Here is a 56123-nt window from a genome sequence, read left to right on the forward strand (position 1 = left end):
CCCGGAAGGATGGCCTCGAGCCGCCTCACGCCCAACAGCCAGTCCACGAAAAGCCCGGTTATTGGAGGTGTCCAGCTTCTGAAGCCGGTCCGGAGAGAGACGCGGGCTCGTCGATCGAGCCGTCAGCGCAAGGACGTCGCCCTTCGCGCCGCCGAGAAGGCGGCCAACGCCTCCAAGCGCGCCCGCAGAGCAGACCTCGCCGCGGCGTCCCTTATCGCGGCCTCAGCGCCGGGGATTTTTTCGATCAGTTCGTCGGCGGGGCCATTCGGATGGCGCTTTTGGAGAAAGCCAATCAAGCTGCTCGGACACACTCAAGCTGCGACAACGCACCCGAAGCGGGCCGGTTGCGCTCCTCCAGCGAAAATCGCGGTCGCGAGCTACGGCGTATTCCGGGGCGCAAAGACAGGCGATCGGTGGCGCTGTGCGGAATTTCTTGTTACCGCGACGCGCGCCTTTCGGCTTTCGAGGACGCCGCCAGTCCAAGAAAGCCGACAACCGCGCGGCGTTTGGCGCGCCAAACTTCAGCGCTGATTGACGCCGGTAGAACCCTCGCTTTGCGTTGGAAGGCGCGCCGACCCCACCCGACCTCGCGTCTTAAGGAGATTCAAAAGCATCTCCAGTCGCTTTTGGCGGTAGAAGGAACGTAAGCCGGAATCGTCGGGCGCAAGGCCGGCAATCCACTCGGGCGTCTTACCCCGATAACCCAGCAGACGCGACGACAGGCGCGTCGCGCCGGCAATGTCCGTCACGCCATAGCTGCTCGCGTCGAGAAACAGACGCTGGCCGTGTATCCCTTCCAAATTGGGGCGATAACTGTCGCGGGGCGACGGGCGCGGCGTAAAAATCTCGATGCGCTTGTCAAACCACGAAACGAGCGCAGGATCGTCCGACAGGGATCGCCGCAATTCCGCTTCCACATAGGGCCATTCGTCAAGGTCGTCGATCGGCGGGGCGAGCAAGAAGCTCTCCACCATCGCCTTGCGATCGAGGCTTATCGGATCGTCGGGAAATAGGTCTTCCTTGGCGCGAAGGAAAGAATCCGCGACGCAAATGAATCCTGAAGGCAGATCGGGAACGGAAGGATGGAGGCGCAGGCCTGCGACGTCATTTTCGCCGCGAAACGTCTGCGCGATTTGATGTTTGCTGCGCAGAAAACTAAAGGCGATGTGGTTGCTGGATGCGGAGAACCCGCTGATCGATAGCGGCGCCGAGAGCGACAGATATTCTTCCGCCAAATAAGCAACAGCGAAGCTGGAATAGGTATCGCAGTGGAAACTATCGAAAACTTTTCCCGTGGTCGCGCGGATTTGCTCAAGCACTTCGCGCGCCACACAGCCGTGATAGATGTTGGGCAAGAGCGTTGCGGGCGCGCGTCCCGCCAGAACGTCCTCCATCGTCTGGCGGCCATTCATCCGCTCGACATTTCGTGTGAGCGGAATCTGCAAATGATTCGCAAGATCGTCGCGGGCGATGTTCGGCCAGGAGTAAATGGCGCTGTCCCAGCTGATCGACTTCACATTCTGCTTGGCGAATAAGCCGCGCAGCGTCGAAAAAGCGAACGGCATGAGCGAGTCGTCGTCGCCGATATAGGTGATATATTTGCCGCGCGTGAGGCTGTATGCGAGATTGTAATTATCGCGCATGCACAAAGTCTCTGGCGCGCGGTGGTAGACAATTTTCGGAGAGCCGATCTCTTCGACGACCTGGCGGGTCGCCGGCGAACTGCAATTGTCGCAAACAACGATCTCATAGGAATCGAAGTCCTGCTCCAGGCATGCTTTGAGCGAGAAGCGCAAAGTTGCGGCGCGTTGACGGGTCGGTATGACCAGACTGAAATCAGGTTGGCTCATAAACGCTTGTCCTTATGCTCGCGACTGGAATGTGAAGCGGGCCGTCCGGCCAAGAACGCCGGTTCAACCAAGTCGCTCGGCCAGTGAGTGACATTGCCCCGCCAACCATATGCTTGCTTCGCAGTAGCGGCGATCACGGCCGGCCCCCTACCTCTGCGCGCCACCAAGCGTAGGTTTCGGCGAGACCCTCGTCGAGCGTTCGCGACGGTCGAAATCTCACTTCGTCACGCAGTCGGCGCACATCTGCGACAATGCGTGGCGGCTCGTCGGGACGGTCAGGCAGCGCGCCGACGCGAATAAGATCCGAGCGACCCGCAATCGCGCCAAGACGCTCGGCGATGGAAGCGACGCTCACTCCCTCGCCGCTCGCAATGTTCACAGCGCCCGTAGTCTCACTTAGAACGAGCGCTGCGAGCGCGGCGCCAGCGTCGCGGGTATCGAGAAAATCGCGCACTGCAAGCCCTCGCGAAAGCGGCGCGTCTTCTCCGCGGGCAAGTTTCGCCGCGAGGGAAGCAACAAGCCGCGCCTCATGCTCGAAAGGCCCATAAAGATAGAACAGGCGCGCCCACGCAAACGAAATATCGCCAAGCTCCTGCAGCACCCGTCGCGCTGCGTCCTTTGCGACGGCATAAAGGGTCGCCGGCGCGATTTCAGTGGTCCCTTCGTTACACTTCCCGTCGTCCGGCCAGCGATATTCGAAGCATGTCCCAACGCCAACGAAGCGCTGAACGCCGGCGTCAAGCGCGGCGCGAGCAAGGAGTAGCGTTGCGGCGGTCCAGTCGAGATTGTCTCGGCTGGTCCAAAATGCGCCGTGCTCGACGTTCCACGCCAGATGGAGCACAGTATCAGGCCGCACCCGATTGATCAGCGCGCCAGCCGCGCCGGGCGCGCGCAAATCTCCACCATAGGCGACAACGGCGCCGTCGACTTTCTCAGCGTGCTGAGCGTGCGCGTGAACTTCGACGCCCGCGCGAGCCAGCGCTCCGATCGTCTGCCTACCGACAAATCCTGAAGCGCCCGTCACCAGAACTCGCAACGCGACCCCCCGGCAAAAGCATTTGCTTGTGCAACGAACGCATACAGAATAGGGACGCCGGCGGCAAATCCCTGTCGTTTCAGCCGCGCCAGGGCGACGGCCAGGCGAGATCCGCCTCGCCGATCACGGCGGGCAGGGCCGGCCAGCTAATCGCAAATCCCGGATCGTCATAGCGCAGCCCGCGCGCCTGCCCGCCCACGAACGGCCGGCTCATCTGATAGAGCACATCCGTATCCGGTTCGAGGGTGAGAAAGCCGTGCGCGCAGCCTTCGGGAATGAACAGCGCATTGGCGCGATCGGCGTCGAGGCGTCGGGCGATCCAGCGCCGAAATGTCGGACTCTCGCGGCGCAGGTCGATCACGACGTCATGGATCGCGCCACGCGTCGCGCGCACCAGCTTCGCCTCGGCGTAAGGCGGATCCTGCCAGTGCATGCCGCGCAGCGTATGCACACGACTGTTGCGCGACAGATTGATCTGCGTCGATGTGAAGGAAACGTCGGCGGCCGCGAATTCCTCGGGACAATAGATGCGCGCGAAAAAGCCCCGCGCGTCGGCGCGCGGCTCGGCCGCGATCTCGACGACGCCCGGTATTTCGGTCGGCGCGAATCTCAAGCGTCGAACACTCGCGTTTCAGGGACGGCGGTGACGAACTTGCCGCCCCATTGGCGGATTTCGGCCATCTGGCCCACGATCTCCTCCCGCAGGTTCCACGGAAGGATCACCAGATAATCGGGGCGCGTGTCGGCGATCGTCGCGGGCGCGCGAATGGGAATATGGCTCCCCGGCAAAAACTTTCCCTGCTTAGCGGCGCTGCGATCGTAGACGCAGACAATGTCATTCGCGCTCACCCCGCAGACATTGAGGAAAGTGTTGCCCTTGGCGGCCGCTCCATAGGCGGCGACCGTCTTGCCTTCCGCCTTGGCGCGCGCGAGAAAATTCAAGAAGGAAGCTTTCACCGCTTCGACCTTTTCGGAAAAGCCCGCATAGCCTTCGATCGCATTGAGACGCGCCGTGCGCTCGGCGCCGCGCGCCGCCTCCAGGCGCGGCGTCGGCGCATGATCCGCGCCTTTGCGGCACGCGAAAAGGCGCAGGGAGCCGCCATGCGTCGGCAGTTCCTCGACGTCGAAAGCGACAAGACCGTTCGCGGCCAGAACGCGCTCCACCGCCACGAGCGAGAGATAGGAAAAGTGTTCGTGATAGATCGTGTCGAACTGCAGTTCGCGGATGAGATTCAGGACGTGCGGAAATTCGAATGTCGCGACGCCGCCGGGCTTGAGAATTTCCGCAAATCCGGCGACGAAATCGCCGATATCGGGAACATGCGCCAGCACATTGTTGGCGGCCGTGAGATCGGCGGCTAACCCCCGCGCCGTCAGCTTGCGGGCGGTCTCTTTGCCGAAAAAGGCGACTTCCGTCGGCACGCCTCTGGCGCGCGCCGCCTCGGCGACATTGGCCGCCGGCTCGACGCCCAACACAGGCACGCCGTGCGCGATGAAATGCTGCAGCAGATAGCCGTCGTTTGACGCGACTTCGATCACAAGCGACTGCGGGCCAAGTCCGAACCGCTCGATCATCGCATCCGCGTAACGCTGCGCATGCGCGACCCAGCTGTCAGAATAGGAAGAGAAATAGGCGTAGTCGGAGAAGATCGCCTCGGACGACACCGGCGCGTCCACCTGCACCAAGAAGCAGGCGTCGCAAACGCGCGCATGGAGTGGAAAGCTCCTGTCGAGACCCCGCGCGATCTCTTCCGCCGTGACATAGGAGTTGGCGAGCGGCGTCGAGCCGAGATCGACGAAATCATGTTTCAGCGGTGCGCCGCAGAAGCGGCAGGCTGGCGTTTGCATTGTCTTATCCAGGAAGTTTCTCGAAGGCGTCGATCTGCGCGAGCGTCGTCGCCAGAGGGCCGCTTTCCGCGAAGGCGCCGCGGTACCAGTCCGCGGTCCAATTGATCGCCAGCCGGCCGGGCAAGCGGTCCCGCCAGCCGAGAAGCGCCCGGGCGCGCGAGGAGTCGACCGCCAGAACATGCATTTCGCGCGAATCCGCCGGCTGATGTTCGTAGCGCGCATCGCGGCCAAGCGCTTTGAGCATTTCCTCGGTGAGTTCGCCCACCGTGATCGGTGCGGTCGGGTCGGGCCCGAAATTGAGCGTGTCGGGAAGGGTCTCGCCGCGTTCAAGCGCATCGACATAGGTCAAATAGCCATGCAGGCAATCGAGCACATGCTGCCAGGGCCGCGTCGCGTGAGGCATGCGCAGCACCGGCCTCTCGTTCTTTGCCGCCGCGCGCACGATGTCGGGAACGATGCGGTCGGCCGCGTAGTCGCCGCCGCCGATGACATTGCCGCCCCGCGCGGTGACGATCTTCACGCTCGCATCTTTGAAAAAGGACTGCGCGTAAGCGCGGGTGACGAGTTCGGCCGCAGCCTTGGACGCCGAGTAGGGGTCCTTGCCGCCGAGGCGCGCGTCTTCCGCGAAGGCGGCGCCTTGCTCGTCATTCGCATAGACTTTGTCGGAGGTGACGACCAGAATAGTCGAAACGTCGGGCGCGCTGCGCAGGGCCTGCAGCAGATGCGCGGCGCCCATGACATTAGTCGCAAGCGTGCCGAGCGGATCGGCGTGCGACCGGCGCACGATCGCCTGCGCGGCGAGATGTAAAACGATTTGCGGGCGGGCCTTTGCAACGGCGGCCTCGACCGATTCGAGATCATTCAGGTCGCCGAAAGTCGAATTCAGACGCTTGCCGACCTGCGCCATCTCGTAAAGACTTGCATCGCCTTCAGGCGGCAGCGCAAAACCGTAGACTTCGGCGCCCAGTCGATCAAGCCAGAGGGCAAGCCAAGCGCCCTTGAAACCGGTATGGCCGGTCAAAAGAACGCGCCGGCCGGCTAAGGTCTTCCATTTGTCCACGCTTTATTCCCGCCAGTCCAGCTTCATATTTCCTCGCGCCCGCCGGTCACATTCGGCTCTTCAACTCCACACCTTCCATGGCGCGTGACCGCTATCCCACAAAGATTCGAGCCGATTCTTGTCGCGCAGCGTGTCCATCGGCTGCCAAAATCCCTCATGCTTATATGCTCGTAATTCTCCTTCCGCCGCCAGACGCTCCAACGGCCTTTCCTCCCAGGGCGTCGCGTCGCCGTCGATATAGTCGATTACGGAAGGATCCAGAACGAAAAATCCGCCATTGATGAAGCTCTGGTCGCCGGGCGGCTTTTCGATGAATTTGGTGACGGCGTCGCCTTCGAGAAACAAGGCTCCATAACGGCCGGGCGGCGTCACAGCGGTGAGGGTGGCTTTGCGCCCGTGCGCGCGATGAAACTTGATCAGCGCGCCGACATCCACGTCGGCCACGCCGTCGCCGTAGGTGAAGCAGAAAGGCTGTCCCTCCTTGAGGTAGCTGCGGACTCTTTTGAGCCGTCCGCCGGTCATCGACGATTCGCCGGTGTCGACCAGCGTGATCTTCCAGGATTCGCTTTTACGACTATGAAATTCCACCTGTCCGGTTTCGCCGTCGACGGTTATGTCGGCGTTATGCATGAAATAATTGCTGAAATACTCCTTGATCATATAGCCCTTATAGCCGAGGCAGACGACGAAGTTGTTCACGCCATGAGCGTGATAGATTTTCATAATATGCCATAATATTGGGCGACCGCCGATCTCGATCATCGGCTTCGGGCGGAGATAAGATTCCTCGGAAATTCGTGTCCCCATGCCGCCCGCAAGTATGACAACCTGCATTTTTTCTCCTCCAGTGTCGCGGACGGCGCCTATCGATGGGCCAATTTAATATAGTTACGGCGCATTTTCCTATACGTGCTTGCCAAATTGCTCATTGGACTGGCGCTTGGCAAGCGATCAATGCTTGATTGGCGCAGTCAGCCCAAAATCGCTTGATTAAATCCCTAAGAGCATTTCTCAGCAGATTCGGTAATCTTAGGCAGATGGATGGGTAAGTTGTCTCCATAGATCCCAAGGGTGCGCACGGCGGCTCCTTTCGCGAGTTACCCTCACTCCAACAACCAATCAACCGTCTTGGCCTTTTTGTTGTCCCTTAAGCCTGCCAACCTTTGTGAACGCGTAAGCGCGACGCTTGCTGGCATAGCCTCAGTGCTTTTCCAACCTTATGTCTGTATTTCAATCACATATGTGTTCGCAGTTCTGTCCGGAGCGGCGCGCCGGTCAGGACAAAGATGCGAACACATATGTGATTGAAATATCGCTGTGAATTTGGAGACGTCGAAAATTTTGGCCTGTGCGCATGAGAGGGACGAAAACGCGGCATAAGCGATTTCGCAAAACCTAACAATCACGCCACGCCGTGAGCCGCATCGACGACTTCCTGCCCTTCGACTACATCAAGAACACGCCCGAAAAGGCCATGGCCTGAAATGACGCTGGGCCATCATTGCATCGCGTATACAAATGGTGACGGCAATTTCGACGGCTCGGGCGTTGTACGTTCGCGAACCGCGATGTCCACCAAATCTCGCCGATGGCCACGAAGGTATTCCGTTGTTCGAGAGAGTTGCAAACGTGTCGCCTCATCAATTAGGCGGCGGATTCGTTCCTCTTCCTCCGCTTTGATCTGAGAGATCGCTGTTCCGTTCATTATAGAAGCCTTTCTAGTTTAGGCCACACAATCCCGCGATGACATTTGCGTAGGCTTTACCTACGATCTCATCACCATCAGGGCTGAGATGAACTGTATCGACAAAAAGATAATCATCTTCCCCATACGTCCGGAATTCTTTGTAAAGGTCAACTTTTACAACATCCAACCTTTCCAACTGAAGAGATGCTCTCTCAAATAATGGCAGCGCCATCCGAGTCACTTCGGTGAAAGGCGTGTGGGTCTTGAAGGCTTCTACGTTTGCCGATTCCAGCGGATGCAACCTGCCTTTTCCCGCCCAATTCGGCTGCAATCCCCAAATGAATTTGCCCCCATTCGCTTCAACCATCGACTCCAACTGACGCTTTCGAGAAAAATACTGTCCCAGAACCGCTGGCGCCGCGCACATCGCTCGGAAGGGTGTTTCCGCCTGAGTTTGCTGCAATTGTGACGTTCCGTGAAGGATCTGCGACCAGCCCTCAAGATTATTCTGATACGCGACATTGCCGTCCTTGAGAAGGCGAGGATCTTGCACCATTCCATAAAGGATATCGTTCCATCCATCATGCCCGACTACGAAATCAGGCTTCAGGTGATAATTGAAAAGCATATATGTAAGGATTGAATTCATCACGACATGACCATGCTGACCGAAATTCAAAACCGTGAACTTAACGTCCGCCCCTGCTTCCAAAGCCTTCTTATTCAACGCACATTCGATGACGGCAGGATACATTTGATGAGGAAGCGTATACATGCTGAATCCGGTAGATCCGCCATAGCATAGGACCAACTTATGATTGGCGTCGCGATTCTTGAGGTTTGAAAGGTCGTCGGGCACGCGGAACCCGAATTGATTTAGGGGCCCCATCCCCGGATATCGAAACAAGTAGCCATAAGGGAAGTAATAGAAGCCCCATGCTTCGGGTTTAGAGAGCCTGTTGAAAATATGAGCGTCCATATTCAGTGCGTCTCGATCGTCATATTCGCGCGCAAGCGGCGATAACCGCCCATTCCAGTCTATAAGATAGAAGCGAAGCGAGGACCCTTGAGGAGAAGCTACGCTTCGGGAGCGTAAAAAAGGCCATTTCCACTTCGATGATGCGTTTGACGACTGAGTTACGAACGGTGGAACGTAGAATTTTGTCTCATTGCGAGGAATCGTGAACACAATCGCGTCAAATTCATCAGACTTCAGTACGCTCGGGTCTTGTGCGGACACATCCGGCAGATAAGTTTCAATCCAGCGCCGCGCCTCGCTTGGCGCAATCACACTCAGATATTTGACATTCGCGGTGTGAAATCGGAATCCCTCGGCCACTTGCCTGGAATGCGGGATCGCTATGTCCGCCGGTGGGTCGAAGATAACGGCGGTTCGAGCCTCCGTATCCAGCCGAGTCATATAACAAAATCCTTCGATACGACACGGGAACCGATAACCAGATAGTCCAAGCCACTGTATGAAAATGTACGCAGCGCGTCGCTCGGAGTATCGACGATGGGTTCGCCCTTCAGATTGAAAGACGTGTTCATTAATACTGCCACTCCTCTTAGCTCACTAAATGCTTTGAGCAAGCTGTAGAAAGCCGGATTGGACGCGGCGTCAACTACCTGCAACCGTCCGGTTCCATCCGCGTGCGTAATCGCCGGGACCTTGGATCGAGCGGACGGAAGCACGTGATGAACCGCCAACATGAAATATTCTGGGCTCGTGCGGTCTCGAATCGCGGGGCATTCAAAGTAGTTGTGAACCTCTTCGAGGAGTACGGCGGGCGCGAAGGGGCGGAACGGCTCCCTGAACTTAATACGCTCGTTGACGATTTTTTTCATGTCCGCTCTTGTCGGGTCCGCAAGGATGCTGCGATTCCCCAGCGCGCGTGGACCCCATTCGGCGTTGCCCTGGAACCACCCAACGACGTTGCCTTCGGCCAACAGTCGCGCAATCTCTAAAGGAAGTTGATCGTGTGCAAATATCCCGCAACATTGAAAGCCAGAATCTGCGATGGCGCGATCGATGTCTTCGTCCGAAGGACAATCTGAGCCCAGATAAGCCGAGGTGAGGGGGGCGGACCGCTGCGTTCCCGCCTCCTGATAATGACGCCACAGGGCCGCGCCGACCGCGCTGCCGGAGTCCCCCGCAGCCGGATGCACATAGAGGGAATAGCCCCTTTCGCGTATCAATCGACCGTTTGCGAGAGAATTGAGCGCTACGCCGCCAGCTAAACATACTTCCTTGATGCCTGTTGCTTGAACCGCCGAGTCCACGACGTGAAAAATGACTTCTTCTGTAACCTTCTGAACACTGGCGGCAATGTCCGCATAACGCTTGCTGGTCTCCAAAATTGCGTCCGCCTCATGCACGGCGATTCCCGACGGCAAATCATCAGCGACAGTCGCGAAATTTTGTTGTGGGTCTCGAGGCCGCCCCAGCAATTCGACAAGCGCATCGGTATATGGAAGATCCTTAGGCGTCAGAAACTCGAAATACATCGGATCGATTGAAAATCCTCCTCCTTCCTCGAGCCGAAACATCGGCCTTAGAAGGTCGTAATAAATAGGCTCTCCAAACGCCCCCATGCCCATCACCTTGTACTCGCCTTCGTTAACTTCGAAACCCAAGAAGGCTGTCAAGGCGCTGTAAAAGAGCCCTATCGAATTTGGCAGAGAAACCGATCCAAGTTTTCGTATCTCGGTTCCGTTTCCTATCCCCCAAGACGTTGTTTCGTACTCTCCGACGCCATCCATGGTGACGATTGTCGCCGCGTCAAAACCGGAACAATAAAACGCTGCGCTCATGTGAGATAGGTGATGATCTACGTACGAAATCTTGTCCCGGCCTACTCCGAGCTCCTCCGATATCCGATCAATAACTTCGAATTTTCGGTATCGGAGCCACGACGATATGGTCTTGTCCAAATACTCGGGGTTGCGTCCCTGAGCCTGCTCGGAACACCACAAGATCCGATCGAACTTAAGCATCGGGACTTCATAATAAGCGATCGCCTGGAGTGAGGACGACGAAATCCCGGCAGATTGCATGCAAAACTCGACTGCATGACGAGGAAAGCTCGAATCGTGCTTTTTTCGTGAGAATCGCTCCTCGATCCCGGCTGCGACAACGACGCCGTCCTTGATCAGCGCGGCCGCAGAGTCATGGAAATCAAATGAAAGTCCTAAAATATAACCCATTGATATCCCCCTACATTGCTTCGTTTCCTATGAATTTACTCGCCTCAAATGGTTTCTAACAAATTTAACTTGCCTAGTAGATAAAATCTGACAATTGAGTCCTCGGAGGGATTCCTATTCGCTTTTTGCGCGTGCGAGTCTGGGCGATGCGCATGGGTGTCTCCATGACGTTCTCGTCGGCCGCAAATGGCGCGCCCAAGGGGATTCGAACCCTGAAGCAGTGACATTGTCCGATGCCGATCGAAGCTACAGACCGTTCAAGCTATGCGGCGTGGTCAGAGCCGCGAAAAATGAAGTTCCCGCGCATTCGTGCGGGGAGAATGGATAAATCATGAGCGCGCTCTGACTGGTGGTCACCATTTGGCGCCAAACCTCTTTTTTAAACCGATCGATAACAGCAATTATTGGATTTATTTGGTGAGCGCGGTGGGGCTCGAACCCACGACCCCCTGATTAAAAGTCAGGTGCTCTACCGACTGAGCTACGCGCTCGCTCCAGAGGCGGCGGGCGGCGCCGCCGAAGTCGACTGAGCGGGTCGGTCCGTTCGGCCGTGCGGGTCGTCTGTCCCGCGCTTGGCGATCAACTACCGGCGGGCGGCGGGCCGGTCAACCCCCGGCGGGCGACCCCGCCCGCTCACGCCGTGAGCTTGGCGAAAAGCACCAGCAGGCCGAAGAGGACGGCCGAGACCACCGTCGTGATCCCCGCTTTTTTTAAGAGATCTGGCGAGGCGGGAGCGCCGGGGTCGGCGCCCTCGGGAAGATCTTCTTCGGCCTCTTCGGAAGAGCGAATGCCGAGCGGCAGCACGGCGAACAGCACGATCCACCAGATCGTCAGGTAGATCGCCGCCGCCAGCGGCAGGGAAAAGGGCATGCGCCTAAGCCTGCTCGAGTTCGATCAAGGAGCCGCAGAAGTCCTTGGGATGCAGAAACAGCACGGGCTTGCCATGCGCGCCGATCCTTGGCTCTCCATCGCCCAACACGCGCGCGCCCGAGGCCTTAAGCTGCTCGCGCGCCCCGATAATGTCTTCAACCTCATAGCAGATGTGGTGGATGCCGCCCGCTGGATTTTTCGCGACGAAGCCCGCGATCGGCGAGTTTTCGCCGTAAGGTTCGAGCAGTTCGATCTTGGTGTTGGGCAATTCGACGAAAACGACCGTTACGCCGTGCTCCGCGAGGCGTTCTGGCGCCGAAACCTTCGCCCCCAGGGCGTCGCGGTAGATGGCGGAAGCCTTTTCGACGCTATCGACAGCGATAGCGACATGGTTCAGACGGCCGATCATTTTCACCTTCCGGAAGAATGCTGTGCAGCGCCAATAAGCGCTGAGGCGGGCAATTTCAACCGGCGGTGCGCGCCTCGGCCTGCTGCGGATGGCCGAATCCGTCGATGGCGCCGCGCAATGCGACGAAGCGCGGATCGACGCGTGCGAAGGAGCTCCAGGGACAGCCTTCGGAAAGGCCGCGTCGAATCGCTTCGAGGGCCTCGGCGCGCTTGCCCAGAGCAAAAAACGCCGCGCCGAGAAAGCAGGGCGGCGCGTAGAGCTCGGCGTCTTGGACGAGCCTGTCTATGAGCGCATGCGTTTCCTCGGCGCGTCCGGCGCGGGCGAGCGCATAGGCGAGCACGGTCAATTGTAAGGGATCGTCTGGGCTCGAGGCGACGGCGCGGCGCGCCGCGCTCACCGCCTGTTCGTGAACGCCCTGAAGGCTGTAGGCGATGGACATCACGAGATGCAGAGTGGCGGCGTCGGGCCTCAGCTCGAGCCCGTCGCGCGCATAGCGGCGCGCCCGCTCGAGGTCGCCGGCGCAGAGAATGAGCCATGCATGCAACGACAGCAGCGCCTGATCATGTGGCGAGTTGACGAGGCCCTCTTCGCAATCGGCGATGCCGTCGTCGAGACGATCGGCCGCCGCAAGCAGCCAACAGCGGTAGACGCGCGCTTTGCCGTAGAGAGGATCAACGGCGACGGCCTGATCGAGGAGGGCGAGGCCCTCGGCGATCTTGCCCCTGAGCGCGCCGCGAGCCCAGCCGAGAACGGCCAGCGCCGGCGTATGATCGCGCAGGATGCCGAGCGCCCGGCCAGCGAAGTCCTCGATCATCCCCGCCGCCTGGGCGGGACGAAGAAACCCGCGTACGACTCGGCCGGCGGCGATGTCGGCGGCGAGAGCCCAGACCGCCGGGTTGCCGGGTTCGATCTGGGCGGCGGATGCGATCGCTTCCTGCGCGCGCGCGAAGCCCTCCCGCGTGCGGTCGCCGGCAAGCTCGTAGGCGGTCTGCCAGAGATCGAGAATATGCGGTTCGCTCAACGGGGCGAGACGGAGCGTTTGCGCGGCGCGTTCGTCGATGGTCTCGACCGTCCCGCGCAGCGACAGCCCCCGGCCATAGGCGGTGGCGATCAGCTCTTCGCCGCCAGCGTCGCGCAGCGGCTTCCGCAAAAGATAGGCGCAGCGGTCGATGGAATCGTCGGACGCGGCGCGATCCGGCCACAGCCGCGCGGCAATTTCGCCCTTGGTGATCAGGACGCCAGGCGACTCCAGAAGCATTTCAAGAAGTTGACGCGCCTGCGGGCCCAGATGAATGCGCTTGCCGTCGCGCTGCAGTCCGCCCTGTGCGCTGTAACTGAATCCTGAAAATCGCTTCACCAACTCGCCCATGGCAGCCCCCAGCCCGCCGCGATGATGGCAAGACGGCGCGGCTTCGGCAAGAGGCGTATATGGTTAAGTCTTCAAAATCACATAGTTTTTTTGAAATTCTGGCCCCTCCCGGCGACCGTTGGCTCTCCAAAATAAAAAACGCCGGACGTACCTCCGGCCCGGCGTTTGAGCCTTCCAGATACGCAGCACGCTCGGAAGGCTCGGCGCAATCTATGCGCGTCCAAATTGACGGCCACATGACGCCGCGCCGTCTTCCGCCTAGGGCAGGTTCCGAAAAAGTTGACAGACTTTTTCGATGAGAACCTGCTCAACATTTTGATTTTGAGCGATTCCTTATCGATCACATGATTTCATGTGATCGATAAGCACTCTAAGCGCGGCGCGCGCTCTGGTCATCCTTTCCCCAAACGAAAAGCACGAGAGCCAGAACGCCGGCGGCCGCAAAAAGAAAGTAAGGCGTCCGTGCGAACAGCGGCCGGCCGCCGACGGTGAAGGGGAACCGCGACACCCAATGCTCGCCGTTTGGACCGTCGACCGTGACGATCCCCATGAATTGGCCGGTCTCGTTGAAGACATGTTCAAAGTTCAGCGTGCCGGCCGGATAGACCTTTGGCGGCAGATAGGCCACCGTGACGGCGTCGAGGCGCTCCTGCGGCTCCTTGTCGCCGATGTCGCGGATGATGCGAAAGTCCGTCGACATCTCCCGCATCTCGTCCTGAGCATAATCGAGGACGAAAATCGTCGGGCCAATCGTGGGAATGTCCTCGCAGAACCTGTTGCGCGACGCCGTAGGCTGATAGCCGGAGAAATACATGAAATCCGGGCCGATTTTCAGCATGCAGGCGTTCTGCTGGCGCTGCATCTCGTCATGAGCGAAAGCGAGCGATAGAGGCGCGCAGACGAGCGCCGCCAACATCAGCAACCAAAAAGGACTAAGCGGCTTCGACATGCCGTCCTCCCTGTTCAAAGTCTGGACGACGCTGCTCTGAAACTCAGCTTGCGCGTCATCCCTTCGTCGAATAGCGGTTCGGTGCGTCGCCCACGCGCATGCGATAGGCTGTCCAAGGAAAGAACCCGGCAGGAACGAAAAAGATGCGCCCGGTATCGAAATTCCTCATTGTCGCGTTGCTTCCGCTTCCGGCCGCTTGGGCGCGGGCGGCGGATATCAACGACTATCCGACCTCCGCGCGCGCCGATTACGTCTTCGGCTGCATGAAGGCGAACGGCGATACGCGCCTCTCCTTGGACCAGTGCTCTTGCTCCATAGACGTCATCGCGACCATTCTGCCTTATGAGCGGTATGTCACAGCCGAGACCGTCGCGAGCGTCAATCAGCAGGCGGGGCAGGTCGGCGCGCTGATGCGCAATACGGATGCGGCCCGCGATATGCTTCAAGAGTTGCGCCGCGCCCAGGCCGAGGCGCAGGTGCGGTGCTTTTAGACGCGAATTGATGTGGAAGGCGGAGAGGCCATGCTTATTCTCATTCTCGGAATCGTGATTTTTCTCGGGGTCCATACGCTTACGGCGTTTCGTGAGACGCGCGCCAGCCTGATCGAGCGCTACGGCCTTCAAACCTATAAGGCCGCCTACGGGATCGTCGCCGCCATCGGTCTCGGGCTCATCGTCTATGGCTTCATTCGTTATCGCGCCGAGGGCCTGATTTATGTCTGGACGCCGCCGTCATGGGGGCGCCATGTCGCCATGCCGCTCGTCTGGTTCGCTTTCGTCGCGATCGTGAGCCGTCGCGCGCCGCCAGGCCGCATTCGCGGCGCGCTGCGCCATCCGACGCTCGTCGCGATAAAGAGCTGGGCGCTCGCGCATCTTCTCGTCAATGGCGATCTCGGCGGCATGATCCTGTTCGGGTCTTTTCTCGCCTGGGGCGTCTTCGACCGCATCGCGGTGAAGAAGCGCGGGGACGGGGGCGCGCCGCGGATTTCGCAATTCACGCGCGGCGACGCGATCGCGCTGGGCGTCGGAACGGCGCTGTTCCTCATCGTGCTCTATCTGCACCCCTGGCTGTTCGGCGTTTCGGTGCTGCCGGCGTGAGCAAGGTCCGACTTCATCCTATGACGGCGCCGATTCGTCTTCGCTTGGCGCCGCCGTCTCCAGACTTCGGCCCTGCCACGGCCAGCGGCCTTCGAGCTCCGCCTCCATCGTAAAGCTCATCGCCGTGCGGATCATCACGATCAGGCCGAGCACGAAGACGTTTTCGAGGCTTGGATGTTCGACGGAGACGGTCCGGATGATGTCGCCGCCGACGAGGAACTCCAGCCCGAGCAGGATCGAGCGGCCGACATTCTTTCGGTAGCCGCGATAGGTGAGGGGATGCGCTCTCCAGGGCGTCAGAAAAGCGAGCGTCGACAGAACCGCGCCTGTGACGATGATCAGCACGCCGACGACGTCGAGCGCCAGACCCGCGAAGTTGATGATCTCGTGGATGCTCGCCAGATAGGTCACGAGCGCTTCGCTTTCATTCGTGGGCGCCGACAAGTCGCGCGAGCGCCTTGGCGTGGCCGATGAGCGGCAGCAGCGCGGCGAACTCCGGCCCGCTCTCGGCGCCGGTCAGCGCCAGGCGCAGCGGATGAAAGAGCGCCTTGCCCTTCCGGCCGGTCGCCGTCTTGATGTCGCTTGTCCAGGCCGCCCATGTGGTCTCGTCCCAAGGCTCCGACGGCAAAAGCTGCGCCGCGTCTATCAGGAATGATTCGTCCTCGCGGATCGGCTCGATCTCCCCGTCCACGACGCGCCACCATGTCAGAATATCGTCGAAACGCGCAAGATTGCCGCGCGCCGCGCGCCATAAGGGCTCCGCCTTGCGGCCGACGATCGTCAAGGCTTCGAGCCGCTCGCGCACGTCATCATATTCGTAGAGCGCGAGAGTCCGATGCGTCAGAGTCTCAAGATCGGCGGGGTCAAAACGCGCCGGATTGCGCGAGACATGCGACAGGTTGAAGCTCTGCGCGAGCTCCCCGAGCGAGCGCACGGCGTGGACATTGTCGGAGGAGCCGGTCAGCGTCGCGAGCGCGGCGACGGCGAGGGGCTCGTAGCCGTCTTCGCGCAGCGAGGCGATGGAGAGCGATCCGGTTCGCTTTGACAGAGCCTCGCCGCCCGCGCCGATGAGAAGATTGTGATGCGCGAAAATCGGCGCCGGCGCATGAGGCGCGAGCGCTCGCATGAGCTGCAACTGCACGGCCGTATTGGTGACGTGGTCTTCGCCGCGAATAACATGGGTGATCCGCATGTCGATGTCGTCGACGACCGAGGGCAGCGTGTAAAGAAAACTGCCGTCCTCGCGGATCAGGACCGGGTCCGACAGGGCCGAACAGTCGATATGCGCCGGACCGCGCACAAGATCATTCCATTCGGCGACGCCCGGCTCGAGCATGAATCGCCAGTGCGGCTGTCGGCCCTCGGCTTCGAGCGTGGCGCGATCAGACGCGCTCAGGCGCAGCGCCGCACGATCGTAAACGGGGGGCAGCCCGCGCGCCTGCTGCATCTTGCGGCGCTTGTCCAACTCTTCCTGGGTTTCATAGCAAGGGTAGAGGCGGCCGGATCGCCGCAGGCGATCGGCGGCGTCCTCATAGAGCGCGACGCGTTCCGACTGGCGGAAAACCTCATGCGGAACGATGCCCAGCCAGGCGAGATCAATCTCGATTCCACGCGCGAATTCCTCGCTGGATCTGGCAAAATCAGTGTCATCGAACCGTAGCGCGAATCGTCCAAGGTTGGCGGCGGCGAACAGAAAATTGAACAGCGCGACGCGCGCGTTGCCGATGTGAATGCGGCCGGTCGGCGAGGGCGCGAAACGAACGATCGGAGAGGTCATGAGGAAGCTTCGTCAGGAGTTTCAACAAGGGATACAGCAGCAGGGTTTTCAGCGGGAATTTTCAACAGCCGCGCGTCGGGAGAAGATTCTCGCGCCACCATCCTTTTGCCAAGACCCGGCGTCTTTGTCAGGCGGAATTTCGAAATGGCCGCGCCCCGGCGTTGCGCGCCGGAAGCCGAGCCACTCGGCCGGCGTCCGCCGCTGCGATTCTCTGCGTTACGACTCTTAAGAAAAAGCGCCGTTCATGATCCTGGCCTATATCTGCGCCGGCTGGTGCGCCGTCATCCTTATCCTCAATTTCACAAGCATGGCGCTGATGTCCCGAAAATGTCGGGCGCGGGAGCGAACGCTGCCGCCGCCGGACAATGCGCCGCCGGTCAGCATCGTGCGGCCCTTGCGCGGGCTGGAGCCTTTCAGCGAGGAGACGCTCGGCGCGACCTTCGATCTCGACTATCCCGATTATGAGATCATATTCTGCGTGCAATCGCCGAGCGATCCGGTCATTTCGCTGGTCGAGCGGCTGATCGCGGCGCATCCCGAGCGCGAGGCGCGACTGCTCGTCGGCGACGATTATGTCAGCGCCAATCCCAAGCTCAATAATTGCGTCAAGGGGTGGGACGCGGCGCGGCATCATCATGTGATCCTCGCCGATTCCAACGCGCTGCCGCCGCGCGACTATATACAGACCATGCTTGCCGCGTTCCGCGACAATACGGCGATGAGCGTGTCGATGCCGATCGGTTCGCGTCCGAAAGGCTTCTGGGCGATGGTCGAATGCGCGATCCTCAATACGTTTCAGGCGCGCTGGCAATATGGTGCCGAGGCGATCGGGGCCGCCTTCGCGCAGGGCAAGAATATGATGTGGCGGCGCGACGTGCTCGACAGCGCGGGCGGCATTCGCGCGCTGGCGGGCGAAATCGCCGAGGACGCCGCCTCGACCAAAGTCATCCGCGCTCAAGGCATGGATGTGCGCCTCGTCGACATGCCCTTCGAGCAGCCGCTCGGCCAACGCACCGCCCGTGAAGTCTATTCACGACACGTGCGCTGGGCGCGGCTGCGGCGCGCGACCTTTCCCGCTCATTACGCCCCGGAATTCATGAACGGCAGTTTTGCGGCGATCGTGCTCGGCGCCTACGCCGCCGTTCAGCTCGACGGCGGGATTTCGACGGTGGCGCTGGTCACGACGCTCATCGTCTTTTCGCTGCACGGCGGCGAGATCTGGCTGGCGCGCGTCTGCGGCTTCCCGCTCGACTGGCGCACGCCTTTCGCTCTGATGGTACGCGACCTGATGTTGCCGGTGATGTTCATCGACGCGCTGCTTTACGACGATTTCGTCTGGCACGGGGCCGAGATGACGGTGCGCGAGGCGGAGGAGACGACGGGCTAGCCAGCCCGCGCCGTCTTGCCTCACTCCGCCGCGTGCTGCTCCCGTACGCCGCGGGCGACGCGTTCCGCCTTCAAGAGCTCGGCCACCAAGAACGCGACTTCGATCGCCTGTTCGGCGTTGAGGCGCGGATCGCAATAGGTGTGGTAGCGGTCGCGCAGATCGTTCTCGGAAATCGCCCGCGCGCCGCCCATGCATTCGGTGACGTCCTTGCCGGTCATCTCGAGATGGATGCCGCCGGCGTAGGAGCCTTCCGCTTGATGCACGGCGAAGAAGTTGCGAATTTCCGACATGATCCGATCGAACGGCCGTGTCTTGTAGCCTCCGGCGCTGACCGTGTTGCCATGCATCGGATCGCAGGACCAGACGATGTTGCGGCCTTCACGCGACACCGCCCGCACCAGCGCAGGCAACGCGTCCTCGATCTTGTCCGCGCCGAAACGGCAGATCAGCGTGAGCCTGCCGGGCTCGTTCTCGGGATCGAGCGCGTCGATGAGGCGCAGCAGCGCGTCGGGCTTCAGGCTCGGACCGCATTTCAGCCCGAGCGGATTCTTGACGCCGCGCACGAATTCGATATGGGCGCCGTCTTCCTGACGCGTGCGGTCGCCGACCCACAGCATATGGCCGGAGGTCGCGTAATAGTCGCCCGTCGTCGAGTCGATGCGGGTTAGCGCCTGTTCGTAGCAGAGCAGCAGCGCCTCATGCGAAGTGTAGAAGTCGGTGCCGCGCAACTCCGGATGATGCTCCGGATCGAGACCGATCGCGCGCATGAAGCTTAAGGTCTCGGTGATCTGATCGGCGAGCTTCTGGTAGCGCTCGGACTGCGGGCTGCTTTTGACGAAGCCGAGCATCCAGCGGTGGACGTTTTCGAGATTGGCGAAGCCGCCCGCCGCAAAGGCGCGGATGAGGTTCAGCGTCGCCGCGGATTGCCGATAGGCGAGCAGCTGGCGCTGCGGATCAGGTTCGCGCGCCTGCGGGTTGAACGCGAGGTCGTTGATGATGTCGCCGCGATAGCTCGGCAGCTCGAGGCCGCCCTGCTTTTCGAGCGGCGAGGAGCGCGGCTTGGCGAACTGGCCGGCGATGCGTCCGACCTTCACCACCGGCGAGGCGGCGGCATAGGTCAGCACCACGGCCATTTGCAGAAAGACGCGGAAAAAGTCGCGGATATTGTCCGCCGAATGTTCAGAGAAGCTCTCGGCGCAGTCCCCGCCCTGCAGCAGGAAAGCCTTGCCGGCGGCGACCTCGGCCAAGTGGCGCTTCAGATTGCGGGCTTCACCGGCGAAAACGAGCGGCGGGAACCCGGCGAGCTGGCGCTCCACGTCGGCGAGCGCCGCCTGGTCCTGATAGACCGGCGTCTGCTCGATCGGTAGATTCCTCCAACTGCCCGGCGACCAACGTTCCACTTCGCAAAACTCCGCAAAATCAGGCCCGATAGGCGCTGGGGTCGTTCTCGCAGCGACGCCAGCGGCGCTTATAGAGGATTCTCGCCTCCAAAGCGACCCTCCGCTTGGCGGCGGCGATTTGGCGAAGCCCGGGGAGACCCGCTATAAAGCCGGGGCGCGAGCGCAGCCGAGAGCGAGGGGGCGAACCGGGGCGATGCCGTTCATTCTATCGCAGTTCATCGAGGCGAGCCGCTGGCTCGGCGCGCTCGTGGTGCTGGCCGTCCATACGTCCAACCTCTTCATCAACAACGCCGACATCATGAGCGCGCCGCACGCGCCGCTCGCCTATGTCTGGTGGTTCTACGCCGCCTTCGAACTCGGCCATCAGGCGGTTCTCGCCTTCTTCGTGATGTCGGGCTATCTCGTCGGCGGCGCGGTGCTGGCGCATCTGCGCAAGAACCAGGACTTTCTGCGCGAATATTTCATCCATCGCGTCTCGCGAATCTATCTCGTGGTCGGGCCCGCCGTCGTGCTCACGCTCGTCCTCGATTCGCTCGGCGGATGGCTCTTCGCCAGCAGCGGCGTCTATGGCTGGCCCCTGTTCAAGGGCCATTTTTCGGCGCTTCTGTTCCTTACAAGCTTTCTCAATCTTCAAGGCATCGGCTTCGACTATTTCGGCACCAACGGGCCGCTATGGTCGCTCGCCTGCGAGTTCTGGTACTATGTCACCTTCCCGCTGCTGCTGCTGCCCTTCGCGCGCAATTATCCGCTGGCGCTGCGCCTGTTGGGATTCGCGCTCGGCGCGGCGCTCTTCGCCGCGATTTCCACGCCGCCGAGCTGGTTCAAATTCGGCTATATTCTCTGGGCCGGCGGCGCCTTCGCCACGCTGATTCCCCGGCCGATCATCAGCTCGCGCTGGGCGGCGCTGCTCCTTTACGCCGCCGTCGTCGTGATTATCCGCTTGGTCGTACGCGGGCATCTTGTCGAGGAACATCCCTGGGCGGCCGACGCAGCGGACCTCCTCGGCTCCGCCCTTTTCGTCATCGTGCTGATCGCCTTCCGCTATGGGCCGTCCGAGGGTTTCTCGCTGCTTCGTTTCAAATTCCACAAGACGCTCGCCGATTTTTCCTTCTCGCTTTACAGCATCCATATGCCGATCCTGATCTTCGCGCGCGCGGCGGTCGGCGGGACATTGGGGAATGACTGGGCGACGCAGCTCGCCACCCCGCAGAATTATGCTGTGGCCTTCTCGGTGATGGGGGTCGCCATCGTCGCCGGCTATTTCTTCTCTCGGGTGACCGAGGCGAAGACGGGTGCGGCGCGGCGCAAGCTTCGCGCCTTTGTCGACAGATGGGCCCCGGCGCCCGCCGCTCCGGCGGCGCAGCCCGTTCCGGAGCAGCAGCCTGTTGCGGCGCAGCCGCCGCGCCAGCGGATTGAAGCTTAAGCCTGCGGCCTGAGCAGCCGTGACGGCGCGCGCATTGTCACGAGTTCTTCCGCCATCGTCGGATGCACGGCCATCGTCGCGTCGAAATCGCTCTTCGTCGCGCCCATCCGCAAGGCGACGGCGATGAGCTGCGCCATCTCCCCCGCCTCGGGACCCAAAATATGCGCGCCAAGCACGCGTCCGTTCGAGCCGTGGATGATCAGCTTCATATAAACGCGTTCGCCGCGTCCGGAGAGGGTCGCGCGCATGGGACGAAACTGCGTCTCATAAATATCGATCGCGCCATGCTGCGCGAGCGCCTCGGCCTCGGTCAGTCCAACCGTTCCGATTTCGGGCGTGGTGAAGACGGCGCTTGGCGTATGTGCGTAATCGACCGTCGTCGGCGTCGCGCCGAAGACGCTGTCGGCGAAGGCTTGTCCCTCGCGAATGGCGACAGGCGTCAGATTGATCCGATCGGTGACGTCGCCGACGGCGTAGATGGATTCGACATTCGAGCGCGAGCGCTCGTCGACGGCGACGGCGCCGTTTTCGCGTAGCTCGACGCCCGCCGCCTCCAGGCCGAGATTCTGCGTCATCGGCCTGCGCCCCGTGGCGATGAGCAGGCAGTCGACCTCGAGCGGCGCGCCGTCGCTCATCTCGACTTCCAGAACGTCAGCGTTTTTTGTAATGCGCGTCGGCAGGGCGCCGGCCCGGTGCGCGACGCCCGCCGTCTTGAGCGCTTCGCAAAGGCGCGAACGCAGATCGTCGTCGAAGCCGCGCAGCGGCAGATCGGCGCGATAGGCGAGATGCACCTTCGCGCCGAGTCGCGCGAAGACGCTTGCGAATTCGACCGCGATATATCCCGCTCCAACGATCAGCAGCCGTTGCGGAAACTTCGGCAGATCGAAAATCTCGTTTGAAGATACGCCGAATTCGATGCCCGGAATGTGCGGGGCGAGCACCGGCGCGCCGCCGGTGGCGATGAGAATATTGCGGGCGCGGGCGGAGCGGCCGTTGGAAAAACGCACGCCGTTTGGATCGGTGAGCGTCGCGCGCGCGCGGATGAGTTCGACGCCGGAACTCGCGAGCGTTTCAGCGTAAAGGTCTGAAAGGCGCGTGATCTCCTTTTCCTTCGCGGCGACAAGCGCCGGCCAGTCAAAAGACACATCGCCGACGCGCCAGCCGAAACCGGTTGCGTCCTGGAAATCATCGTGGAAACGGCTCGCCAGCACGTAAAGTTTTTTGGGAACGCAGCCGCGAATGACGCAGGTGCCGCCGACGCGAAATTCCTCGGCGATCGCGACTTTCGCGCCATGGCTTGCGGCGACGCGCGCCGCGCGGACGCCGCCGGATCCGGCGCCGATGACGATAAGGTCATAGTCGAAGGTCATAAGGGGTCGCCCGATATGTTTCCCAAGATGCGCACGCCCTCGGCGCCGGCGATGAAGATCGCCGTTGCGAGTCCGATGAACAGTCCGTGATCCACGACTCCGGGAATCGCCGAAAGCCGCGCAGCGAGGGCGTCCGGATCGTCGATGGCGCCGAACGCGCAATCGACGATGTAATGTCCCCCGTCGGTGATGAAGCGCTCGCCAGGCTCCGCTTCGCGCACCGTCAGCGGGCCGATGAGTCCCAGACCGCGCGCGACCCGTTCGATATGCAGCATGGTGGAGCGCGCGCCGAATCGATCGATTTCGACGGGTAGCGGGAAGGCGCCGAGCGTTCTTACTTCCTTCGTCGCGTCGGCGATGACGAACATGCGCGTCGAGGCGGCGGCGACGATCTTCTCGCGCAGCAGCGCGCCGCCGCCGCCTTTGATCAGGCGAAGCGCCGCGTCGAATTCATCGGCGCCGTCGACGGTGAGATCGAGTTGCGGCGTCTCATCGAGGGTGGAGAGCGGTATTCCGAGGCTTTCGGCCTGAGCGCGAGTGCGCTCGGAGGTCGGCACGCAAATGACCTCCAGCCCCTCCCTGACGCGGGCGCCGAGAAGATCGACGAAATGCGCCGCCGTCGATCCCGAGCCGAGCCCGAGCCGCATGCCATGCGTGACGGACTCGAGCGCCGCTCGCGCGGCGGCGCGCTTCATTGCCTCGGCGGAAAAGGCGCTCATACGGACATTCGCTTCGCCAGGTCGATCGCTCATTTGGCCGGCGGCGTGCAGACCACCGATGTTTCGTTCAGCACGAAGCAGATCGACATCATGCCGGAACGCAGATCAACGCGAAATACGCCGCCTTCGCCGGTATGACGCGAAGCGACCAGCGCATATTCGCTGAAAACGCCGGCGCGCGCGCCTTCGCCCGGCGGATAGCACAGCGTCACGCCGATCGCGGCGCTTTCCTTCAAGCCGTATTGGCAGGCGCCGACCTCGCCATTGGAGCGGTCGAGGCGAAACACGCGATTGAGATCCGTCTGCGGCGCCGCCAGAAATTCGTAATTTCCGGCCGTCGCCATCGACGCCCCGGAAAGGGCGAAGACAAGCGCGCCGGCCGTCAAAGCTGCACGTCGACGCGTATGGAAATGGCGCGTTCCACGCATATTTGCGCTCCCTGTCGCGAATCGGTCGGCGCAGTCTACACGCAGAGCCCTCGCCTGCGGAGGCTGCAAAATTCGCCTGTCGAATCAATGGCGCTTGATCCCGGGGGGCGGCGCGGCTACCCCCTGCGCTATGACTAGCCGCTCTCCCGTTCTCGTTTTCGATCTCGACGGCACATTGGCCGACACCGCCTATGATCTCATCGGCACGCTCAATGTTCTGCTCATGCGCGAGGGACTGACGCCGCTCGCTCTTGAGGCCGGACGGCCGCTTGTCGGCGCCGGCGCGCGGGCGCTGATCGAGCGCGGCTTCGCCCATCAGGGCGCGCAGCTCGATCCGGCGCGCGCCGAGGGGCTGGTGCGCGACTTCCTGGTTTATTACGAGGCGCACATCGCCGACGAAAGCAGGCTGTTCCCCGGCGCCCTCGCGGCGCTCGATCGGTTCAAGGCGGCCGGCTTTCGTCTCGCCGTCTGCACCAATAAGACTGAAGAACTGGCGCGGCTGCTGTTGCAAAAACTCTCGGCGGCGGACCGCTTCGCGGCGATCTGCGGCCGCGGCAGCTTTCCCATGCATAAGCCCGATCCGCGCACGCTTTGGCTGACGGTCGAGGCGGCGGACGGCGACCCAAGGCGCGCGGTGATGGTCGGGGATTCCAAGACCGACATCGACACCGCCCGCGCCGCCGGAACGCCGTCGGTGGCGGTCGATTTCGGCTATACCGAGACGCCGGTCGCGGCGTTTTCGCCCGATCGCGTGATTTCGCATTTCGACGAGCTGTGGGACGCGGTCGCTTCGCTGGAAGAGGCGCTGTTCCAACGCGCGATTGAGGCGTCTTGATCTTTTGAGCCCCGCTTCGCCGTCGAGGCCGGCGCCGCGCAAGTTCCGGGAAAGGTTCGCAATATGGAGAAAATGCACTTCACGCGGATGGACCAGGGCACCGACGAAGACTTTCAGATCCTCAAACAGGTTCACGAGCACACGCTCAAGGAACTGCCGGACCGGCTCTTTGGACTGCTGCGCGATCTTGGCAAGGACACGGCCTATAACATCACGCGCTACGATCATTGTCTGCAATCGGCGACGCGCGCGCTGCGCGACGGCAAGGACGAAGAATATGTGGTCGTCGCGCTGCTGCATGACGCTTGCGAAACGCTTGGACCTTTCAACCATGGCGAGGTGATCGCCGCGATCCTGAGGCCCTTCATCAGCCGCAACAATTACTGGATGCTGGCGCAGCACGGCCTGTTCCAGACCTATTTCTACGCCGCCCACCTCGGGCTCGATCCGAACGCCCGCGACAAATTCAGGTCGGACCCGGCCTATGAGCAGACGATCGAGTTCTGCGCCAAATATGACGAAGTGTCGTTCGATCCCGCCTATAAAAGCGAGCCGCTCTCGACATTCGAGCCGATGGTGCGCCGCGTTCTGTCGAAGGATTGGACCCCGCCGTGAGCGGCCGGGGCGCATCGCCGAGGCTTGAGCCTCGGCGGAGGGCAGGGCGATCTCCGATCTTGACGGAGGGCGCCGGGCTCTCCTACACGAGGGGGATCGATCGCCGATGGCGACGGGCGGCTAGCTCAGCGGGAGAGCACTCCCTTCACACGGGAGGGGTCACAGGTTCAATCCCTGTGCCGCCCACCATTAAGCGCCGCACGGCGAACCTCCCCCTCGTAAGGAGAGGGAGGCTCGCGAGCGGAATCTCTTATTCGGTAGCCTTGTGAACGGCGTCCTTGGCGTTTTTGGCGACTTCCTTCGCCTTGGTCGCCGCGGCATCAAGCGCATCGGCAACGGCGTCCTTGGCCTCGCCGAGCGCCGTCTGGCCCTTCCCCTTCATTTCCTGCAACACGCCCTCGCCTTCCAGTTGGGGAGAGTCGATCACCTTCCCGGCCGCCTGCTTCGCAGACCCTGTCGCTTCATTCAGGGCCCCTTTAAGTTTGTCGCTGGTCGAACTCATGAAAAATTCCTCCTTATGAAGATCGCTACGTGACGATTGCCACGGTCAAGACAAATGAATAACTGCCGTGCTGCGGATATGTTCCGGTTTCGGCCGGTTTATTAGTTGGGCTTCGATGCAGGTGACGATCGTGAGATCGTTCGCTACATTTGAAAGCGCCGACGCCGGAACAGAGGGCCGAAGGCCAACTCAATGCCTGACCTTTCCGCCGCGGCTCCCGGGATCGAGAAGGCGGCCGTCATCTCCGCGTGTGGCGCCTATCGTTACAGCCTCACGCGCAAATGGAGCGATGCGCCGATTTTGCCCTTCGTCATGCTCAATCCGTCGACGGCCGACGCTAAAGAGGACGATCCGACAATTCGTCGCTGCATCGGCTTCGCGCGGCGCGAAGGCGCGGGCGGACTCATCGTCGCCAATCTTTATGCACTGCGTACGCCCTTGCCCGAGGCGCTGTGGTCGGCACGCGATCCGATCGGCCCGAAGAATCAGCGCACGCTCGTTGGCCTCGCGGCGCAAGCGTTCGCTCAGTCGGCGCCCATCGTCTGCGCATGGGGGGCGCTGGCCCGACAAGATCAAATCGACGAGGCGGTCAGGGTGTTTCACGCATCGGGCGCGCGTCTCGCCTGCCTCGGCAGGACGCAGCGCGGCGCGCCGCGCCATCCGCTCTATGTTCGCGCCGACCAGCCGCTGGAGCGTTTTCCGTAAAAAGCCGCGCCGCGCCTGCGCGCTCGGCCTGAAGCCCTCATGCGCAATGTGAAAGCGCCAAGGCCGGAAACAGAGTCCATGCGCCCGCGACGAGAGCCGCGACCGCGAGCATTGTGCTGATGTGCGCGACGAAGGGTGAGGCGGAGCGAAAGAGCGGCGAGCGCAGCCCGACGAGAACGGCGGCGAGAATCAAAAGCGCGACGAAAAACGCAAGCGTCATGGCGGCTTGGAAGAGCGTCGCGCCAGTCACTTGGATGTGTTGCCATCCTGCCGCGCAACCGACGCCTTCCAGCCCATAAAGGGCGCTGAACAAAGCAAGCCACACGAGCATGGCGATGACGATCCGAACGACGTCCTTCATCTGAGATAGCTCGAGAATTGCGTCGCGATGAGACTGGTCGCGGCGACGAAGGCCGCATAATCGGTCCAGAGGCGCACAATGTTGACGTTGGATGTTCGCGGACGCGCCGCGCCGCCGCGCAAGGTTCGGTAAGCGAGCGAGCAAATCGTGATCGCTGCGATCGCAGCATGAATGAGCGCATAGGCGATCATCACAAAAATCGTCGCGCCATAGGCGTAATCCGTCAGTTGGCCTGCGCGCGTTAGCGTCATCGCAAGCGCCGCGATTGTCATTGCGGCGCCGGCGAGGGTGAGGAGAATGCCGAGCGAAGGCGGCGGCGAGCTGCGGGAAACGGCGCGCCCGGCGAGGAGTATGCCGATGACCTCCACTGCTGCGCCGATCAGACCGAGCGCCAGCTCGAGAACGGAGAGCGAGAGCCATTGCGGCGGCGGCCAGTTCGGTCCGACAGTCCAAAGAAAGGCATATCCGAAGAAGAGGGAACCGTAGAGAACGGCGTCTGCGCCAAGCAGGAAGGCGGATCCCCACCAGCCGGGAGACCGATCAGTCTCGATGGCCTGCGGCAGAAGCGTCGCGCGACCGACATTCTGAAGTCCGGTGTGGGTCGCCTCTCTTTGCGACCAGCCCCAGCGCAGCGACAGTCCGACGACGAACAGCAAGGCCAATGGGATGACCCAATAGACTCGTATCAAAGCGCCGAGAAAGCCCGCTCCCGTGAACGCCGCGAGCGTGATGGGCAGCGTCGAATTGCCCGGGAAAATGACCAGAGCTTCAGGCCTTCCGCCCGCCGCATCGACGGTCAACGTCTCGCGCAACTCTCCGCGCGGCGCGCCGAGAAAATATTCGCCGCGGGCGATTTTGTTCGCGAGTTCCGGGTCCCGCGCCAGCGGCTCACGGTCGCCGACAATCGGTATGCTGGCGAAGTTATACGCGGCGGGCGGCGTCGGCATCGCCCATTCCAGCGTCCCGGCGCCCCAAGGATTGCGAGACCCTCGGATCGCGAGAAGCGCATGCAGCGCAATGTCGAAGACCACCATTGCGACGCCGATCGCCATGACGAAAGCGCTGATCGAGGACATCAGATTGATCTCGGTCCAGCCGGCGTTCTCGGGATACCAGGCGATCCGCCGCCGCTGGCCGAGGAGGCCAACCCAATGCATCGCCAGAAAGGCGCCGTTGAATCCCATAAAAATGAGCCAAAAGGCCATCTCGCCGATTCGAAAGAAACGCTTGCGGCCGGTGAGCTGAGGTAGCCAGTAATACAGCCCTGCAAGCATCGGAAAGACGAATCCGCCAAACAGCACATAATGCAGATGAGCGGTGATGAAAGCCGTGTCATGCGCCTGCCAGTCAAACGGCACGATCGCCACCATGACCCCGGTCAGGCCGCCAATGACGAAGGTGAAAAAAAAGCCAATGATGTAAAGCATCGGCAGCGTCAGGCGCGGCTGACCCTTCCATAGCGTGCCAAGCCAGGCGAAAATCTGAATCCCTGTGGGAACCGCGACGAGCGTCGAGGCGGCCGAGAAGAACGCCAGTCCCATATGCGGAATGCCTGTCGCGAACATATGATGCACCCAGAGCCCGAAGCTCAGGAAGGCAAGCGCGACGGCGGCCGCCACCACCCAGCGATAACCAAGCAGCGTTGTGCGCGCCATCACCGGAAGGACTGTGGAGATGACGCCGGCGGCGGGCAGGAAGATGATGTAGACCTCGGGATGGCCGAAGAGCCAAAAGAGGTGCTGCCAGAGCAGGGGACTTCCGCCGAGCGCGGATTCGAAAAAGGGAAAGCCGAAGGCGCGTTCCAATTCGAGCAGAATCGAGCCGAGGATCAACGGCGGAAAGCCCATCAGAATCATCAGCGCGGTGACGAGCGCATACCAGGCGAAGATCGGCATCAGGTCGAGCGACATGCCCGGCGCGCGAAACTTCAGGATCGAGACGCAAATCTCGACGGCCGCGGCGATGGCTGACACTTCGACGAAGGTGACGCCGATGAGCCAGAAGTCGGCGTTGACGCCCGGCGAATGCGCGCTCGAAGACAGGGGCGGATACATGAACCAGCCGCTGTCTGGCGCAAGGCCTGCCAGCAAGGCGAAGACCAGCATCAACCCGCCGAACACGTAACACCAGAAGCCGTAGGCCGTGAGGCGCGGAAAAGCGAGATCGCGCGTGCCCAGCAGTTTCGGCAGCAGATAGACGGCCGCGCCTTCGAACAGCGGAATCGCGAAGAGGAACATCATCACTGTTCCATGCATCGTGAAGATCTGATCGTAGATCGCGGGCGCGACGAACGCCGAACGCGCCGTGGCGAGCTGCGTTCGGATCAACATTGCGAGGACGCCGCCGATCAGAAAGAAGAGCGTCGCGACAAGAAGAAACATTCTCCCGATATCGCTGTGATTGACGGTCGAAATGACGCCTCTCCAGCCGGGCTGGGAAGACCAGATGCGACTGAGGGCGCGATGGCGCGCGAGCGCGTTCATTCTTTTGCGCGCCCGAGAAAAGCGCCCCAGCCCGCCGGATCATGCGCGATCACGGTGAAGGCGTCGCCGCTGTATCCGGGGCCGCTGAATTCCGCGTCGACTCCTTGATATTCTCCCGGCTCCGCGACTTCGATCCTCAGGACGTTCACCTGCCCCGGAATGGCGTCGAGCTTGCCAGCGAGCCGAGGGGCCCAAAAACTGTGGACCACGTCGAGCGAGGTGATCTCGACATCGACGGGTCGGCCGGCCGGGATGTGCAGAACGCCCTGCGTGCGCAGTCCGGCGGCGTCGGCGTAGCCGAAGCTCCAGGACCACTGACGCGCCTCTGCGCGCACCGTCACGACATCGTCGCCGCTTTTGGGAAGAAGCGTTTCCCCCACAACCAGCCCATAGATCAGAAGCGCGGCCAGGGTGGCGAGCGGAAAGGCGAGACCGAGGCCATACAGCCAGAAGCGCTCCTGTCGATGCTCGCTCTGATGAGGGGCAGGGGTTCGCCGATAGGCGATCAGCAGCAGGAGCATCACCAGGGTGAAAATCGCCGCTGACCCCGCCAACATCGTCCACCACAGCGTCGCTATGCGTGCGGCGGCCGGGCCCGCCGGATCAACTGTTGATAGACCTCCGGCGCAACCCGCGACCGCCAGAGGCGTTAAAACGACGAGACGACGCGCGGAGGAACGCCGGTGGCGAACGAACGAAACGGTGAGAAGCGAGGCTTCATTGATCCGATCCAACAGCTTCCAGAATTTTACGAAACCGAATCTCGAGTGGCGGTGCTTGGCCATCCGATCCACGCAATGTCCGTCGCCTTCCCGATCGCGCTGACATTCACTTTGCTTGGCGCCGATCTCCTTTACTGGTGGACAGGCGATGCGTTCTGGGCGCGCGCCGGCGTGTGGTCGGCGGGCGGCGGCTTTCTGCTCGGCCTCTTGGCGGGGCTGTCCGGAACCGCGGAATTGTTGCTTGTCGCCGGCATACGCGCCAGGACCGCGGCTTGGTCGCATTTCATTTTTGCCGTATTGCTGCTCGCGCTTCTCGGCGTGAACTGGGGCTATCGGCTGCACGACTACCAAGCCGTCGTGCTGCCCTACGGACTTCTTTTGTCGATCTTTTGCGTGATCATGGCGTCGGTGACCGGATGGCATGGCGGCAAGCTCGTCTTCGACTATCGGCTGGGCGCCAAAAAGGGGAGCTGACCGCCCTGCGGCTGCGAGAGCCAGTGCGGAAAGCGAAGCTCGCTCAAGTCAGGCTTGTCGAGCACGAGAAACAGGATCGCGAGGATCGGGATAAGCGCCGCGACCGGCTGCAGAACAGGATGCGGCGGCTGATGAAGACCCTGGGTTTCCTCCATCGACGTGACCGTGTGCCCGACCCAGCCATGGGTGAGGACCAGAGCGCCGACGAAGACGAGCTTCAAGAACATCCATGGCGTGAATGCGTCGCGCAGAAAAACCAGCACTGTTCCCGAGGCCACCGCTAGTACTGCGGCGGGCGTTACTCCAAGCGTATAGGCGAAATGCGTATAGCGCCGGATTCGCACATAGTCCGCCTGGCTGATCGCCGGGTCGTGGCGCGACAGCATCAGCGGCAAGGCGATGAGGCCTGCGCACCACAGCGCAAGCGTTAAGATGTGGAACGCCAAGAAATGGGGAACCAGCGGCGTGAGCGGGCCGATCACCGAAGGCGACCCCGGGGTTTCGCGCAGCCAAGCGCCGCTTCAGCATCCGCGCTGCTCGGAGGAAGAATGCACACATCCATGGGCGCGGGGACGACGATCAATGTGCGATTAACCACGGGCGCTTTCGAAAGAAAAATTCAAAACTGTAACGATTGAAGCTGCGCTGTGTTCCCTATCCAGAGCTAATCTTTACGCGAGGCGTGGGCCAAACGCGGCCTGAATGAAGCGAACCGCTGCGTTGAAGCTGATGGCGCAGTTCGATCTTTTGCGCCGGTTCTTACGGCTGCTCCATCAGCTCCTCGGCCGTAAGCCGGGCGAGCGTCTGGGTGCGTTTCTTGGACGCGTAGCTGGGGTAGGCGAGCCAGATGACGCCCGCCAGCAAGATGAACGTCATCGCGCCGAAGAGAAAGGCGTCGTTGAGCGCCAGGATCCCGGCCTGCTGGCGGATGAGCTGCGCCGCCCGGCTGCGCGCCGCATTCGGCGACATGCCCATCGCCTGCATACGCTCCAGGAACGAGGCGAGCAGGTCGAGCGAGGCGAAGCGGCGTCCGCCGAAATGATCGGCGAGGTCGAGCTGATGGAAGGGCGTGCGGCGGAAGACGAGCACGCCGAGCAGCGTGATGCCCATGGCGCCGAACACCGTGCGCAGCATCGCGAGCTCCTCCGCCGCGCGGATCAGTCGTTCGCCGGCGAGTCCGGTCATGGCGAGCGTCGCGAGCGGCGCAAAGAACATCGCAAGAGAGAAGCCGAAGAAGAACATCGGCGTCGTGACACTATCGAAAGAGGCGCTCTTGTCGTAGTGGCCGAGCCACACAAAGGTCACCGCGAGGCCGATGAAATTGAGGAAAATGATGAGTCGCGCATCGACGTTTCTCGTGATCTCATGCACAACGGCGGCGGCGGCCATCGCCAGAAAAATCATGGTCAGATAGACCATGCCGGCGAGCGAAGACGTGTAGCCGAGCAGCACCTGCAGTTGCACGATGAACACCGACAGCAGGCCCTGAATGATCAGAAAGCCGATCAGCGAGCAGAATGTCGCGATCGCGAAATTGCGATGCAGAAATAGCCGTAGATCCAGCGCCGGCCGCCGCTCGCCGAACTCCCAGAAAATGAACATCGGCAAAGCGAGGAGAACGACCAGGAGCAGCCATGCGAGCACGGGCGAGGCGAACCAGTCGAAATCATTGCCCATGTTGAGAATCGTCTGCACGCCGAGCAGCACCGTCGCGAGCAGAATGAAGCCGATCGTGTCGAAGCGCGTCATGCGGCGCTCAAAGCCGCGCCGGTGGAACAGCGCCCAGATAACGGCCGCCGCTGGCAGCGCGACCACGACGTTGGAATAAAACAGCCAGCGCCAGTTGAAATATTCAGCCCAGAAGCCGCCCATGAAGACGCCGATGGTGAAGGGCGCCATGCTCATGACGCCCCAAAAGCCGACGCCGAGCGTGCGCTGATCATCGCGATATTGCCCAAGCGTCACCGATTGCGCGAGCGGAAGGGCGACGCCGCCAATCAGGCCGAGCAGAAAGCGCATCGGCGCGAAAAACCAGATCGTCTCGCTCGCCGCGCACATCAGGGAAACGGCCGCGTAGGCGACAAGGGCGCCCACCAGCACGCGATAGGCGCCAAGCCGACCTGAAAGCCACCGCGATAACGGAAGGCCGAGTGCGATGCCGACCATATGGTCGGTCGTCGCCCACGTGCCGTAGCTCGGCGTCACGCCCTCGAGGCTTCCGGCGGCGTAGGGCGCGAGCACCGTGTAGCCGGGCACATTCGACAACATGACGACATTCGCCGCGCCCGCCGCGACGTTGAGCAGCAGGAATCGCCAGCCTTTCATGCGCTCTGTTTCGTTCACGATCCTTCTGCTCCGGACGGACGCACGAACTCACTTCGATGCTTCAGCAGTTTAGAAAGGCGAAGCTTCATCCGTTTGCTCATTTGCGTGTGCGAGTCATCGCTGAAAAAAGCGCTTTTATCACGAAGCTTCTGGGCGCCAGAATCCCCAAAAGCTTGCCAATAAGCCGCGGCATGGTCATACAAGCCGCCTGCAAGAGGAGAAGGCGCATGACGGGCATATGGTTTCAGGTCGCGCTCATCTTGGGCCTTGCGCTCATCTCCGCGATGATCGCCGCGAGATTTCGTATCTCGACCGCGTTGACCGAAATCATCGTTGGCATGTGCGCGCGAACGCTGTTCGCCGCGACTGTCGGCGTCGAAATCTTCAGCGCCCAGGAGCCTTGGGTCAAGACGCTCGCCGGACTTGGCGCCATCGCGCTGACGTTTCTCGCGGGCGCCGAACTTGATCCCGACGTCTTCAAACTGAAGTGGAAGGAGGCTGCGTCGGTCGGCGCTGCGAGCTTCCTCGCGCCCGCCATCGGCTGCTGGGCGGTCGCCTATTATCTGCTGGGTTGGGAGAGTTCGCCGGCGCTGCTTGCCGGCATCGCGCTCGCCGCCACCTCCGTCGCCGTGGTCTATACGGTGATGATGGAATATGGCTTTAACCGCACCGACTTCGGCAAGACGATTCTCGCCGCCTGTTTCATCACCGATCTCGGCACGGTCGTGACGCTCGGCCTCGTATTCGCGCCCTTCACCTGGAAGACCGCCGTGTTCGTCGCAGCGGTCGGCGTGGCGTTCGTCGGATTGCCGCGGGCGACGCCTGTGATCTTTGCGAAGTTCGGCGGGCGCCCCTCCGAATTCGAGACAAAATTCCTGTTCTTCGCGCTGATGGCGCTCGGCGCGCTCGCGACCTGGGCCGGGAGCGAAGGCGTCTTGCCGGCCTATCTGATTGGCATGGCGCTCGCGGGCTGCGTCGGGCGCGACCATGCGCTCATTCGCAAGATTCGGGCGGTGACCATCGGCCTGCTGACGCCCTTCTATTTCATCCGCGCCGGATATTTTGTCTCCATCCCGGCCGTTCTCGCCGCGCCGCTTGGCGTCGCCGCCTTTCTTGCCGTCGAGATGGCGACCAAGATCGTCAGCGTCTATCCCGTGGCGCGCCGATTCGGATCGCCGCACAAGGACGCCATGTATACGACGCTGCTGATGGCCTCCGGCCTCACATTCGGCACGATTTCGGCGCTTTTCGGCCTGTCAAACAATATCATCGACGAAAACCAATATTCGACGCTCGTCGCCGCGATCATCGCGACGGCGATCGTGCCCACAATGATTGCGAACAGTCTTTATTTGCCGCGGCATTGGCTGCCCCGAGAGACGGCTCCGCTGCGCGTCCATTCCGCGGAGCCGGAGAAGGAGTCCGTCCTGGAAGGATAAATGCGACTTGATTCCCGGCGGGCGCGATGCAATCAACGTCCCTATTGTCGCTCGAGGAAGCGCGCCTGGCGAGTGGCGCGCCTGCGGTACGCCTCGAAGCGTGGACAACAGGAAGGACAATCTGAATGCGCATCATTCTGAGGCTATCGGCTATTCTGGCTCTTTTTGCGCTCACGCCGGCTTTCGCTCAAGGCACGCCCGAACAGCGCGAGGCCTGTGAAGGCGACGCGAATCGCGTCTGCGAGGCGTATATTCCGGACGCCGTCGCCATCGAGCGATGCCTGAGAGCCAATGCGGGATCGATCAGCGCCGCCTGCAAAGCCGAACTCGGCCTCGCGTCGGCCGGCGGCAAAAAGCGCAGGCGCTAACAACGCGCGGCGCAACGCGTCGCCGCGCCCTCAATCCGCGCCTTACACATCATCAGGTCGCGACGGCGAGCCGTCTTTCGGCGAGCCGCGCGGCCTCGGCGCCCGACAACATCGCGCCGTTGAAGCCATGCTCGCCGCCGAAAGCCGAGGCGAGATAGAGTCCGGCGATCGGCGTTTGGGGCGTGCGTGGAAATCCCATCAGGATCGGTTCTTCAGCGGGCAGCGCCGCAAAGCCGTATACCGCCCCTTCCGGCGTGTTGAGATAGCTCGCCATCGAATAGGCGTTGAGCAGCATCCGCGTCGTGACCAGACCGGAAAAGCCGGGATAGTCGCGCTCGAGAGAAGCCTGTATGGCGTCGAGCCAGCGCTCGCGGCGCGCAAGCGCCGCGTCGCGCGGCAGATCGCGCCAGTTGTCGATGCGATCCAGGCCGAGCACGCTGACGAGGATCGGCGGCTCGTCCCAAAGACCTGAGTCGACCGCGGTGAAATTGGCGATCGTATGGAGGGGCAATGCCCCCTTGGGATCTTCCGCCATCGCGCCGGCGCCATCGCCATATTGATCGAAGCGCCGCATGTCGGGCGGCATGACGACCGTCGTGAAATTCGTCAGCCCAACCGTGGAGGGTTTCGCGCTCAAGCCGAAATTGGCTGAAAACAGCGAGGTCGAAAGCCGGCGGGACCCGAAGGTCTCCTCCATTTTCGCGCGCGCTGGCGCGTCCATCATCGCCGCCGCCTCCGACGGCGCGCAATTCGCCATCGCCACGCGCGCTTCAATGCGTTCCTCGCTGTCGCCGGCGCGCCGCGCGACATGGCGGATGGCGACCACATTGCCGTCCGCGTCTGTCTCGATGGCGTTGACCTGCCGGCCCATGCGCACGACGCCGCCGCTCTTGGTGATGCACTTGGCGAGCTTCAGGCTCAACTGTCGCGAGCCGCCTTTAATATAGGCGCCGCCGGAAGCGATATAGCCGCCCTGCGCGAGCGCGTAGAAAATCCACCACAGCCGGCGTGGGTCGTCGCCGTAATAGGCGAGATTGGCGCCCAGCGCGCATTTCAGGGCCTCGCAGCCGGCGAAATCCCGCTCCATGATTTCGTGCAATGAATTCTGCCAGCCGGCGGCGGCCGGCGCGACTTCCCAAAGTCCGCGCGCCAATTTGGCGAAGGAGCTTTCCTCGCGGGCCTGTTTCAAGGTCCACAGCGCGTCGTGAATCTGCTCGACTTCGCCGAGAAATCTTTGAATGGCGGCGCGTTTGTCGGGGAAGCGGGCGGCGAGCGCCTCATAGGCGGGGGCAAAGCCGAAAGGCAGTTCGAAGGGCTCGCCGACCGGGCCGCCGCGCACCGTATAGAGAGCGCCGGTGGGCAGCCATTCGATTTCGTCGAGAATCCCCAGCCGGCGCAGGATGTCGTGCTTCACGTCGCGGGGGTTGCGCGCGTCGGACGTCTGATGAAGCGAGGCTTCCACGGTCAGCGGACCGACCTTATAGACCGACGCCGCGCCGCCCAGGCTGAAATTGCGTTCGAGCAGGCAGACGCTGTAGCCGGCATGCGCAAGCAGCGCGCCCGCCGTCAATCCGCCCAGTCCCGAGCCGATCACCACGGCGTCGAATTTCTTGTCGCTCATTCCGAATCGTCTTTGCCGCTGAAAGATCGCCACTCTATCCCGCCACGCCCCTCTGGCGAAAGGCGGCGGGCGATACAAGATAGGACCCAGCCCAAGAATCTCAGACAAGGCGCTGGCGATGGCCGATGCGAACTTCCCCGTAACCCACACCGACGCCGAATGGCGCGCGCTTCTCACGCCCGAGCAATATGAGGTCATGCGCGGGCATGGCACCGAACGGCCGGGAAGCTGCGCGCTCAATCATGAAAAGCGTCGCGGCGCGTTCAACTGCGCTGGCTGCGGCCAGCCATTGTTTCGCTCGGGCGAGAAGTTCGAAAGCGGCACCGGCTGGCCGAGTTTCTTCGATCCGCTTCCCGGCGCGCTCGGCTCGACGGTCGATCGCAGCTATGGCATGGTGCGCACGGAAGTGCATTGCAGCCGATGCGGCTCGCATCTCGGGCATGTCTTCAACGATGGCCCGCCGCCGACCGGCTTGCGCTATTGCATCAATGGCGTCGCGCTCGATTTTCAGCCAGAATAGGCGTCAAAAGACTATCGGCCTTCGTGATCGCCCGATAGAGTCAAGGCTGCGACGCTGACTGCGACAAATTTTTTTCTAAGGATGTCGCAACGCATGCAGCGCCTGCCGGCTTGCGGTTTCTTCGGATAGGTAAGGATGGGGCTCGGTTTCTCCCCAGCGCAAGCGGCGAGCCTGTCCAGACCCGTCGCATCAGCTTTTCGGCCGTGTAGGAAACTTCACAATTCTTGAGCGAATGCGCGCATTGACCGATGTGCGCGTAGCCTGTCTCTTCCTGTTCTAACGGGTAGGTGAAGGATAGGCGGTCGGCCCGGCTTGTCGAATAAGCGATTCGCCTCGCGCGTGTGTCGCGCGAGCGGGAGCCGCATCGCGGCGCCCATGACGTCGTCGCGCCGCTGGCGGCTCTGCCGGCTTGACGATCAATTTTGATTCCCGTCATACGAGGTGTCCGCAAATGAATTTTCAGTAAGCGGATTCATGCGCGCGTCGGCTCGTTGCGGCGAACCGCGGGCCTTGATGCGCGAATTGGAGAAAACGACGGTCGCAAAAAAGGCTGCAGCCTGCATCGGCAGGATTTCAGCCCGGTCGGCCGAGAGCGGGATCGGCGGCGCCGACGCTCGGTTCTCGACGAACGAAAAAAACGAATTCTGGGCTTGTGCGACGCAGGCCTGATAGGGAGTGGACTGCATGTCAGAACGGTCAGCCGCCGCGCCGGGCGCGAGCGGAAAGGACAACCAGCATCTTGCGCCGAAGTCCGACATCGAGATTTCGCAGGCCGCCAAGATGCGGCCGATTATCGACGTCGCGCGCGACAAGCTCGGCATCCCGGCCGAACATGTGCAGCCCTACGGCCACTACAAGGGCAAGATTTCCCTCGACTACATCTCCTCGCTCGACAGCCAGGCCGACGGCAAGCTGATCCTCGTCACGGCGATCACGCCCACACCCGCCGGCGAAGGCAAGACGACGACGACCGTCGGCCTCACGGACGGTCTCAATCACATCGGCAAAAAGGCGCTGTGCTGTCTGCGCGAGCCCTCGCTCGGTCCCTGTTTCGGCGTTAAGGGCGGCGCCGCCGGCGGCGGCTATGCGCAGGTCGTGCCGATGGAGGACATCAACCTCCACTTCACCGGCGACTTCCACGCCATCGGCGCGGCGAACAATCTGCTCGCGGCGCTGATCGACAATCACATCTATTGGGGCGGCGAGCCCAAGATCGATTCGCGCCGCGTTGCATGGCGGCGCGTCGTCGACATGAACGACCGCGCATTGCGCTCGATCGTGTCGTCTCTCGGCGGAGTTTCGAACGGCTTCGCCCGCGAGGACGGATTCGACATCACCGTCGCTTCGGAAGTGATGGCGATCTTCTGCCTAGCTTCGGACTTCGCCGATCTGCAGCGGCGGCTCGGCGACATTATCGTCGGCCAGACCCGCGACAAGAAAAGCGTGCGCGCCTCGGAAGTGAAGGCGGCGGGCTCCATGGCCGCGCTGCTCAAGGACGCGATCGCGCCCAATCTCGTGCAGACCTTGGAGAACAACCCGGCCATCATCCACGGCGGGCCTTTCGCCAATATCGCGCATGGCTGCAATTCGGTGATCGCGACGAAGGCCGGCCTGAAGCTCGCCGACTACGTCGTGACGGAGGCGGGCTTCGGCGCCGATCTCGGCGCGGAGAAATTCTTCGACATCAAGTGCCGCAAGGCGGGCCTCAAGCCCGACATCACGGTGATCGTCGCGACGATTCGCGCGCTCAAGATGCATGGCGGCGTCGCCAAGGACGATCTGAAGGCCGAGAATGTCGCGGCGGTCGAGAAGGGCTTCGAGAATCTGAAGCGCCATATCGGCAATGTCCGCAAATTCGGCGTGCCGGTGCTTGTTTCGATCAATAAGTTCTCGTCGGATACGGCGGCCGAGATGGCGGCGCTCGACAAGCTCTGCAAGGTGGAAGGCGTCGAATGCGTCGTCGCCGACAATTGGGGCTCCGGCGGCGCCGGCGCGGCGGATCTCGCCAGGGCGGTCGTCAACACCATCGAGACGCAGCCCTCGAACTTCAAGCCGCTGTATCCGGACGACATGCCGCTTGCCGAGAAGGTGCGCACGATCGCCAAGGAACTCTACGGCGCCGCCGATATCTCCTATGATTCGAGCATCAAGGCGCGCTTTGCCGAACTGGAGAAGGAAGGCTTCGGCAACTTCCCGGTCTGCATCGCCAAGACGCAATACAGCTTCTCGACGGATCCAAACGCCAAAGGCGCGCCTTCGGCCTTCACGATCCCGATCCGCGAATTGCGCCTCTCCGCGGGCGCCGAGTTCATCGTGGTGGTGTGCGGCGACATCATGACGATGCCGGGACTGCCGAAGGTCCCAGCCGCCAACAACATCTACGTTGACGAATCCGGCCGTATCGCCGGCCTGTTCTAGCGCGTTCCCGGCGTCATCGACGCCGCGCCATCTGAAACCCGCCGCTCGAAAGGAGCTTGAGAATGTTGAATTCCAGAATTCCCGGCAGGAACTTCCTGTTTGTGCCGGGCCCGACCAATCTGCCCGACCGCATCGTGCGCGCCATGTCGGTCGCGTCCGAAGACCATCGCTCGCCGACGTTCCCTGACCTGGTCAAGCCGCTCTTCCCCGGCCTGAAGAAGGTCTTCGGCACGGAAAAGGGCCACGCCTTCATTTTCCCGGCGTCCGGCACCGGCGGCTGGGAAGCCGCGATCACCAACACGCTGTCGCCCGGCGACAAGGTTCTGGCGCAGCGCTTCGGCCAGTTCTCCCACCTGTGGATTGATCTGTGCAAGCGCCAGGGCCTGGACGTCGTCGTGCAGGAGCGCGAGTGGGGCACCGGCAATGATCCGGAGCTGATTGAAGAGACGCTGAAGGCCGACAAGAATCATGAGATCAAGGCCGTTCTCGCTACGCATAATGAGACGGCGACCGGCGTGACCTCGGACATCGCCGCGGTGCGCAAGGCGATGGACAACGCCAAGCATCCGGCGATGCTCTTCGTCGACGGCGTCTCCTCCGTCGCCTCGCTTGAATTTAAGATGGACGAATGGGGAGTCGACGTGATCGTCTCCGGCTCGCAGAAGGGCTTCATGCTGCCTGCCGGCCTGTTGCTGATGGCGGCGAGCCCGAAAGCGATCGAAATGGGCAAGACCAACAAGGGTCGCCGCGCTTACTTTGAATTCCAGGACATGATCGCCCAGAACGCGAACGGCTATTTCCCTTATACGCCCTCCGTGCCGCTGCTCTATGGCCTCAAGGAATCGCTCTCGATTCTGTTCGAGGAAGGCCTCGATCAGGTCTACAAGCGCCACCACCACCTCGCCGAGGGCTGTCGCGCCGCGGTCGCGGCCTGGGGCCTCAAGTGCTGCGCGAAGGAGCCGAAGTGGAATTCCGACACCGTCACCGCCATTGTGGTGCCGGAAGGCTATGACGCCGCCAAAGTCATCGAGACCGCCTACAAGCGCTACAACCTCGCGCTCGGCGCCGGCCTCTCGGAAGTCGCGGGCAAGGTGTTCCGCATCGGCCATCTCGGCGACTTGAACGAGCTGATGCTGCTTGGCGCCATCGCAGGCGCAGAAATGGCGATGCTCGACCATGGCATCAAGTTGACGCCCGGCTCCGGCGTCGCGGCGGCGCAGGCGGTCTACCGCGCCAATCCGATGCTCAAGATGTAAATCGGCAACCGGCGGTCGGAGCGTTTCGACCGCCGGAGCCCGATGAACGACTGCCAAAAAAAGAATTGAGAAAGAGGGGAAACCAGGACATGTCGCACAAAATCGTCTTTCTCGATCGGGAAACGCTCGACGCCAATGTGCGCAAGCCAAATTTTCCTCACGAATACACGGAATACGCCCAGACGGCGCCCGACCAGATCGTTGAACGCCTGAAGGGCGCGACGATCTGCATCACCAATAAGGTGCCGCTGCGCGAAGCGACGTTGAAGCAGCTTCCTGGCCTCAAGCTCATCGCCGTCGCCGCGACCGGCACGGACGTCATCGACAAGGCCTATACGAGCGGCAACGGGATCGTCGTCTCCAACATTCGCAACTATGCGTTCAACACGCTGCCCGAACATGTGTTCGCGCTGCTGTTCGCGCTGCGTCGCAATTTGGTGAACTATTATAATTCCGTTCGGCAGGGGCGCTGGGGCGAAGCCAATCAATTCTGCTACTTCGACTATCCGATCTATGACATCGCCGGCTCGACGCTCGGCATTATCGGCTATGGCGCTCTCGGCAAGGAAATCGAAAAGCGGGCCACCGCGCTCGGCATGAAAGTGCTGATCAATGACGTCACGGACGTGCCGAACAAGGTCGACATCCCGACGATCCTGCGCGAGGCGGACGTCATCACGCTCAACCTGCCGCTCACGCCAGAGACCAAGAACATGATCGGCGCGAAGGAGTTCGCGTCGATGAAGAAGTCCGCCTGCATCATCAATACGGCGCGCGGCGGCATCGTCGACGAGGCGGCGCTCGCCGACGCGCTCCGCAAAGGCGTGATCGCGGGCGCCGGCTTCGACGTGCTGACGGTCGAGCCGCCCAAGAACGGCAACATCCTGCTCGATCCGACGATTCCCAATCTCATCATCACGCCGCATGTCGCCTGGGCCTCGAAAGAGGCGATGCAGGTGCTGGCCGACCAGCTCGTCGACAATATCGACGCCTTTGTCGCCGGCAGCCCGCGCAACGTCGTAGCGGCGTAAGGAAAGCCGATGCTTCGCTCCCTCAGCCGTCATGCCCGCGCTTGTCGCGGGCATCCACGCGGCGCCTCTCAGGAGCGATTGAAAAATGTTTTGCACCGTTCCGGCGTGGATGGCCGGAACAAGCCCGGCCATGACGTGGCCTGAGGACATCCAATGACCAAAAAACTGCTTTTCCTTTTCGACACCGATCCGGTTCCGAGCGTTTTCGACACGGTGGTCGGCTATGACGGCGGCGCCGACCGCATCATCGGCTATGGCGGCGTGACGCCCGAAAACGTCGGCGCGCTGGTCGACGGCTGCATTTACACGCGCGGTCCGAAGGAAAAACAAAATACGGCGATCTTCGTCGGCGGCGGCGACATGACGGCCGGCGAAGCCGTGTTCAAAGCGGTGAAGAAGCGTTTCTTCTCGAATTTCCGCGTGTCGGCGATGCTCGATTCGAACGGCTCGAACACGACCGCCGCAGCCGGCGTGGCGCTGCTCGCCAAGGCAAGTTCGCTCAAGGGCAAGAAAGCCGTCGTGCTCGCCGGCACCGGCCCGGTCGGCATGCGCGCCGCGGCGATGCTGAACATCGAGGGCGCGGAAGTGACAATCACCTCGCGTCAAAAGTCGCGCGCCGAGGCCGCGGCGAAAGCCATTCAGGAGCGCTTCGGCTTCACGCCCGGGGTGATCGAAGCGTCGGATAACGCAGCGCGCGCCCAGGCCGTCAAAGGCGCTCAGATCGTCTTCGCGGCAGGCGCCATCGGCGTCCCGCTGCTCGACGAGCAGGATTGGCAGAACGATCCGACGATCGAACTCATCGCCGACTGCAACGCGCAGCCGCCGCTCGGCGTCGGCGGCGTCGAGGCGACCGACAAGGCCAAGGAGCGTCACGGCAAGATCGTCATCGGCGCGCTGGGACTGGGCGGGCTCAAGCTCAAATTGCATCGCGAATGCGTCGGCAAGCTGTTTGACGCCGCCGACCAAGTGTTCGACTGCGAAAATATTTATGCGCAAGCCAAAGAGCTCGCCTGACCGAGGAAAGATATGAGCGCCAAGACCGATACGATTGGAAAATTCCTCGACGAACTCGCCAGCGATGCGCCGACTCCCGGCGGCGGCGGCGCGGCGGCGCTTTCGGGCGCCATGGGCGCGGCGCTCGTTTCGATGGTGTGCAATCTCACCATCGGCAAAAAGAATTACGAAGCCGTTTCAGCCGATCTGCAGCTCACTCTCGCCAAGGCTGAAAAGCTGCGCGCCGAGCTGACCGCGGGCGTCGATGAAGACGTCGTCGCCTTCAACACGCTGATGGGCGCCTACGGCTTGCCGCGCGGCACGGATGAGGAGAAGGCGAAGCGCTCGGAGACGATTCAGTCGGCGCTGAAAGAAGCGACGCTGGCGCCGCTGAAGACGTGCAAAATCTGCTATGACGTCATCAGCCTGTCGAAAGAGGCCGCCGACAAGGGCAACCTCAACGTCATCAGCGACGCCGGAGTCGCGGTGCTCGCCGCCAATGCCGGACTGCGTAGCTGCGCCCTCAATGTCTTCATCAACGCCAAGGCGATCAAGGATCGCGACTTCGCCGAGCAGCAGCTTGCCGAAGTCAATGCGCTGCTCGCCAAGGCCGCGGCCGAGACGGAAGCGGTCTATGAGACGGTCAAAGCCAAAATAGGCGGCTGAGGAAGCCGCGCCGCATTGCGAGGAGAGGACTGAAATGGACGTCCACGAGTATCAGGCCAAGGAAATACTGGCGAGCCACGGCGTCGAAGTTCCGCCCGGCACGGTCGCTTTCAGCCCGGATCAGGCGGTCTACGCCGCTACTGAACTCGGCGGCTCGCATTGGGTCGTCAAGGCGCAAATTCACGCCGGCGCGCGCGGTAAGGCTGGCGGCGTCAAGCTCTGCCGCACCTATCACGAAGTGCAGCAGGCGGCGCGCGATCTGCTCGGCAAACGGCTCGTCACGTCGCAGACCGGGCCGGAAGGCAAGCCGGTGCAGCGCGTTTATGTCGAGGTCGCCGATCCTTTCGAGCGCGAGATTTATCTCGGCTATGTTCTCGACCGCAAATTGGAGCGCGTGCGCGTCATCGCTTCGAAGCATGGCGGCATGGATATCGAAGAGATCGCCAAGAACACCCCCGACGAACTGCTCCAGGTCATCGTCGAGCCCGCCGTCGGCCTGCAGCAGTTTCAGGCGCGCGAACTCGCCTTTCAGCTCGGCCTCAATATCAAACAGGTCTCGCGCGCGGTGAAGACGATCATGGGCGCCTATCGCGCCTTCCGCGACAATGACGCGACCATGCTCGAGATCAATCCGCTGGTCGTCACCAAGGACGACAAGGTGCTGGCGCTCGACGCGAAGATGTCCTTCGACGACAATGCGCTGTTCCGCCGTCACAACATCGTCGACATGAACGATCCCTCGCAGAGCGATCCGCGCGAGGCGCAGGCGTCGGAGCACAGCCTGAATTACATCGGCCTCGACGGCGAGATCGGCTGCATCGTCAATGGCGCCGGACTCGCCATGGCGACGATGGACATGATCAAGCACGCGGGCGGCAATCCGGCGAACTTCCTCGACGTCGGCGGCGGCGCTTCGCCAGAGCGCGTCGCGACCGCGTTCCGTCTCGTTCTGTCGGATCGACGCGTGAAGGTCGTGCTCGTCAACATCTTTGCCGGCATCAATCGTTGCGACTGGGTCGCGCAGGGCGTCGTTGACGCGGTGCGCGCCGAAAAGATCGAGGGCGTTCCGCTCGTCGTGCGCCTCGCCGGCACCAATGTCGAAGCGGGCAAGAAGATCATCGCCGAAAGCGGCATTCCGATCATCCAGGCCGACACGCTGGCCGAAGCCGCCGAGAAGGCTGTCGCCGCCTATCAGGGCGCCAAGTAAGCGCCGGAGAACGACACATGAGCATTCTCATTGACGAAAAGACGCCGATCCTGGTCCAGGGCATCACCGGCGACAAGGGCAGTTTCCACACCAAGGAGATGATCGACTACGGCAGCAATGTCGTCGCCGGCGTCACGCCCGGAAAGGGCGGCAAGACTCACCACGGCGTGCCGGTGTTCAACACGGTCCGCGAAGCGGTGCGCGAAACCGGCGCGCAGGCGTCGATCACCTTCGTCGCGCCAGCCTTTTGCGCCGACGCGATCATGGAGGCCGCCGACTCCGGCGTGCGCTTGATCTGCTCGATCACCGACGGCATTCCGGCGCAGGACATGATGCGCGTGAAGCGCTACTTCCTGCGTTTTCCCAAGGATCGCCGGCCGATGTTGGTCGGACCGAACTGCGCCGGCATCATTTCGCCGGGCAAGGCGATGCTCGGCATCATGCCTGGCCACATTTACAAGCAGGGCCCGGTGGGGCTGATCTCGCGCTCCGGCACGCTCGGCTATGAAGCGGCGTCGCAGCTGAAGTCGCTCGGCCTCGGCATATCGACCTCGGTCGGCATCGGCGGCGATCCGATCAACGGCTCGTCGTTCCTCGACCATCTGGTGCTGTTCGACAAGGACCCGGAGACCGAGGCCGTGCTGATCATCGGCGAGATCGGTGGTCCGCAGGAGGCCGAAGCCTCCGCCTGGATCAAGGAGAATTTCTCCAAGCCGGTGATCGGCTTCGTCGCCGGCCTCACGGCGCCCAAGGGCCGCCGCATGGGCCACGCCGGGGCGATCATTTCGGCGACGGGCGACAGCGCCGCGGAAAAAACCGAGATCATGAAGTCCTACGGGCTGACCGTCGCGCCGAGCCCGGCGGAATTCGGATCGACCGTCGCCAAGGTATTGCAGAGCGCCTGAGGAATGCAGCATTGGCGTCGGCGCCTTAGCGCGCCGCCGCCGGGCCGTATTTCGCGAAGCCGTTCATCCTGCGCGGCGTCGTGAGCGCCTAAGGAGTTTTGATGACCGCCGAGACCCAGACATTGAAGAGCCTGTCTTCGACCGGCTTGCCGTCTGCTTACGCGACTCGTTCGGTCACCGAAGCTTCCGACTTCCTGCGCGAGCAATTGCTCACCGTGATTCGCCGTCACACGCCGGAGATCGAGGCCGTCGTGCGCGACTCAAAGGCAGGCGCAGGTCTGGAGCCGCGCCAGATGGCGCGCGCGCTTCAGGCGCAGGGCATCCTGTTTCAACTCGTCTCCATCGCGGAGCAGGCCTACGCCATGCGCCGGCGCCGCCGGATCGAGCGCGAAAAGGGCCACGACAAGCTGCTCGGCACGTTCGATTACGTCTTGTCGAGCGCCGCGGCCTCAGGCGTCGCGCCAGACGAAATACGCGCGCAATTGCAGACGCTGCGCATCCGACCCGTGATCACCGCCCATCCGACGGAGGCGAAGCGCGTCTCGATCCTCGAAAAGTATCGCCGCATCTATCTGCTGATGCGCGAACTCGAATCGACCCGCTGGACGGACCGCGAGCGCGAGGCGCTGGTGAAGTCGATCTATGATCAGATCGAACTTCTGTGGCTCACGGGCGAATTGCATCTCGAAAAGCCCACGGTCGATCAGGAAGTCGCCTGGGGTCAGCACTTCTTTCACGAGAGCATTTTCGATCTCGCGCCGGAGCTTCTGTCATCCTGCGAACGCGCGCTGCGACGCCACTATCCCAGCGAGACATTCGAGGTTGCGCCTTTCTTCCAGTTTGGGTCCTGGATCGGCGGCGACCGCGACGGCAATCCGTTCGTGACGAACGACGTCACCCGCCGGACCATGCGCGAAAACGCCGCGGCGAGCTTGAATTATTATCGAACGCGCTTCGTCGATCTTGCGCGCATGCTGTCGATCAGCCAGCGCGCCGCCGATATTCCTCAGTCTTTCCGCGAGGAGCTGGCTGAACGCCTCGCCGCGCTGCCGGACGGCGCAGCGATCGAAGCGCGCAATCAAAACGAACCTTACCGGCAATTCGTGATGACGATTCTGCGCAAGCTCGACCAGACGCTGCGCGCCGTGAACGCCGAGCCGACGACAGGTCCGCGCTATGCGAGCGCCGACGAACTCATCGCCGACCTGCTGGCGCTCGAAAAGGCGCTCAATGAAGCCAAGAGCGACGCGCTCGCGACCGATCTCGTGCGTCCGCTGCGCCGCGCGGTGGAAACCTTCCGCTTCAGCACGGTGCGCCTCGACATCCGCCAGAACACGACGCGCACGACGCAGGCGCTCGAGGAGCTGTGGCGCCTGAAGACCGGCGGCGAGACGCCGCCCGACCTCGATGCTCCCGAATGGCGCCAATGGCTGCTCGCCGAGCTTGCAAAGCCGCGTCAGACGCCTATCCCGCGCGACACGCTTTCCGCCGATACGCGCGACGTCATCGAAATGTTCGAGGTGGTCGCCGAGATGCGCGTACAGCTCGACCGCGAAGCCTTCGGCGGATTCATTTTGTCGATGACGCGCTCGGCGGTCGACGTGCTCGGCGTGTATCTGCTCGCCAAGGAGGCGGGGCTGTTTCTCGACGAACCCGGCGTCGAGATCCTCACGCTGCCGATCGTGCCGCTCTTCGAGACGATCGGCGATCTGCGCGCCGCGCCGGCGATCATGCGCGACCTTCTGCAGGTTCCAGTGGTGCGCCGCTCGACGCGCTGGCAGGGCAATCTGCAAGAGGTGATGATCGGCTATTCTGACTCCAACAAGGACGGCGGCTTTCTGTCGTCGAATTGGGAGCTGTTCAAGGCGCAGGCCCGCCTCAGCCAGGTCGGACGGGAGCAGGGCGTCGCCATCGCCTTCTTCCATGGGCGCGGCGGCTCGGTGTCGCGCGGCGGCGCGCCGACTGGCCACGCCATCGCGGCGCAGCCGGCGGGCTCTATCCGCGGCCGCTTCCGCGTCACTGAACAGGGCGAGGTCGTCTCGTTCAAATACGCCAATCGCGGAACGGCGGCCTATCAGATGGAGCTTTTGGCGTCCTCTGTGTTCCAGCATGCGCTGAAGTCCGAACGCGAGGAGGCGTTGGCGCCGCACGCGGAGTTTGACGAGGCGCTCGAGGAGATTTCCGGCGCCTCTTTCGCCGCATACGCCAAATTCATCGGCGATCCCGACCTTGTTACTTATTTCCAGGCCGCAAGCCCGCTTGAAGAGATTTCGCTGCTCAACATCGGGTCGCGGCCGGCGCGGCGCTTCGGCGCCAAAAGCCTGGCGGATTTGCGTGCGATCCCCTGGGTCTTCGCCTGGGCGCAGAACCGCCATTCGATCACCGGCTGGTACGGCGTCGGAAGCGGTCTGAAGAATTTCGTTGACGTGCGCGGCGACCGCGGTTTCGAGCTTTTGCGACGGATGTTCGAAGATTCGCGCATGTTCCGGCTCATCATCGATGAGGTCGAAAAGACGCTCGCGCTCGTCGATCTCTCGATCGCCAAACAGTATGCGGGTCTTGTCGCTGACGAAGCCGTGCGAAATAAAATCTTCAAGGCCATCGAAGAGGAATTTGCATTGACGCGCGAGATGGCGCTGCGCGTCACCGGCGGCGTCGAACTGGCGGAGCGCTTCAAGGAATATCAGGCGAGGCTTTCGCATCGCCTGCAGACCATCAACGAGGTCAATCGCGAGCAGGTGGCGCTGCTTCGCCGGTTTCGCGAGGCAAAGGACGAAGCGGAGAAAGAGGCCGTCAAAGTGCCTTTGCTGCTCTCGATCAGCTGCGTCGCGGCCGGCCTCGGGGCCACAGGCTAATTCAACAGGAAGGGGAAAAAATATGAGCTTTACTTTAATCGAGCAGGCCACGCCGCGTCTGCATCGCTCGGAACTCGCCGTGCCGGGCTCCGCGCCGGGCATGTTCGAAAAGGCCGCGCAGTCAAAGGCCGATCAGATCTTCTTGGATCTCGAGGACGCCGTCGCGCCCGACGACAAGGAACAGGCGCGCAAGAACATCATCCAAGGCCTCAACGACATCGACTGGGGCAAGAAGGTGATGACGCTGCGCATCAACGGTCTCGATACGCAATACTGCTATCGCGACGTCGTCGATGTTCTCGAGAATTGCCCGCGCCTCGACATCGTGCTGATCCCGAAGGTCGGGGTTCCGGCCGACGTCTACGCGATCGACATGATGATCACGCAGATCGAGCAGTACAAGAAGCGCACCAAGAAGATCGGCATCGAAATCCTGATCGAGACCGCGCTCGGCATGGCCAATGTCGAGGCCATCGCGCAGTCTTCAAAGCGCCTTGAGGCCATGTCCTTCGGCGTCGCCGACTATGCGGCGTCGACCCGCGCCCGCACCACCGTCATCGGCGGCGTCAATCCGGATTACGGCGTGCTGACCGACAAGGACGCGAGCGGCAATCGCGAATATTACTGGGCCGATCAGTGGCATGCGGCGCAGACGCGCATGATGGTCGCGTGCCGGGCCTACGGCCTGCGTCCGATCGACGGCCCCTTCGGCGACTTCGGCGATCCGGACGGATATATCGCCGCCGCCAAGCGCGCCGCGGTGCTCGGCTATGAGGGCAAGTGGGCGATCCATCCCTCGCAGATCGAACTCGCCAATCAGGTCTTCACGCCGTCCGACGCCGAGGTCACGAAGGCGCGCCGCATTCTCGACGCGATGAGCCAGGCCGCCAAGGAAGGCAAGGGCGCCGTCTCTCTCGACGGCCGCCTGATCGACATCGCCTCGATCCGCATGGCCGAGGCGCTGATCGAAAAGGCCAACGCCATGGCGGCGTAAGCCGCAGCGCTCCCAAAGAGCGGGGCCTATAAAGGGCGAGGAAGGCATGGCGCCACCCTCGCCCTATTTTTGAAGCGTCAAAATTCCTCTTGATTATTTTCAACAGACGCGCGCCCGCCGATCCGGTAGGAAGCAGTCTGACGCAGCTTGCCGGCCACGTTCAGGGAACCGCCATGCGCCAGCTTTTTTCGAGTCTCGCCTCTCTCATGCTGCTGTGTTCCGCGAGCCAGGCGTTCGCCTGCGCCGGCGACGGTCTCGGCCGCGCCGGATGGAAGCTGGATCACAAGGACTTTTCCAATCGCGACAATTTGCCGTTCCTCAGTCCCGGCAATGACAGCCGCGTCAACGCCCAGTTCCTGATGATGGACGCGCGGCCTTGGCCCGTCGACGCGCGAAAAGACGAGGTGAAGCTCGACATCTATCCCGACTATTTCGTGCTTTTCGCGCGTGACGCTTTTGACGACGCCTTCGCGCGAAACTCTTGCGATTATGCGGGCCGGCCCGTCAAAGACGTGACGACGACGCCGAGCGACTTCTTTGACGAAGGCACGCGATGCGTCTCGGCTCAGAGCGGCGAGGACGCCTTTATTCAGGCTGTGCAGGCCGAAAAGGCGCTTAGCGAAGCTGAGCGCGCTGCGCTGATCCGTTCACGCAAGGAGATGACGACCGCTTGCCAAGGAAAGGATGCGGCGCCTAGCGCCTCGAAGGCTTATGTCGCGAGCGCCGACGCATCGGCGGCCGCGCGCGAATTCGCCGCTTATCTTGCCGGCGCAGAATCTTTTTATCACGGCGAATTCGACGCTGCGCTCAACGCTTTTCGCAGCCTCGCGAAAGCGCAGAATGTGTGGCTGCGCGAGAGCGCACGCTACATGATTGCCCGCACGCTTCTGAACAAGGCGTCAGTCGGCGCGTTCGCCGAACTGGACGGCGCGCCCGAGCCAAAAGTGTCGGATCGCCAATCGCTGAAAGCGGCGGAATCCGAATTCAAATCCTATCTCGTCGACTATCCGCACGGCCGTTACGCGGCGTCGGCGCGCGGCCTGTTGCGTCGCGTCTATTGGCTCGCTGGCGACCGGTCGCAGGCCGCGACTGAGTATGCGTGGCAGCTGACGCATGCGCGCGACCCGGGCGCCAATCTCCGCAGTTCAGATCTCGCCGCTGAAATCGACTCGAAACTCGGTCTCGACTCAAAAGACGTCCATGACGCAAATCTTCTTGCGATCGACGATTTGACGATGATGCGGCCTGCGGATGCGTCGCAGAAGAAGTTCTCCGCGGCCGATCTCGACGCGCAGGCGCGAGACTTCGCGGGCCATGAGGCGCTGTTCGCCTTTCTGAAAGCGGCGCGCGCCTACTATGTCGACGGCGACCATGCGACGGCATTGAAGCTGTTGGGGGATCCGACGCCCGGGCCGTTGTCGCCGCCCTATCTGGGTTTCAGCCGCGAAGTTCTTCGCGGCCAGTCGCTGATGGCGGCGGGGCGGTATGCGGCGGCGATCGACCACTGGACGCGCCTGCTGCCGCTCGCCACGCAGCCCTGGCAGAAAGAGGCGGTCGAACTCGGCCTCGCGCTAAGCTGGGAGCGCTCCGGAGAGGTGAACAAAGTCTTCTTGAAGGACACGCAACTGTCGTCGCCGCGGATTCGCGCGATGCTGCTGCGATATATTGCAGGTCCGATCCTGCTGCGGATGGCCGTCGCGGACCCGGCCTCGGCTGAGGAACGCAAGCTTGCGCGCTTCGTGCTTCTCCTCAAAGAGGCGACGCACGGCCAATATGCGGGATTCCTTCGGGATTATTCTGCGGAGGGACTGGCGAAGGACGACGCCGACACCGCACGACCCGGGCAATATCCCAATTACCAATCCAGCGTCCTGCTATGGAGCGGCGGCGCCGACAAGGGCTACGCTTGTCCAGACCTCAAGTCGATTGTCGGCGAACTCGCCGCCAATCCTCAGGACCCGCACGCCATGTTGTGCTTTGGCGACTTTATCCGCGTGAACAGTCTCGACGGCTTCGAGGCGTCCAGGCCGGCGCCCGACGAACTTGGCGGCGGCAAATCCATTTTTCCCGGCGAACCCTATGCGCGTGGCGAGGTCTATAAGAAGCTCATCGGCTCGCCGGCGACGCCTGCGCGCGACCGGGCTTATGCGCTCTACCGCGCGATCAATTGCTACGCGCCGGCGAACAACAACACTTGCGGCGGCAAGGACGTCGAGAAGGCGCAGCGCAAAGCCTGGTATGACCAGCTCAAGGCGCAATATGGCGCGACAACATGGGCGAAAAGCCTGAGATTTTACTGGTGAGGATGTCGCGGTGTATTGCCGCCGCGTGTCTTCTCGCTGTTGGCCTAGTTTGGACAGCGGCGGCCGATACGATTGTGCGCGCGGCGGATTACGACGCCTATTGGCTATGGGCGGGCGTGCGCGCGCGTCCCGAACTCGCTTCCGCCAAGACCATCTATCTGCTTCAGGCTGAAATCGGACCCGATGATTCGGGCGAGATGCGTGTAAAGGCGCAGGGCGCCACCGAGCCGAGCCCTCATACGCAAGCATTATGGCTGGTCTATCGCGTGCGCAGCATCGACTGGACGCCCGCGATTTTTGCGGCGGTCAAGCGTCGGCTTGCCGAGTGGCGCGCCAAGTCGGACAAGGTCATCGGCGTTCAGATCGACTTTGACGCCGCAACGCGCGGCCTGACCACATACGCAGCCTTCCTTGCAGAGCTACGTCGGACGTTGCCGGCGGATTGCGCGCTTGGCGTTAGCGGCCTGATGGACTGGGCCTCTCAGGCCACGCCGGAAGACATTGACAGACTGGGGCGGAGCGTCGACGAGGTCGTGTTTCAGACCTATCGCGGCCGCGCCACGGTTGACCATATCGACGATTACCTGGCGCGCGTCGGGCGTGTCCATACGCCTTTTCGGCTCGGCCTCGCGGAGGGCGCCGTCTGGTCGCCGCCGGAAACACTGGCGCGTCACCCCTATTTTCGCGGCTATGTCGTGTTTTTGCGTAATCCATCGCAATGAGCGAGTCGCGGCGCGCGACTCCGCGCCCGGTTGACGGGCGCTTGAGATGCTGAAAAGACAGCGCCGACGGTTGTCGCAGCTCCGCGGCGCTAACCGTTCGAATTGCCAAAAGAACAAGGTAAAATGCGCGATGTCCGACGATTTCCGCACCCTCCTTCGCGCCATGTTTGACGCCGCCGTCGGCGCTGCGTCGCCAGCGGTCTGCCTGCCGCCATATCTCACGAAAATCGCGCCTCCGAAGGGCCGCACCATCGTCGTCGGCGCGGGCAAGGCGGCGGCCTCCATGGCGGCCGCGGTGGAGGCGCATTGGCAAGGCCCGCTCGAAGGGCTCGTCGTCACGCGCTACGAGCATGGCGCGCCGACAAAACACATCGAGGTGATCGAAGCCTCGCATCCGGTGCCTGACGCGGCGGGACGCGAGGCGGCGAAGCGCATTTTGCAGAAAGTGCAGGGGCTTTCGCAAGACGATCTCGTTCTCGCGCTGATTTCCGGCGGCGGCTCGGCGCTGATGGCGCTGCCGGCCGAGGGCGTCACGCTTGAGGAAAAGCAGGCGGTGAACAAGGCGCTGTTGAAGAGCGGCGCGAACATCTCCGAGATGAATTGCGTGCGCAAGCATCTCTCCGCCATCAAGGGTGGACGTCTCGCGCGCGCCGCGGCGCCGGCGCAGGTCGTGGCGTTGATGATCTCCGACGTGCCGAACGACGATCTTTCGGTGATCGCCTCCGGTCCCACGGTTCCAGATCCGACGACGCGCGAAGATGCGCTCGCCGTCATCGCCAAATATAAGATCGACGCGCCGGCGGCGGTGCTCACGCATCTACAAGACCCCGGATGCGAAACGCCCAAGCCCGGCGACGCCATCTTTGAAAAAGTGCAGAACATTCTCATCGCCACGCCGCAAGGTTCGCTCGACGCGGCCGCGGCTGTAGCGAAGTCGGCGGGGTTCACGCCCTGCATTCTCGGCGACCTCGAGGGCGAGTCGCGCGACGTGGCGCTCGTGCACGCCGGCATCGCGAAGCAGATCGCCCTCCATGGTCAGCCGTTCGAACCGCCCGTCGCCATCATCTCGGGCGGCGAGACGACCGTCACCGTGCGCGGCAAGGGACGGGGCGGACGTGACGCGGAGTTCTTGCTCGGATTGACTCTCGCGCTCGAAGGCTTCGGCGGCGTATCGGCGATCGCTTGCGACACCGACGGCATCGACGGCAGCGAAGACAACGCCGGCGCGATCATGACGGCGGATTCATTCGAGCGCGCGAAAAAGGCCGGCGTCGATCTGAAGGCGCATTTCGCCAACAATGACGCCTATAGCGCATTCGAAAAGCTCGGCGATCTCATCGTAACCAAGCCGACGCGCACCAACGTCAATGACTTCCGCGCGATCCTGGTGCCGAAGCGGGTGTAAATACGCATCTGGCCGAATGTCATTCCCGACGTGCGCGATCGGAGCTCCAGAGTCACAACAAACATATCGAACAACGCTCTGGATTCCCGGTCAGGCCTTCGGCCTGCCGGGAATGACGCGCGCCAAGCGTAGCTCTGCCGACTTTTTGTCGTTCAGCGGACCTTTTCCGCGAGCCAGATTTTTATGAGCGACTGATAGGGCACGTCGCGTTTATTGGCCGCGATCTTGATCTGCTCGAGCAGACTGACCGGAAGCCGCAGAGAAATCGAGGTCGTTGAAGGTTTGAGATTCGGCATTCGAACGCGCTTCGCCTTGCTCCAGTCGACATGTTCCGCGGAGTCGTGACTTTCCCAATAAGCACGTTCGTCTGCTTCGGTTGCGAAAGTCGGCGGAGGAGTCTTAGTCGTCTTGCTCATAGCGTTGTCGTTCCTTGCGACTCATGTCGCGGGCGGAGATAACTCGAATGCGCGTCCCGTTTGAGCGCAGTGTGAATGTGACATGCAGCAATCGAGATGCGTCCGTTCGACCGAGTGCGTGATAGCGTGGCTCGCTCTTGTTGTGAGCCAAGTCGTCCGTCACGATCAGCGGATCATTGGCAAAAATCTGCTCAGCCTCCGCTTGGCTCACGTCGTGCTTTTCGACGCTTTTGCGCGCGTTACCGTGATCCCACTCGAAACCGGCGACATGCTCGAAATTGACCATTTGTGTATATTTCCATAATATACAACAGAGTCAACAAAGCGAAAGGGCGAAATGTTGCGCCAGCAGAGCAACACGCCTAAAGGAAGCGCCATGAACAAGCCTTTGAGCCCGCAACCATTCGATCCGCGCGGCGCGGCGGCGATGTTTGAACGCTATCGCCGCGACGATTCGCCAAAGCCCAAGCAGTGGAACGACACGCTCGATCTCATTCTGGCGCATCGTTCGCATCGGAATTTCCTGCCCGAGCCGCTGCCCGAGGGCGCGCTGGAGATCATCGTCGCGGCCGCGCAGTCGGCGTCGACTTCGTCAAATCTGCAAGTCTGGAGCGTCGTCGCGGTGCAGGACGAGGCGCGCAAGACTCGTCTCGCCGATCTTGCCGGAGGGCAAAAACATATCCATAGCGCTCCGCTGTTTCTCGTCTGGCTCTGCGATCTCGCGCGGCTTGAGAATATCGGGCGCGACAAGGGTCGCGATGCGGCCGGATTGTCTTATTTCGAACTGTTCCTGACCGGCGCAGTCGACGCCGCGCTCGCCGCGCAGAACGCGGTCTCCGCGCTTGAATCGATCGGCCTGGGCTGCTGCTATATCGGCGCGATGCGCAATAAGCCGGAAGAGGTCGCCAAGGAATTGAACTTGCCGCCGAACGTCTTCGCCGTCTTCGGCATGGTCGTCGGCGTTCCCGATCCGGCCGCCAACGCCGCCGTTAAGCCTCGCCTCGGTCAGGCGGCGGTGCTTCATCACGAGCAATATGAATGGGGCGAGGCGCAGCGCGAGGCGATCGAAACGCTCGACGAAAAGTTCAAGGAATTCCAGAAGGAGCAGGGCCTGCCGGATCAGGGGTGGATTCGTCAGGCGCTGTCGCGCGTGCGCGGTCCGGAGGCGTTGAGCGGTCGCGACCGCATTCGCGAAGCCCTCAACGCATTGGGCTTCGCTCTTAAGTGAATCGACAAAAAAGGCTGGCTCATGGACGCCGATGTAAAGAGCGCATACTCAGGCGAGATTTTCGATCTCTGGGACACCTATGAGAAGGTCGTCATCAAAGATTTCATGTTTCACGCGGCGCTCGGCGAAGAGGTCGAGCGCGCCTTGCGCGAGCGCTTCGGAGGGCGAGCCTTCTCTCTGCTCGATCTCGGTTGTGGCGATGCGCATGTCTTTGCGCCGATACTACGCCGTATCCCGCCGTCGAGCTACAAGGGGATCGACCTTTCGGAAACCGCGCTCGCGCTCGCAGCCGATAATTTGAAATCTCTGCCGTGTCCCGTGCAACTCGCGCATAGCGACATGCTGTCGGCTCTTTCCGACGGCGTTTCCTATGATGTCCTCCACAGCAGTTTCGTTCTGCATCACCTGTCGACCGAGGACAAAGCGGAATTCTTCCGCCGCGCGTCGCGGGCGCTCGCGCCCGGCGGCCTGCTGTTGCTGGTCGACACGATGCGCGAGGAAGACGAAACGCGCGATGACTATCTGAGGCATTATTTCGCCTGGATCGAGAAGGATTGGACCGGCCTTTCGCGGGCTGAAAAAGTCGCGATTTTCGATCATGTCTCGACAAGCGACTATCCGGAGCCATTGTCGCTTCTGGAGCAACAAGCGCGCGCGGCGGGTCTCACGCGCTTGCCGGGCGATGTTCCGCATCGCTGGCACCATCTTATGCGCTTTGAGCGGGCTTAACTTATGTCGGATGCGGCCGTCGCAGCCGCGCCAAAGCCGGGCGTGGCGCGCGAGGCTCTCGACGCCGATCGCGTCGTCGCGAAAGTGGCGCGACGACTGGTCCCCTTTCTCGTCACAGCTTTTATCGTCGCCTATCTCG

At 62.1% G+C, this 56123-nt stretch carries 53 protein-coding genes and 2 tRNA genes (1 of these 55 running past the window's edge); 27 read left to right on the forward strand and 28 right to left on the reverse strand.

The genetic code is table 11. The features are described from left to right. Positions 1–521 precede the first annotated feature (521 nt). From HUN39_RS01865 to HUN39_RS01925, 13 genes are all read right to left on the reverse strand, one after another. Entirely contained in the window at positions 522–1850 is a 1329-nt protein-coding gene (locus tag HUN39_RS01865; protein WP_175092826.1) for a glycosyltransferase family 2 protein, read from the reverse strand. Between the two features lie 133 nt (positions 1851–1983). After that, positions 1984–2874 (reverse strand): NAD-dependent epimerase/dehydratase family protein, encoded by an 891-nt coding sequence (locus HUN39_RS01870; RefSeq protein ID WP_332310705.1) that lies wholly within the window; start codon positions 2872–2874, stop codon positions 1984–1986. 91 nt (positions 2875–2965) lie between these two features. Beyond that, on the reverse strand, positions 2966–3499 hold the full coding sequence (locus HUN39_RS01875) for a dTDP-4-dehydrorhamnose 3,5-epimerase family protein (RefSeq protein ID WP_175092828.1): 534 nt from the start codon (positions 3497–3499) through the stop codon (positions 2966–2968). Then, positions 3496–4734 (reverse strand): class I SAM-dependent methyltransferase, encoded by a 1239-nt coding sequence (locus HUN39_RS01880; RefSeq protein ID WP_175092829.1) that lies wholly within the window; start codon positions 4732–4734, stop codon positions 3496–3498. The genes HUN39_RS01875 and HUN39_RS01880 overlap by 4 nt, the downstream gene beginning before the upstream one ends. 4 nt (positions 4735–4738) lie before the next feature. Continuing rightward, the gene (gene rfbG / locus HUN39_RS01885) at positions 4739–5794 is read right to left on the reverse strand and encodes a CDP-glucose 4,6-dehydratase (RefSeq protein WP_175092830.1); all 1056 of its coding nucleotides are present in this window, start codon (positions 5792–5794) and stop codon (positions 4739–4741) included. A gap of 60 nt (positions 5795–5854) precedes the next feature. Next, positions 5855–6628 (reverse strand): glucose-1-phosphate cytidylyltransferase, encoded by a 774-nt coding sequence (gene rfbF / locus HUN39_RS01890; protein WP_175092831.1) that lies wholly within the window; start codon positions 6626–6628, stop codon positions 5855–5857. An 884-nt stretch (positions 6629–7512) separates the two neighbouring features. Continuing rightward, positions 7513–8901, reverse strand: a complete 1389-nt coding sequence (locus tag HUN39_RS01895; RefSeq protein ID WP_175092832.1) for a hypothetical protein — start codon at positions 8899–8901, stop codon at positions 7513–7515. Further along, a complete protein-coding gene (locus HUN39_RS01900; protein WP_175092833.1) occupies positions 8898–10688 on the reverse strand; it encodes a carbamoyltransferase family protein in 1791 nt (596 codons plus the stop codon). Before HUN39_RS01900 ends, HUN39_RS01895 begins: the two co-directional genes overlap by 4 nt. A 415-nt stretch (positions 10689–11103) precedes the next feature. Continuing rightward, positions 11104–11179 (reverse strand) — tRNA-Lys (locus HUN39_RS01905). Between the two features lie 142 nt (positions 11180–11321). After that, complete coding sequence (locus tag HUN39_RS01910; protein WP_175092834.1) at positions 11322–11558, reverse strand: DUF1467 family protein; 237 nt, start codon at positions 11556–11558, stop codon at positions 11322–11324. A 4-nt stretch (positions 11559–11562) separates the two neighbouring features. After that, positions 11563–11967, reverse strand: coding sequence for a methylmalonyl-CoA epimerase (gene mce, locus HUN39_RS01915; protein WP_175092835.1), 405 nt, complete (start codon positions 11965–11967; stop codon positions 11563–11565). Positions 11968–12022: 55 nt separating this feature from the next. Next, positions 12023–13336, reverse strand: coding sequence for a winged helix-turn-helix domain-containing protein (locus tag HUN39_RS01920; RefSeq protein ID WP_175092836.1), 1314 nt, complete (start codon positions 13334–13336; stop codon positions 12023–12025). Between the two features lie 370 nt (positions 13337–13706). Then, positions 13707–14285 (reverse strand): hypothetical protein, encoded by a 579-nt coding sequence (locus tag HUN39_RS01925; RefSeq protein WP_175092837.1) that lies wholly within the window; start codon positions 14283–14285, stop codon positions 13707–13709. A gap of 143 nt (positions 14286–14428) precedes the next feature. On the opposite strand from HUN39_RS01925, the gene HUN39_RS01930 reads away from it, so the two are divergent. Further along, the gene (locus tag HUN39_RS01930) at positions 14429–14776 is read left to right on the forward strand and encodes a hypothetical protein (RefSeq protein WP_175092838.1); all 348 of its coding nucleotides are present in this window, start codon (positions 14429–14431) and stop codon (positions 14774–14776) included. 30 nt (positions 14777–14806) lie between these two features. Then, entirely contained in the window at positions 14807–15382 is a 576-nt protein-coding gene (locus HUN39_RS01935; protein WP_175092839.1) for an NnrU family protein, read from the forward strand. A gap of 18 nt (positions 15383–15400) precedes the next feature. On the opposite strand, the gene HUN39_RS01940 is transcribed toward HUN39_RS01935, so the two are convergent. Both HUN39_RS01940 and HUN39_RS01945 read right to left on the reverse strand, forming a co-directional pair. Continuing rightward, the gene (locus tag HUN39_RS01940; RefSeq protein ID WP_232365858.1) at positions 15401–15826 is read right to left on the reverse strand and encodes a DUF1622 domain-containing protein; all 426 of its coding nucleotides are present in this window, start codon (positions 15824–15826) and stop codon (positions 15401–15403) included. Continuing rightward, the gene (locus tag HUN39_RS01945) at positions 15807–17159 is read right to left on the reverse strand and encodes a glutamate--tRNA ligase (protein WP_175092840.1); all 1353 of its coding nucleotides are present in this window, start codon (positions 17157–17159) and stop codon (positions 15807–15809) included. The genes HUN39_RS01940 and HUN39_RS01945 overlap by 20 nt, the downstream gene beginning before the upstream one ends. A gap of 244 nt (positions 17160–17403) precedes the next feature. Here HUN39_RS01945 and HUN39_RS01950 point away from each other — a divergent pair, with 244 nt between their 5' ends. After that, complete coding sequence (locus tag HUN39_RS01950) at positions 17404–18546, forward strand: ceramide glucosyltransferase (RefSeq protein WP_175092841.1); 1143 nt, start codon at positions 17404–17406, stop codon at positions 18544–18546. 20 nt (positions 18547–18566) lie between these two features. On the opposite strand, the gene HUN39_RS01955 is transcribed toward HUN39_RS01950, so the two are convergent. After that, positions 18567–19946, reverse strand: coding sequence for a class II 3-deoxy-7-phosphoheptulonate synthase (locus HUN39_RS01955; RefSeq protein ID WP_175092842.1), 1380 nt, complete (start codon positions 19944–19946; stop codon positions 18567–18569). A 193-nt stretch (positions 19947–20139) separates the two neighbouring features. Between HUN39_RS01955 and HUN39_RS01960 the strand changes: the two genes are divergently transcribed. Continuing rightward, positions 20140–21369, forward strand: a complete 1230-nt coding sequence (locus HUN39_RS01960) for an acyltransferase family protein (protein WP_175092843.1) — start codon at positions 20140–20142, stop codon at positions 21367–21369. On the opposite strand, the gene gor is transcribed toward HUN39_RS01960, so the two are convergent. From gor to HUN39_RS01975, 3 genes are read right to left on the reverse strand one after another with little or no spacing between them, the layout of a single operon-like run. After that, a complete protein-coding gene (gene gor, locus HUN39_RS01965) occupies positions 21366–22739 on the reverse strand; it encodes a glutathione-disulfide reductase (protein ID WP_175092844.1) in 1374 nt (457 codons plus the stop codon). The genes HUN39_RS01960 and gor overlap by 4 nt on opposite strands. Beyond that, a complete protein-coding gene (gene rpiA, locus HUN39_RS01970) occupies positions 22736–23458 on the reverse strand; it encodes a ribose-5-phosphate isomerase RpiA (protein ID WP_175092845.1) in 723 nt (240 codons plus the stop codon). Before rpiA ends, gor begins: the two co-directional genes overlap by 4 nt. A gap of 29 nt (positions 23459–23487) precedes the next feature. Continuing rightward, a complete protein-coding gene (locus HUN39_RS01975; RefSeq protein ID WP_123176820.1) occupies positions 23488–23886 on the reverse strand; it encodes a hypothetical protein in 399 nt (132 codons plus the stop codon). 130 nt (positions 23887–24016) lie between these two features. Here HUN39_RS01975 and HUN39_RS01980 point away from each other — a divergent pair, with 130 nt between their 5' ends. From HUN39_RS01980 to HUN39_RS01990, 3 genes are all read left to right on the forward strand, one after another. After that, the gene (locus HUN39_RS01980) at positions 24017–24721 is read left to right on the forward strand and encodes an HAD family hydrolase (RefSeq protein WP_175092846.1); all 705 of its coding nucleotides are present in this window, start codon (positions 24017–24019) and stop codon (positions 24719–24721) included. A gap of 72 nt (positions 24722–24793) precedes the next feature. Beyond that, on the forward strand, positions 24794–25336 hold the full coding sequence (locus tag HUN39_RS01985) for an HD domain-containing protein (RefSeq protein ID WP_232365859.1): 543 nt from the start codon (positions 24794–24796) through the stop codon (positions 25334–25336). Between the two features lie 114 nt (positions 25337–25450). Continuing rightward, a tRNA-Val gene (locus HUN39_RS01990) sits at positions 25451–25525 on the forward strand. Positions 25526–25586: 61 nt separating this feature from the next. Here the strand turns inward: HUN39_RS01990 and HUN39_RS01995 are convergent. Beyond that, the gene (locus HUN39_RS01995) at positions 25587–25838 is read right to left on the reverse strand and encodes a CsbD family protein (RefSeq protein WP_175092848.1); all 252 of its coding nucleotides are present in this window, start codon (positions 25836–25838) and stop codon (positions 25587–25589) included. A 192-nt stretch (positions 25839–26030) separates the two neighbouring features. Here HUN39_RS01995 and HUN39_RS02000 point away from each other — a divergent pair, with 192 nt between their 5' ends. Further along, positions 26031–26543, forward strand: coding sequence for a DUF1643 domain-containing protein (locus HUN39_RS02000; RefSeq protein ID WP_175092849.1), 513 nt, complete (start codon positions 26031–26033; stop codon positions 26541–26543). 37 nt (positions 26544–26580) lie between these two features. Here the strand turns inward: HUN39_RS02000 and HUN39_RS02005 are convergent, their stop codons facing one another. The 3 genes from HUN39_RS02005 to HUN39_RS02015 are packed head-to-tail and all read right to left on the reverse strand — an operon-like array spanning position 26581 to position 29944. Next, a complete protein-coding gene (locus tag HUN39_RS02005) occupies positions 26581–26904 on the reverse strand; it encodes a hypothetical protein (RefSeq protein WP_175092850.1) in 324 nt (107 codons plus the stop codon). Beyond that, a complete protein-coding gene (gene ctaD / locus HUN39_RS02010) occupies positions 26901–29387 on the reverse strand; it encodes a cytochrome c oxidase subunit I (RefSeq protein ID WP_175092851.1) in 2487 nt (828 codons plus the stop codon). The genes HUN39_RS02005 and ctaD overlap by 4 nt, the downstream gene beginning before the upstream one ends. Beyond that, positions 29384–29944: a cytochrome c oxidase subunit II gene (locus HUN39_RS02015; RefSeq protein ID WP_175092852.1), complete on the reverse strand. Its 561-nt coding sequence runs from the start codon at positions 29942–29944 to the stop codon at positions 29384–29386. Before HUN39_RS02015 ends, ctaD begins: the two co-directional genes overlap by 4 nt. Before the next feature lie 126 nt (positions 29945–30070). On the opposite strand from HUN39_RS02015, the gene HUN39_RS02020 reads away from it, so the two are divergent. Next, positions 30071–30583, forward strand: coding sequence for a DUF2231 domain-containing protein (locus tag HUN39_RS02020; protein ID WP_175092853.1), 513 nt, complete (start codon positions 30071–30073; stop codon positions 30581–30583). On the opposite strand, the gene HUN39_RS02025 is transcribed toward HUN39_RS02020, so the two are convergent. Together HUN39_RS02025 and HUN39_RS02030 are read right to left on the reverse strand one after the other, a co-directional pair. Further along, positions 30553–31065, reverse strand: coding sequence for a CopD family protein (locus HUN39_RS02025; protein ID WP_175092854.1), 513 nt, complete (start codon positions 31063–31065; stop codon positions 30553–30555). The genes HUN39_RS02020 and HUN39_RS02025 overlap by 31 nt on opposite strands. A gap of 277 nt (positions 31066–31342) precedes the next feature. Next, entirely contained in the window at positions 31343–32926 is a 1584-nt protein-coding gene (locus HUN39_RS02030) for an MFS transporter (RefSeq protein WP_332310706.1), read from the reverse strand. A gap of 209 nt (positions 32927–33135) precedes the next feature. Here HUN39_RS02030 and HUN39_RS02035 point away from each other — a divergent pair, with 209 nt between their 5' ends. Then, positions 33136–34347, forward strand: coding sequence for a cation:proton antiporter (locus tag HUN39_RS02035; protein ID WP_175092855.1), 1212 nt, complete (start codon positions 33136–33138; stop codon positions 34345–34347). Positions 34348–34472: 125 nt separating this feature from the next. Then, complete coding sequence (locus HUN39_RS02040) at positions 34473–34715, forward strand: hypothetical protein (RefSeq protein ID WP_175092856.1); 243 nt, start codon at positions 34473–34475, stop codon at positions 34713–34715. A gap of 52 nt (positions 34716–34767) precedes the next feature. On the opposite strand, the gene HUN39_RS02045 is transcribed toward HUN39_RS02040, so the two are convergent. After that, complete coding sequence (locus HUN39_RS02045) at positions 34768–36336, reverse strand: phytoene desaturase family protein (protein WP_175092857.1); 1569 nt, start codon at positions 36334–36336, stop codon at positions 34768–34770. Between the two features lie 118 nt (positions 36337–36454). On the opposite strand from HUN39_RS02045, the gene msrB reads away from it, so the two are divergent. The 13 genes from msrB to HUN39_RS02110 all read left to right on the forward strand — a co-directional run bounded on the left by msrB (position 36455) and on the right by HUN39_RS02110 (position 53611). Further along, positions 36455–36856: a peptide-methionine (R)-S-oxide reductase MsrB gene (gene msrB / locus HUN39_RS02050; RefSeq protein WP_175092858.1), complete on the forward strand. Its 402-nt coding sequence runs from the start codon at positions 36455–36457 to the stop codon at positions 36854–36856. 684 nt (positions 36857–37540) lie between these two features. Further along, positions 37541–39274: a formate--tetrahydrofolate ligase gene (locus HUN39_RS02055; protein WP_175092859.1), complete on the forward strand. Its 1734-nt coding sequence runs from the start codon at positions 37541–37543 to the stop codon at positions 39272–39274. A gap of 62 nt (positions 39275–39336) precedes the next feature. Beyond that, on the forward strand, positions 39337–40530 hold the full coding sequence (locus HUN39_RS02060; protein WP_175092860.1) for an aminotransferase class V-fold PLP-dependent enzyme: 1194 nt from the start codon (positions 39337–39339) through the stop codon (positions 40528–40530). 89 nt (positions 40531–40619) lie between these two features. After that, positions 40620–41561 (forward strand): D-2-hydroxyacid dehydrogenase, encoded by a 942-nt coding sequence (locus HUN39_RS02065; protein WP_175092861.1) that lies wholly within the window; start codon positions 40620–40622, stop codon positions 41559–41561. Positions 41562–41714: 153 nt separating this feature from the next. Further along, positions 41715–42575, forward strand: a complete 861-nt coding sequence (locus HUN39_RS02070; protein ID WP_175092862.1) for an NADP-dependent methylenetetrahydromethanopterin/methylenetetrahydrofolate dehydrogenase — start codon at positions 41715–41717, stop codon at positions 42573–42575. A gap of 12 nt (positions 42576–42587) precedes the next feature. Beyond that, on the forward strand, positions 42588–43220 hold the full coding sequence (gene fchA / locus HUN39_RS02075; RefSeq protein ID WP_175092863.1) for a methenyltetrahydrofolate cyclohydrolase: 633 nt from the start codon (positions 42588–42590) through the stop codon (positions 43218–43220). 34 nt (positions 43221–43254) lie between these two features. Continuing rightward, entirely contained in the window at positions 43255–44427 is a 1173-nt protein-coding gene (locus HUN39_RS02080) for a malate--CoA ligase subunit beta (protein ID WP_018405889.1), read from the forward strand. 17 nt (positions 44428–44444) lie between these two features. Beyond that, complete coding sequence (gene sucD, locus HUN39_RS02085; protein WP_175092864.1) at positions 44445–45332, forward strand: succinate--CoA ligase subunit alpha; 888 nt, start codon at positions 44445–44447, stop codon at positions 45330–45332. Positions 45333–45433: 101 nt separating this feature from the next. Beyond that, a complete protein-coding gene (locus HUN39_RS02090) occupies positions 45434–48187 on the forward strand; it encodes a phosphoenolpyruvate carboxylase (RefSeq protein ID WP_175092865.1) in 2754 nt (917 codons plus the stop codon). A gap of 22 nt (positions 48188–48209) precedes the next feature. Then, positions 48210–49181 carry an HpcH/HpaI aldolase/citrate lyase family protein gene (locus HUN39_RS02095; protein WP_175092866.1) on the forward strand — a complete coding sequence of 324 codons (972 nt, stop codon included), beginning with the start codon at positions 48210–48212 and terminating at the stop codon, positions 49179–49181. A gap of 173 nt (positions 49182–49354) precedes the next feature. Next, positions 49355–51484 carry a hypothetical protein gene (locus HUN39_RS02100; protein WP_175092867.1) on the forward strand — a complete coding sequence of 710 codons (2130 nt, stop codon included), beginning with the start codon at positions 49355–49357 and terminating at the stop codon, positions 51482–51484. A gap of 74 nt (positions 51485–51558) precedes the next feature. Next, a complete protein-coding gene (locus tag HUN39_RS02105; RefSeq protein ID WP_332310707.1) occupies positions 51559–52206 on the forward strand; it encodes a DUF3142 domain-containing protein in 648 nt (215 codons plus the stop codon). A 130-nt stretch (positions 52207–52336) separates the two neighbouring features. Then, positions 52337–53611, forward strand: coding sequence for a glycerate kinase type-2 family protein (locus HUN39_RS02110; RefSeq protein WP_175092869.1), 1275 nt, complete (start codon positions 52337–52339; stop codon positions 53609–53611). 152 nt (positions 53612–53763) lie between these two features. Here HUN39_RS02110 and HUN39_RS02115 read toward each other — a convergent pair whose 3' ends face one another. After that, positions 53764–54027, reverse strand: a complete 264-nt coding sequence (locus tag HUN39_RS02115) for a BrnA antitoxin family protein (protein ID WP_018405882.1) — start codon at positions 54025–54027, stop codon at positions 53764–53766. Next, a complete protein-coding gene (locus HUN39_RS02120; RefSeq protein WP_109025179.1) occupies positions 54011–54313 on the reverse strand; it encodes a BrnT family toxin in 303 nt (100 codons plus the stop codon). Before HUN39_RS02120 ends, HUN39_RS02115 begins: the two co-directional genes overlap by 17 nt. Before the next feature lie 90 nt (positions 54314–54403). On the opposite strand from HUN39_RS02120, the gene HUN39_RS02125 reads away from it, so the two are divergent. The 3 genes in view from HUN39_RS02125 to HUN39_RS02135 are tightly spaced (at most 21 nt apart) and all read left to right on the forward strand, a layout consistent with a single transcriptional unit that may run on beyond the window. Further along, positions 54404–55255, forward strand: a complete 852-nt coding sequence (locus HUN39_RS02125) for an NADPH-dependent oxidoreductase (protein ID WP_175092870.1) — start codon at positions 54404–54406, stop codon at positions 55253–55255. A 21-nt stretch (positions 55256–55276) separates the two neighbouring features. Continuing rightward, a complete protein-coding gene (locus HUN39_RS02130) occupies positions 55277–55984 on the forward strand; it encodes a class I SAM-dependent methyltransferase (protein ID WP_175092871.1) in 708 nt (235 codons plus the stop codon). A 3-nt stretch (positions 55985–55987) separates the two neighbouring features. Continuing rightward, on the forward strand, positions 55988–56123 hold the 5' portion of the coding sequence (locus HUN39_RS02135; RefSeq protein ID WP_175092872.1) for an MFS transporter. The gene runs 1184 nt beyond the window's last position; 136 of the gene's 1320 nt are visible here — the first part of the coding sequence; its start codon is at positions 55988–55990; the stop codon falls past the right edge of the window.

The sequence above is a fragment of the Methylocystis silviterrae genome, from assembly GCF_013350005.1.
Lineage (GTDB): Bacteria > Pseudomonadota > Alphaproteobacteria > Rhizobiales > Beijerinckiaceae > Methylocystis > Methylocystis silviterrae.

What these genes read in the sequence shown, in the direction of transcription:
- HUN39_RS01865 (WP_175092826.1), bottom strand. Translation starts at nt 1,850, where the DNA reads ATGAGCCAACCTGATTTCAGTCTGGTCATACCGACCCGTCAACGCGCC.
- HUN39_RS01880 (WP_175092829.1), bottom strand. Translation starts at nt 4,734, where the DNA reads ATGCAAACGCCAGCCTGCCGCTTCTGCGGCGCACCGCTGAAACATGAT.
- rfbF (WP_175092831.1), bottom strand. Translation starts at nt 6,628, where the DNA reads ATGCAGGTTGTCATACTTGCGGGCGGCATGGGGACACGAATTTCCGAG.
- HUN39_RS01895 (WP_175092832.1), bottom strand. Translation starts at nt 8,901, where the DNA reads ATGACTCGGCTGGATACGGAGGCTCGAACCGCCGTTATCTTCGACCCA.
- HUN39_RS01900 (WP_175092833.1), bottom strand. Translation starts at nt 10,688, where the DNA reads ATGGGTTATATTTTAGGACTTTCATTTGATTTCCATGACTCTGCGGCC.
- HUN39_RS01910 (WP_175092834.1), bottom strand. Translation starts at nt 11,558, where the DNA reads ATGCCCTTTTCCCTGCCGCTGGCGGCGGCGATCTACCTGACGATCTGG.
- mce (WP_175092835.1), bottom strand. Translation starts at nt 11,967, where the DNA reads ATGATCGGCCGTCTGAACCATGTCGCTATCGCTGTCGATAGCGTCGAA.
- HUN39_RS01920 (WP_175092836.1), bottom strand. Translation starts at nt 13,336, where the DNA reads ATGGGCGAGTTGGTGAAGCGATTTTCAGGATTCAGTTACAGCGCACAG.
- HUN39_RS01925 (WP_175092837.1), bottom strand. Translation starts at nt 14,285, where the DNA reads ATGTCGAAGCCGCTTAGTCCTTTTTGGTTGCTGATGTTGGCGGCGCTC.
- HUN39_RS01930 (WP_175092838.1), top strand. Translation starts at nt 14,429, where the DNA reads ATGCGCCCGGTATCGAAATTCCTCATTGTCGCGTTGCTTCCGCTTCCG.
- HUN39_RS01935 (WP_175092839.1), top strand. Translation starts at nt 14,807, where the DNA reads ATGCTTATTCTCATTCTCGGAATCGTGATTTTTCTCGGGGTCCATACG.
- HUN39_RS01945 (WP_175092840.1), bottom strand. Translation starts at nt 17,159, where the DNA reads ATGACCTCTCCGATCGTTCGTTTCGCGCCCTCGCCGACCGGCCGCATT.
- HUN39_RS01950 (WP_175092841.1), top strand. Translation starts at nt 17,404, where the DNA reads ATGATCCTGGCCTATATCTGCGCCGGCTGGTGCGCCGTCATCCTTATC.
- HUN39_RS01960 (WP_175092843.1), top strand. Translation starts at nt 20,140, where the DNA reads ATGCCGTTCATTCTATCGCAGTTCATCGAGGCGAGCCGCTGGCTCGGC.
- gor (WP_175092844.1), bottom strand. Translation starts at nt 22,739, where the DNA reads ATGACCTTCGACTATGACCTTATCGTCATCGGCGCCGGATCCGGCGGC.
- rpiA (WP_175092845.1), bottom strand. Translation starts at nt 23,458, where the DNA reads ATGAGCGCCTTTTCCGCCGAGGCAATGAAGCGCGCCGCCGCGCGAGCG.
- HUN39_RS01975 (WP_123176820.1), bottom strand. Translation starts at nt 23,886, where the DNA reads ATGCGTGGAACGCGCCATTTCCATACGCGTCGACGTGCAGCTTTGACG.
- HUN39_RS01980 (WP_175092846.1), top strand. Translation starts at nt 24,017, where the DNA reads ATGACTAGCCGCTCTCCCGTTCTCGTTTTCGATCTCGACGGCACATTG.
- HUN39_RS01985 (WP_232365859.1), top strand. Translation starts at nt 24,794, where the DNA reads ATGCACTTCACGCGGATGGACCAGGGCACCGACGAAGACTTTCAGATC.
- HUN39_RS01995 (WP_175092848.1), bottom strand. Translation starts at nt 25,838, where the DNA reads ATGAGTTCGACCAGCGACAAACTTAAAGGGGCCCTGAATGAAGCGACA.
- HUN39_RS02000 (WP_175092849.1), top strand. Translation starts at nt 26,031, where the DNA reads ATGCCTGACCTTTCCGCCGCGGCTCCCGGGATCGAGAAGGCGGCCGTC.
- HUN39_RS02005 (WP_175092850.1), bottom strand. Translation starts at nt 26,904, where the DNA reads ATGAAGGACGTCGTTCGGATCGTCATCGCCATGCTCGTGTGGCTTGCT.
- ctaD (WP_175092851.1), bottom strand. Translation starts at nt 29,387, where the DNA reads ATGAACGCGCTCGCGCGCCATCGCGCCCTCAGTCGCATCTGGTCTTCC.
- HUN39_RS02015 (WP_175092852.1), bottom strand. Translation starts at nt 29,944, where the DNA reads ATGTTGGCGGGGTCAGCGGCGATTTTCACCCTGGTGATGCTCCTGCTG.
- HUN39_RS02035 (WP_175092855.1), top strand. Translation starts at nt 33,136, where the DNA reads ATGACGGGCATATGGTTTCAGGTCGCGCTCATCTTGGGCCTTGCGCTC.
- HUN39_RS02040 (WP_175092856.1), top strand. Translation starts at nt 34,473, where the DNA reads ATGCGCATCATTCTGAGGCTATCGGCTATTCTGGCTCTTTTTGCGCTC.
- HUN39_RS02045 (WP_175092857.1), bottom strand. Translation starts at nt 36,336, where the DNA reads ATGAGCGACAAGAAATTCGACGCCGTGGTGATCGGCTCGGGACTGGGC.
- msrB (WP_175092858.1), top strand. Translation starts at nt 36,455, where the DNA reads ATGGCCGATGCGAACTTCCCCGTAACCCACACCGACGCCGAATGGCGC.
- HUN39_RS02055 (WP_175092859.1), top strand. Translation starts at nt 37,541, where the DNA reads ATGTCAGAACGGTCAGCCGCCGCGCCGGGCGCGAGCGGAAAGGACAAC.
- HUN39_RS02060 (WP_175092860.1), top strand. Translation starts at nt 39,337, where the DNA reads ATGTTGAATTCCAGAATTCCCGGCAGGAACTTCCTGTTTGTGCCGGGC.
- HUN39_RS02065 (WP_175092861.1), top strand. Translation starts at nt 40,620, where the DNA reads ATGTCGCACAAAATCGTCTTTCTCGATCGGGAAACGCTCGACGCCAAT.
- HUN39_RS02070 (WP_175092862.1), top strand. Translation starts at nt 41,715, where the DNA reads ATGACCAAAAAACTGCTTTTCCTTTTCGACACCGATCCGGTTCCGAGC.
- fchA (WP_175092863.1), top strand. Translation starts at nt 42,588, where the DNA reads ATGAGCGCCAAGACCGATACGATTGGAAAATTCCTCGACGAACTCGCC.
- HUN39_RS02080 (WP_018405889.1), top strand. Translation starts at nt 43,255, where the DNA reads ATGGACGTCCACGAGTATCAGGCCAAGGAAATACTGGCGAGCCACGGC.
- sucD (WP_175092864.1), top strand. Translation starts at nt 44,445, where the DNA reads ATGAGCATTCTCATTGACGAAAAGACGCCGATCCTGGTCCAGGGCATC.
- HUN39_RS02090 (WP_175092865.1), top strand. Translation starts at nt 45,434, where the DNA reads ATGACCGCCGAGACCCAGACATTGAAGAGCCTGTCTTCGACCGGCTTG.
- HUN39_RS02095 (WP_175092866.1), top strand. Translation starts at nt 48,210, where the DNA reads ATGAGCTTTACTTTAATCGAGCAGGCCACGCCGCGTCTGCATCGCTCG.
- HUN39_RS02100 (WP_175092867.1), top strand. Translation starts at nt 49,355, where the DNA reads ATGCGCCAGCTTTTTTCGAGTCTCGCCTCTCTCATGCTGCTGTGTTCC.
- HUN39_RS02110 (WP_175092869.1), top strand. Translation starts at nt 52,337, where the DNA reads ATGTCCGACGATTTCCGCACCCTCCTTCGCGCCATGTTTGACGCCGCC.
- HUN39_RS02115 (WP_018405882.1), bottom strand. Translation starts at nt 54,027, where the DNA reads ATGAGCAAGACGACTAAGACTCCTCCGCCGACTTTCGCAACCGAAGCA.
- HUN39_RS02120 (WP_109025179.1), bottom strand. Translation starts at nt 54,313, where the DNA reads ATGGTCAATTTCGAGCATGTCGCCGGTTTCGAGTGGGATCACGGTAAC.
- HUN39_RS02125 (WP_175092870.1), top strand. Translation starts at nt 54,404, where the DNA reads ATGAACAAGCCTTTGAGCCCGCAACCATTCGATCCGCGCGGCGCGGCG.
- HUN39_RS02130 (WP_175092871.1), top strand. Translation starts at nt 55,277, where the DNA reads ATGGACGCCGATGTAAAGAGCGCATACTCAGGCGAGATTTTCGATCTC.